Genomic DNA, 57,671 nt, shown 5'->3' with positions numbered 1-57,671 from the left:
GCCGTGTCCGCGACAAGGGCATGCCGGTCGTCCTGATCAGCCACAACATGCCCCACGTCTTCGAGATCGCCGACCGGATCCACGTCCACCGGCTGGGCCGGCGCGCCGCCGTGATCAAGCCCTCCGACTACTCCATGGCGGAGGTCGTCGCCATCATGACCGGCGCGCTCAGCGTCGACGAGGCCGGAGATACTGTCGTAGCGGATTCCGCTGCGGCGAAGGCCGCCGGAGTCCAGGCCACTTGACAGCTCAACCCCGCTCTCGCATGTTCCGGCCGAGGCCGCGGCCGGAACCCGAGAACACACAGGAGACGGTTTCCTCCATGGCAGCGAGCCGCCGCCCCACCCTTGCCGATGTCGCACAAGAAGTCGGCGTCAGCGCCAAGACAGTCTCGCGCGTCCTCAACGAGGACGGTCCCGTCTCGGCGCAGACGCGGGAACAGGTACTCGCCGCGGTGGCCAAGCTGGGCTTCCAGCCGAACCTGATGGCACGCAACATGCGCGTCGGCGGTCCGGACACCACCATCGGACTGGTCATCCCCGACCTGGGCAACCCCTTCTTCGGGGCCGTGGCCCGCGCCATCGAGGACACGGTCCGCGAACGCGGACTGACCCTGCTCATGGGCTCGTCCGCGGACGACCCCGACCGCGAACGCGCCCTGACGGACAAGTTCCTCGCCCGTCGCGTGAGCATGCTCATCGTGGTGCCGTCCGTCGGCGCCGACCACTCCCACCTCAAGGCCCACCGCTCGGCGGGGCTGCCCGTCGTCTTCCTCGACCGCCCGGGAGCCGGCCTGCCCACGGACAGCATCGTCAGCTCCAACCGTGCCGGGGCCCAGGAAGGCGTCGCCCACCTCATCGCCCACGGGCACCGCCGCATCGGATTCGTCGGCGACCTGCCCGTCAGGCTGTACACCCGCCGCGAGCGCCTCGCCGGATACCGCGCGGCCCTGCAGGAAGCCGGCCTCCCCTACGACCGCTCGCTCGTCGCCAACGCCCACGACCAGCCGGGCGCCGAGGCCGCGACCGCCCGGCTCCTCGAACTGGCCGATCCCCCCACCGCCCTGTTCGCCGGGAACAACATCATGGCGCTCGGCATCGTCGCCCAACTCGCCCGCGGCAAGCGCAAGGACGTGGCAGTCGTCGCCTTCGACGACGTCTCCCTCGCCGAGGCACTCGAACCGGCCCTGACCGTCGTCGCGCAGGACCCCGAAGAACTCGGCCGCAGCGCCGCGGCCACCGCCCTGGCCCGCCTCGACGGCGACCGCTCCCGGGCTCGCACCATCACCGTTCCCACCCGGCTGATCGTCCGGGGCTCGGGGGAGCAGGCCGCGCCCCGCCCCTGAGAGGGGGCATCACCGCCGCCGCGTTCCCCGCGGACGTCCTCGACCGCGACGCGCTCATCCAGGCCCTCAAGGACGCCGCCGTCCGGTTCGACGGCATCGACGTCCTGGAGTACTCCCCGGTCGGGACGTTCGGCACCACCACGCTGACCGCTCCGGCCACCACCGCACCGTCCGATGTGGGGTTCGATATGAACTTCCAGCTCTACGGGGCCATCGCCGCCACCCGGGTGGTGCTGCCCGGGATGCCAGAGGCCGGCGCGGGCAGCATGGCCTTGTAAAGGGGTTCGTGCCCGGGTGAGGCGGGCAGGGGGCCGCGCGCCGGGGCCTCGAAAGGACTGGATGAGCAGGGCGACGACGCGTCGCCAGGCATCCGGGGCGGCCGCGTTGGCCATGTGGACCAGGACCAGGTCCGAGGGGTCGAAGTCCTCGCGCCGCCGACCGATGGCCTTGGCGCGGTCGATGAGGCGCAGCATGGCCTCGCACGCCTCGTCGCGGCGCTGCTCCAGGGCCTTGGCGGTGGGGAAGGTCATGGTCAGGACGTCGGCGAAGCCGTGGTCGGCGGCCTGCATCGCACAGGCGGCCTCGATGTAACCGACGAAACCGTGCCAGGGGTCCGGGTCGTCCAGGGCGGCCGCGACCGCGCTGAACAAGCATCCCCGCACCCCGCCGGGTGAGTGGCCCGGCGGGGTGCGGGGATGCGGGCGGTCAGCAGGGGGAGTTGGTCTGCGTGAGCAGGCCCATCCGCCAGGGCTTGGTGAGGTAGTCGCCGTCGGCTTTGGGATCTATGCCCTGGTAGACGTACTGCAGTCGGCAGGGATTGATGGTCAGGGTCTGGTCGTTGCCGGCGCGGACCATCTCGCCGTGGCTGATGTCCTCCGTCCAGACGCCGCCGGGGAAGGTGACGTTGTCACGGCCGGCGAAGGGCTGGTTCTCCGTGGCGGCCAGGGGCGTCCAGTTACCGGTGAGGCTGGTGGCGGTGAAGGCCTTGAAGTAGCGTCGCCATGTGGTGTTGTTGATGGCCTCCTGGAGCAGCAGGTACTGGTTGCTGCCGGCGACCTTGTACACATTGGTCGCCTCGAACAGGTTGTTCTTGGTGTCCGACATCACCAACTGCGTGTTTCCGAATCCGTTCGGGAAGTTCGCCAGGCTGGTCTGGGCGCGGTAGATGTGGCCGTTGTCGTCACTGAAGAACAGGTGGCAGTTGGTGGTGTCGCAGATGACCCAGAAGTCGATCCACGTGCCGTCGCCCTTGTTGTCCTTGACGATCTGCGGCTCCTCGGACATGAGGAGGCGCGGCGCGGACCAGGAGTGCGGGTCGGCGGGGTTGGTGCTGGTGGAGTAGGTGGGCGGACCGGTCTGATAGACCATGTACCACAGGTTCTGCGGCGCGTTGTAGAACACCTGGGGCGCGGCCCGGTAGTTGCCGCCTATGGGCGTGGTCTCGTCGAGGTAGGTGTGCGGTGCAGACGCTGCCTGGGACCAGTCGGAGAAGCTGAACTGCGCCAGACCCCAGTAGGAGGTGGGGCTGGCGGTGGTCGCGAAGACCAGCCACTGGTTGTTGTACCGCACGACGGAGAAGTCCTTGATCGCCGCCACATCGGGGTGCCGGGCGTCCGGCTTCGGACCGGCCAGGACGCCGCTGGAGGACCACCGGAACGTCGAGGGCAGCGCACCGCCGCCGCTGTCGACGCGGACCAGCTGCCATTGCTGGTTGGCCCCGCCCCAGTCGGTGAACTGCACGACCTTGGCACCGTCGTCGGTCGAGGCGTTCTGGACCTCGACGGCCTTGCCGCTATTGCGGTTGATCAGCCGGACGTAACCGTCCGCGGAATCGGCCAGCCGGAACTGCTGGTTGACGCCGCCCGCATCGCCCCACTGCACGATGTCAGCGTGATCGGCGCCGGAGAAGTTGTAGACGTCCAGCACCTTGCCCGAGTGCTGCGCCTTCACCCGGTAGTAGCCGCCGCCCGAGTCGACGAACTGGAAGCGCTGGTTGGCGCCGTCGTGACGGGTCCACTGCGACAGGGCCGCCCCGTCGGCGGTGCTCCCTCCCGACACGTCGAGCGCCTTGCCGCTGCCTCGGTTGACCAGCACGTACCACGCGTTCGTATCCACCGTGGCCGCCTGCGCCGTCCCAGCGGCACCGAGTCCGGTCAGGAGCGCGGCCATCAAGGCAGTCACGGCGGCGAGCACTCCCGTACGTCTCCCGCATGCCCTGAGCATGCCCTTCATCTGTCTCTCCTTTGCCGGGGCTGCTGCAGGACAGTAGGCATGCGGCATGCCCTCGTCAATGGCTACCCGGGGTAATACATCCCATGACATGCGATCTCGCGACCGAACCCACGCCTCAACTCCTGCGCGCATGAAGGATTCCTGTCCCACCCGTGGACAGGTCCCCCGCGCTTACCCCCTAATACATCCTATGTTTTTGCGCTCCGAACCGATCAGTCGCCGCGTGCACGACGCTTTCCGCTCGGGTGTGCAGCACGGTGAAGGGGCAGGGCCGCCGCGTCCTGGCATCCTTGCGTCTTCGCCGAACCCTGACGCCCCTCCCCACGAAAGACGGGAAAGCCATGCACTCCGTACGTCCTTGCGCGGGCGACACGACCTCGCCCGCGCCGGCCCTGGTCGCGCTCCCCGACCGCGGGATCCATGACACCGCTCCCGCCGATGCGTGGACCGACGGCTTCCTCACCGGCAACGGCGAATACGGGGCCGTGGTGTACGGGGACCCTCGTCCCGTTCGCCGGCCTCCACGAAACCCCGTATCACCTCTACTTCCCCCTGGCGGAACCGGAGCGGCTCCAGGAGCGGCGGGCGGAGCTGCGCGCGGCCGACGAGGCGGTACTCGCGCTGCGCGACCGCACCGTCGGCGCCGTTGCCGCCGGCGAGCAACAGCCGGAAAGCGACCACCGGTTCGAGGGGCAGGACACGTGGTCGGGACTCACCGACGGGCTGACGTGGCGGGCCGCGACGGGCTGGTGGTCCTACCGCCTGACGGGCCCGGACGGCACCGCCACCGGCCCTGCAGGTGACCCACCTCCGCGACGGGAGCGCCGGATCGACGCGTGTGCTGGTCGACGGCCGGCTGGACGCACACCGTCGTGCCGGGACCGCCGGGATCCGGTTCGAAGCGGTGGGCTCCGCGACCACGATCCGGCTGCGCGACGTGCGCCTGGTGCGCTGAGGCTACCGCCGCCCGCCCCTCAGTTCCGCTCGGTCGTTCCGACGGGGAGCGGTTCGCTGGAGTGCAGGTGTTCCCTCAGCCACTGCTCGGTGTTGCTGACGTGGAGCAGCGCGGCGGCCTGGCTGAGGGCGGCGTCACGAGTGGACAGCGCCTTGAAGATCGCCTCGTGCTCGGCGAGGGTGCGGCCCGCCGCCTTGTCGTCGACCAGACCGCGCCAGATGCGGGCGCGCAGGGTGCGGCCGGAGATCCCTTCCAGGAGGGTGAGGAGGCTCTCGTTGCCCGTGGCCGAGACGACCGCGCGGTGGAAGGCGGCGTCGTGGGCGTTGAGCTGTTCGACGTCGTCGCGGGCCTCGCGCATGGCCTCCAGGTGCCCCTTCACCTCGGCCAGTTGGGCGTCGGAGATCCGGGTCGCGGCAAGGGCCGTGGCGACGGGTTCCAGGAGCCGCCGTACCTCCATGAGGTCCTGCAGGGCGACCGAGTCGCCCTGCAGCAGTTCCACCGCGCCGCCGAGACCCTCCAGCAGCAGGCTCGGCTGCAGGCTGGTCACGTACGTGCCGTCGCCCCGCCGGACCTCCAGGACCCGCGCGACGGCCAGCGCCTTGACCGCTTCGCGGGCGAGGTTGCGGGACAGGCCCAGCTGGGCGGCGAGGTCCGGCTCCGGAGGGAGCTTGGAGCCCGGGGGCAGGGCACCGGTCCGGATCAGCTCACGGATCTGCTCGATGGCCTTGTCCGTCAGAGACACCGCTCGTCCCTCCCCCCCACCGTGCCCGTGAGCACGTCCGACCTGATCAGCGTGACGTCGATGATACTGGGACGCGGATGCGGGACGGCGATCACCCGGACATGAAGCACTGCAAGACATGCCATGTCTGGTGATCGAAATGCACGCCGGTTCAGGGCAAACCGGTCAACTAACCTGAAGAAACGGCCACTTTCATCCCTGCACGCTGGTTGACATCCCATGGCGACATGACCGACCTTCATGCGTGGTCCTGCATTCCCCCCTGCCCCTTCCGCATCAGGGATGTGTCCATGTCGAGCTCGATCAACAGACGCCAGTTCGTGGCCGGTGCAACCTGCGTGGCCGCGGCGACCGTTGCCGGAGATGTGTTCGGTGCGTCAGTCGCCGAGGCGGCGCCCGGCACGTACACGCCCGACTGGGACTCGGTCGACCAGCATCCGCCGGCCCCGGAGTGGTTCCAGGACGCGAAGTTCGGGATCTACTTCCACTGGGGCGCCTTCAGCGTCCCCGCCTTCGACAACGAGTGGTACCCGCGCAGCATGTACCAGGCCGGGAGCTCGCCCAACAAGCACCACATCGCGACCTACGGCCAGCCGTCGGCGTGGCCCTACCACAACTTCATCAACGGAGCGAAGGACCTGGCGGGCAACGCCGTGAAGTTCGCGCCGAAGCTGAAGTCGGCCGGCGGGAAGTTCGACCCCGACGAGTGGGTGCAGCTGTTCGTCGACGCCGGTGCCAGGTTCGCCGGCCCGGTCGCCGAGCACCACGACGGCTTCTCCATGTGGGACAGCCAGGTCAACGAGTGGAACTCGGTGAAGAAGGGCCCTGGTCTCGATCTGCTGCGGCTGTTCTCCACGGCCATCCGCGCCAAGGGCCTGAAGCTGCTGGTGGCCATGCACCACGCTTACAACTTCACCGGCTTCTACGAGTACGCCCCCGCCCAGACGGACCCCAGCCTCAAGAAGCTCTACGGGCAGTTGGGGCCGGCCGCCCAGAACCAGCTCTGGTTCGACAAGCTCAAGGAGGTCGTCGACCGCGCCCGGCCCGACATCCTGTGGCAGGACTTCAATCTGGACGCCGTCGACGAGAAACAGCGCCTGAACTTCCTGGCGTACTACTACAACCAGGCCAACAGCTGGGGCCGTGAAGTCGTCGCCACCTACAAGGACGGCATGAACGGCAAGGGCGAGGTCTTCGACTACGAACGCGGCGGCCCGGCCGATCTCACCACCCCCTACTGGCTGACCGACGACAGCATCTCCAGCAGCAGCTGGTGCTACACGCAGGGCATCGGCTACTACACCACCCAGCAGATGCTGCACTCGTTCATCGACCGGGTCAGCAAGAACGGCAACGTGCTGCTGAACATCGCGCCGATGGCCGACGGCACCATCCCCCAGGCGCAGAAGGACATCCTGCTCGGTATCGGGGACCACCTGAAGCGCTTCGGCGAGTCGGTGTACGCGACCCGCGCCTGGACGGCGTACGGCGAGGGCCCGACGAAGATGGGCGGCGGCTCGTTCACCACCCCGCACGCCGGTACCGCACAGGACATCCGCTTCACCCGCAACAAGGCGAACAACGTCCTGTACGCCACCGTCCTGGGCTGGCCCGGCAGCTCGCTGACCATCAAGACTCTCGGCTCGGACCGGATCAACCTCTCCTCGCTGACCTCGGTGAAGCTCCTCGGCACCACCGCCGGGACCTACATCGACCTCCCCGCGCCGGCCCAGAGCGCCTCGGGCCTCAGGGTCACCCTGCCGTCGTCGGCGCCGTACAGCGCGGGCGCCTACGTCCTGAGGCTCGAATTCTCCGGCAGGATCCCCGGCCTGCGGCCGCTCGCCGGCGCCGTCGCCTTCACGGACGTCGACTACACCGGCGGCTCCGCCGTCCTCACCGTCGGCGACTACACCGCGGCCGACCTGTCCGCGGCCGGACCGGGCCCGCGCACCCTCTCCTCCCTCCGGCCGGCCCCCGGGTACCGGGTGATCGGCTACTCCGGAGACAACTTCACCGGTACCTCCTGGACCTTCGCCGCCGACAACCCCGACCTCAGGGTCACCGGCAACAACGACCAGATCACCTCACTGAGGGTCCAGTTCAACCCGGCGGCGTACTTCCGGATCACCAACGCCACCAACGGCCTCGCCCTGGACAGCGGGGGCGACGTCGCCTCCGGCTCCGACCTCAAGCAGTGGACCTGGGACGGCAGTCCGAACCTGCAGTGGCATGCGGAGGCTGTCGGAGGCGGCTACTACCGGCTGGTCAACCGCACGAACGGCATGGTCGCCGACGGCTGGGGCGCCACCGCCGACGGCTCCGCCGCCCGGCAGGCCCCCTGGAACGGCGGCACCAACCAGCAGTGGACCATCACCCACCGGGGCGGCGACCGCTATTCGATCGCCAACCGCACTACCGGCCTGGTCCTCGACGGCGGCGGCAACGTCGCCTCGGGCTCCATCACCAAGCAGTGGACCTATGGCAACAGCACCAACCTGCTGTGGACCTTCACCGCGCTGTAACCCGTGGAGCAGGAGATGGCATGTATCTGACATTCAAGGTGTCGAGGCAGGCAGGCAGGAGGCGTACGGGAGTGCTCGCCGCGGTGACCGCCATGACGGCGGCGCTCCTGACCGGTACCGGTACCGCCAGGACGGCGCAGGCGGCCATGGTGGACACGAACGCGGGGAACGTGCTGGAACAGGTGCACACCGCCGGGCGGGTCAAGGACGCCGGAAACACCGTGCAGTACAGCTGGCCCGGCGTGTACTTCGAGGGCCGCGTCAGGGGCACCGGCGTGGGCATCGTACTCGGCGACTCGGCCGCCGACTACGACGTCCAGGTCGACGGGACCACCGTCGCCACACTCGTCACGCCCGGCAACACCACGCACTGGATCAACGGGCTGCAGAACCGTGAGCACACCGTCCGGCTCGTCAAGCGCAACGACAGCCCGGGGAGCACCAGTACCTTCGGGGGCTTCAGGGCCGCGCCGGGCGGTGCGGTCCTGAGCAGACCGGCGGCCCGCAACCGCCAGATCGAGTTCATCGGTGACTCCCTCACGGTGGGCTACGGCAACCTCTCGACGTCCCGCGACTGCACCTCTGACCAGGTCAAACGGACCACCGACACCGACCTGAGCTACGGCGCCCTCACCGCCCGGCGACTGAACGCCGACTACCAGATCAACGGCTATTCGGGCCTCGGCATGGTGCGCAACTACAACGGAGGCTCGCCGGACGTCACGTACCGGACCTTCTACGACCGTGCCCTGCTGAACGTGTCCGGCGACGTCTGGCAGAACCCGGGCACGTGGCGCCCTCAGCTCGTGGTGGTCAACCTCGGCACCAACGACTTCTCGACCGCCGTCAACCCCGGTGAGCCGTGGACGCCCGAAAGCCTCGCTGCCGCCTACCGCGGCGCCTACGGCGACTTCCTCAAGAAACTGCGGACGCGCTACGGGACCGGCACGACCATCGTGGCCGTCGGCACCGGCCAGTTCGCCGGGCAGGTCCAGCAGGTGGTCAAGGCGCGCAACGACGCCGGCGACGGCGGGGTCCGCTACTGGTTCCTCGACAGTTCGGATCTGGACTTCCTCGGCTGCCACTGGCACTACTCGGCCCGCGACGACCGGGTCGTCTCCGACCGGCTCACCTCGTTCATCGCCGGACTGCCGATGAACTGGTGACGGCACCGACCGCCCGGGAGCACCACAGATCCGGCTGCGAGTTGTCCGAGCGGGGCAGGCGCCGGCCCCGCTCAGCCACGCCCCCGGCGGTCCGGCACACCCCGGCCGGGGCGCCGTGGAACAGAGGCCGACTTAATCTGGAAGCTGCGGCTGGAAACCAGTCCTGACGGGCCCAGGTGTCCGGACGGAGGCGAGGCGCGTGGACATGGCCGGCAAGCAGGACGCCCGGGCTGCCGCGCTTGTGGTGGGCCCGGACGGCGTGGTGAGCGGCTGGAGCGAGAGCGGGCGGCTGCTTCTGGGCTGGACGGCGAAGGAGGCCGTCGGGCGCCCCGTGACCGACCTGCTGGCCGCTCCCCCGCCACCCGGCTTCCCCGAGAGCTCCGGCAGCGGCCCCGACCACACGGCGCTCATCCCCCTGCGCCACCGGGACGGCTCCACGGTGGACGCTCTGGTGTCGGCTCACCCGCTGTTCGGCGCCGACGGCCGGGCGCTGGGCCATGCGGTGACCGTCCAGCGCTGGGAACGCCGCCCGGTGATCGCCGACCTGGCCTTCGAGCAGAGCCCCTTCGCTCTGGGCGTCTACGACCCTGAGCTGCGGTTTCTGTGGATCAACGCATCCTCGGGGCGGGTGATCGCGCACTCCGAGGAGCAAGTGCTCGGTAAGAAGTACCGCGAGCTGTTTCCCGAATTCGACCGCGAACTGTTCCCCGAGAGGGACGACAAGCCCTACACCGACCAGCTCTCCGAAGTGGCGAGGACGGGCAAGCCCGCACGTCTCATCACCGTCTTCCAGCCGCTCGGCAGTAACTACGCCAACGCCTGGGCCACCAGCATCTGGCCCGTCCGGGATGCCGAGGGCAGGGTCCGCGCGGTCGCCAACTGGGGATTCGACATGAGCGCGGAGTACTGGGCCAGGCAGCGCCTGCTCATGCTCAACGAGGCCAGCCGCGGCATCGGCCGGACACTCGACGTGATCGGCACCGCCCAGGAACTGGCCAGGACCTCCGTGCCAGGATTCGTCGACTTCGTCACCGTGGATCTCTTCGACGAGGTGCTGCGCGGAGAGGAACCGCCTCTTTCCCCCGCCTCCGGTTCCGGCTCGGGCGAAGCCATCGCGCTGAGCCGCGCCGCCACTCACCGCGCGAAGGACGACACCGACCGGGCTCCCGGGCCCCCGGTGCCGGTCAGTCACGCTCCCGCTTCCGTCGCCGTCCGCTGCATGGCCACCGGCAGGTCCACGGTCGAGCTCGCCACCGAACCGGGCGAGGGCGGCGAATGGGCCTTCGGGCCCGGGCTCGCCGCCGACCCGGCCCACTGGCCGCCGGGCAACCCGTTGATCGACGAGTCGATCGCCGCGGAGGGGCTGACCGGCCGGATCACCGTGCCGCTCCGGGCCCGCGGCGCGCTGCTCGGCGTGGTCGCGTTCTCCCGCAGCGACCGGCCCGAGGCCTTCACCGCCGACGACCTGATCCTCGCCGAAGAGCTGACCGCCAAGGCAGCCGTCGCCATCGACAACGCCCGCCGGTACTCGCGCGAGCGCACGACCGCACTGACGCTGCAGCGCAGTCTGCTGCTGCAGCGGCTGCCCAGCCAGGAGGCGCTCGAGGTGGCCTCCCGCTACCTGCCCGCCGGAACCGGCGCCGAAGTGGGTGGTGACTGGTTCGACGTCATTCCGCTCTCCGGCGCGCGGGTCGCCCTGGTCGTCGGCGATGTGGTCGGTCACGGGCTGCACGCCTCGGCCAGCATGGGCCGGTTGCGCACGGCGGTCCGCACGCTCGCCGACGTGGACCTGCCGCCGGACGAGCTGCTGACCCACCTGGACGACCTGGTCATCCACCTCGCCAGCGACCTCCAGCCCGCCGGCCACTTCCAGCCGACCGGCGAGTTCGGGGCCACCTGCCTGTACACCGTCTACGACCCGGTCTCCCGCCGCTTCACGATGGCGAGCGCAGGGCATCCGCTGCCGCTGATCATCTCCCCGGACGGCACCAGGACCCCGGCGCGCGCGCAGCCGGGACCACCGCTCGGCATCGGTGGGCTGCCGTTCGAGGCCACCGAACTCGGGCTGCCCGAGGGCAGCCTGCTCGCCCTCTACACGGACGGACTGGTGGAGAGCCGTGAGCGCGACGTCGACCAGGGGGTCGCCGAGCTGCTGCGGGTCCTGAACCACTCGGTGACCTCGCTGGAGGGCCTCTGCGACACGGTGATGGACGCCCTGCTTCCCGAACGCCGCACCGACGACGCCGCCCTGCTGGTCGCTCGCACACGCGCGCTGGATCCCCAGCATGTCGCCGACTGGGACGTCGTACCCGATCCCGCACAGGTGCCTCGCGCCAGGAAGTTCGCCCTGGAGCAGCTGGATGCCTGGGGCCTGGAGGAGGCGTCGTTCGTCACCGAACTCGTGGTCAGCGAACTGGTCACCAACGCCATCAGGTACGGCGAGCCCCCGATCATGCTGCGGCTGATTCGCGACTCCTCCCTGATCTGCGAGGTCTCCGACGCCAGCAACACCGCCCCGCACCTGCGCCGGGCGCGCGCCTTCGACGAGGGCGGCCGGGGCCTGCTGCTCGTCGCCCAGCTCACCCAGGGGTGGGGCACCCGGCACACCACCGACGGCAAGACGATCTGGTGCGCGCAGACCCTTGGTGAGCCACAGCCGCGCTGATACATGGGATGTTAAGGGGTCAGCGTCGGTGAGGTAGAGGGTGCCGAACACCCCCCGACGGCAGGGACGTTGGGACGAAACCGGGCAGAACTCGCCTCTGTACCTCCGATCTCTGAATCTCGCAGCCATGGGATGTCCAGACAGGGATGCTGCGTGATATCTGTACGAGTGCGCTCAAGGGGCCTGGCCAGGACTGAGCAATCACTCGCAGAAGAGGACTCCTTCATGAGACAGCCTTGGCTTCTTCCCCTGCTCACGCTTGTCGCCGCCGCGCTCGGGCTGACGGCGGCTGGTGCGGCCCCTGCCTCCGCCGCCTCGAACACACCCTTGCGGGTGATGCCGTTGGGCGACTCGATCACGTGGGGCGTCGGAAGCAGTACGGGCAACGGCTACCGGGCTCCGTTGTGGAACCAGCTTGCGGCGGACGGCCATCCGCTGGACTTCGTCGGCACGGGGCGGGGCGGTTCGATGTCCGACCCCGACAACGAGGGCCACTCCGGGTACAAGATCCACCAGATCGCCGCCCTCGCCGACGCCTCGCTGACCCGCTACCGGCCCAACGTCGTGACGCTGATGATCGGCACCAACGACCTCAACGAGAGCTACCAGGTCTCCACCGCCACCGCCCGGCTGAAGTCGCTGGTCGACCAGGTCACCGCCGCGGCCCCCGACGCGACCGTCCTCGTGGCTTCCCTGGTCGTGTCCACCAGCGGCTCGGAGGAGCAGTACCGTGCCGCGTACAACCAGGCGATCCCCCAGATCGTGAGGGATGCGCAGTCCGCGGGCAAGCACGTCGCATACGTGGACATGAGCGGCCTGACCACGGCCGACCTGGCCGACGCCCTGCATCCCAATGACGCGGGGTACCAGAAGATGGCCGACGCCTTCCACCGCGGCGTCCGGGCCGCGGACGGCGCCGGGTGGCTGAGGAACCCGGCCCCCGCCCCCGCACGCGTGTCCTCCGGCATCGCCGGCAAGTGCCTGGATGTCAACGGCGCGAGCACCGCCGACGGGGCCGCCGTCCAGATCTGGGGCTGCGGCGACACCGCCAACCAGTTCTGGTCCGCCTACCCCGACGGCACCCTGCGCTCCATGGGCAAGTGCCTCGACGCCGCCGGCTGGGGCACCGCGAACGGCACCAAGGTGCAGACCTGGAGCTGCAACGGCGGCTCCAACCAGGTGTGGCAGCCGTACAACGGCGGCTACCGCAATCCCGCCTCCGGCCGCTGCCTCGACGTTCCGGGCTCCTCCACGGCCGACGGCACGCAACTCCAGCTGTGGGACTGCAACGGCGGCTCCAACCAGAAGTGGACCACTCTGGCCGCCGGATGACCCGCTTCCGCAGGCCCGAGCGGCTTTGTCGAAGCGCTTCGACGATCCCATTCACCCCGGTGGGCATCAGTAAACCAAGCCGTAGCTTGTGTGTTGCGGCAGGGCCCCTTGTTTCGCATGAAAATCGTCCGCTACCTTGCGCGTGGCAGTGAAGCGCTTCGACAGCCGCTGAAGGGGCCGACCATGTCCAAGGAACAAGGGACCTTCCACTGGGGGCACGAGGCCCTTCACGTGGAGATCGTCCTCGATGACGACGGCAGCCCGCGCCTCCGGCATCTCGGGCTGCCCGGCGAGGCGGGCAGCGGCCCCCAGGGGTCCCTGCCTCTGGTGGAGGTGACGGCCGCGGGTCACGGGCGCGGCTGGTCGGGCGGCCGCCTGATCCATACGGATCTCGGCGGACGACTGCGCCACAGGAGCCACCGCGCGACCCGCGACGGCGACTGGCACATCCTGACCGTGCACCTCCACGACCCGGACACCGGGCTGGCCGCGGAGGTGACCTACCGGTCGCCGGACGGCATCCCCGTGCTGCGCGGCGAGGTGATCCTGCGCAACGAAGGGCAGGCCACGCTCCACCTGGAATCGGTCAGCTCGCTCACGGTGGGCTGCCTCACCCCGCCGGACCCGGCGGCCATCGACGCCGCGGACCTGCTGTGGGCGGAGAACGACTGGCTCGCCGAATGCCGCTGGCAGCGACAGCCGATGCGCCGGACCACACCGTCCCTCAGCGGACGCGTGAGCTACGGGCACGGCAAAGCGGGCTTCGCCCTGAACGGGCAGGGCACCTGGTCCAGTTGCGGACACCTGCCGATGGGCGGCGTGACGGACCGGCGTACCGGCCGCACCTGGGTGTGGCAGGTCGAGCACAACGGCGGGGGCTGGCGCTGGGAGTGCGGCGAGCAGGACAAGGCGGCCTACGCGGCGCTGTTCGGCCCCACCGACACCCACCACGGCTGGCGGCACCCCCTTGAGCCCGGCGCCGCCTTCCGCACCGTACCCGCCGCCCTGTCCTTCAGCGCGGACGGCGGCCCCGACGCCGCGTTCGCCGCGCTGACCCGCTACCGCCGCGCCCAGCGGCGCCCGCACTCCGACCACCAGCGCCTGCCCGTCATCTTCAACGACTACATGAACTGCCTGATGGGCGACCCCACGACCGAGAAGCTGCTCCCCCACATCGATGCGGCGGCCGACGCGGGCGCGGAGTACTTCGTCATCGACGCCGGCTGGTACGACGACGACAACGGCGGCTGGTGGACCACCGTCGGCGCCTGGGAACCGGCCGCCTCACGCTTCCCCGGGGAGAAGGGGATCCACGAGGTGCTGGACCGCATCCGGGAGCGCGGCATGGTTCCCGGTCTCTGGCTGGAGCCGGAGGTGATCGGCGTCCGCAGCTCCATGGCCGAGTCTCTGCCCGACGAGGCGTTCTTCCGCCGCGACGGCGCCCGCGTCACGGAAGCCGGCCGGCACCACCTGGACCTGCGCCACCCGGCCGCCCGCGCCCACCTGGACCAGGTCGTGGACCGCCTGGTCGGCGAGTGGGGCGTCGGCTACCTCAAGCTCGACCACAACATCGACCCCGGCTCCGGCACCAGCGCCCACCCCGGCGAGACCCCGGGCGCCGGCCTGCTCGGCCACAACCGCGCCCACCTCGACTGGCTCGACGGCATCCTGGACCGCTATCCGCACTTGGTGCTGGAGAACTGCTCCTCCGGCGGCATGCGCTGGGACCACGCCCTGTTGTCCCGGATGCAGCTGCAGTCCACCAGCGACCAGCAGAACCTCCACCTCTACGCGCCCATCGCGGCCTCCGCGCCCACCGCCGTCACCCCCGAACAGGGCGCCGTCTGGGCCTACCCCCAGCCGGAGGACTCCCCCGACGAGGTCGCCTTCACCATGGCGAGCGCGCTCCTCGGACGGATCCATCTCTCCGGCCGCATTCCCGAACTCGCCCCGGACGTCCGTGCTTTGGTCCACGAGGCGGTAGCGGCGTACAAGGCCATCCGCGCCGACCTGCCGCACGCCGTGCCGTGCTGGCCTCTGGGCCTTCCCGCCTGGGACGACCCCTGGATCGCCCTGGCCCTGCGCACTCCCGCCACCACCTACCTCACCGCCTGGCGCCGCCCCGGAACCGACGCCACGGCGACGCTTCAGCTGCCCCACCTGCGGGACACCGCCGCCCGTGTCGACCTGCTCTACCCCTCGGTCAGCCGGGCCGTTTCCGCCTGGATGCCCGGCACGGCCGAGCTGAGCCTGACCCTGCCCACCGCGCCCTCCGCCGTCCTGCTCCGCATCACCCCCACGGACGCCGGCGCTTCCTGAACACCCCACGCCCCCCATCACGAATCGACGAGAGGACCTCTCGGGTGCCCCCTCTGAGCCAGCCGGACGGACGCGTCGCCAACCCCACCAACCCCGTGATCCCCGGCTTCCACCCCGACCCCAGCGTCTGCCGCGTCGGCGACGACTACTACCTGGCCTGCTCCAGCTTCGAGTACTTCCCCGGGGTGCCCCTCTTCCACAGCCGTGACCTGGTGCACTGGACGCAGATCGGCAACGTCCTGGACCGGCCGGAGCAGCTGCGGCTGTCGGACGCGTGGTCCTCCGGCGGGATCTACGCCCCCACCCTGCGCCATCACGACGGCCGCTTCTGGCTGATCGTCACCAACTGCACCGAGGGCGGCGGCAACCTGATCGTCACGGCCACCGACCCCGCCGGGCCGTGGTCGGACCCCATCTGGGCGCCGGGTGTCCCCGGTATCGATCCCGACCTGGTCTGGGACGAGGACGGCACCTGCTGGTGCACGGTCGCCGGGGTCTCGCAGGTCCGTCTCGACCCCTCCAGCGGGCAGACGTACGGGACACCGCACAGACTCTGGTCCGGCGGTCCCGGCGCCAAGGCCCCGGAGGCGCCGCACCTGTACCGGATCGGCGACTACTGGTACCTGCTCATCGCCGAGGGCGGCACCGAGCGCGGCCACGGTGTCTCGATCGCGCGCAGCCGTACGCCCCAGGGCCCGTTCGAGCCGTGCCCGGCCAACCCGGTCCTCACCCATCGCGGCACCGACCACCCCGTCCAGAACACCGGGCACGCCGACCTGGTCCAGGGCCCCGACGGTTCCTGGTGGATGGTGCTGCTCGGCGTCCGGCCCGGCGGCGGTACCCCGGGCTGGCACGTGCTCGGCCGGGAGACCTTCCTGGCCCCCGTGACCTGGGTGGACGACTGGCCGGTCGTCGGCAAGGTCGCTCTGGACCTGCCCGAGCTCCCGTGGCCGCTCTCCCCCGGCCCTGTCGAGGAGCACCGGGACGACTTCGAGCTCGCCGAACTGCGGCCGTACTGGCTCTCCCTGCGGGACCGCCCCGCCGAGCACTGCACCACCAAGGAGCGCCCCGGATGGCTGACGCTCCGCGCGCGGGGTGGCTCCCTGGACGAACCCGACGTGGTGTTCACCGGCCGGCGCCAGCAGCATCTGTCGTGCCGGGCGCGCACGCTGGTCGACGCCGCGGAGGGCAGCGGTGGCCTCGCCGTACGGCTCGACGAGCGGCACCACTACGAGATCGAGGTGTCGGGCACGCAGGTCCAAGTGATCGCGCGCGTCGGCTCGTTGCGCACGGTCGTGGCCGCACAGTCCGTGCCCGCCGGGCCGGTGGTCCTCGCCGTCACGATCACTGACCCGCCGCCGCCGCACGGCCCGTGCACCGGACCCGACGTCGTCTCCCTCGGCGTCGAACAGCCCGACGGCACGTTCACCGAACTCGCGGCCCTCGACGGCCGCTACCTGTCGACCGAGGTCGCCGGCGGCTTCACCGGCCGGGTCATCGGCATGTACGCCGCGGCAGGCACCGTCCACTTCGACTGGTTCGACTACGAGCCCCTCGACGGCTGAACCAGGCCCTTTCCCCCCCGCTCGACCGAAAGGCATGACACGTGGACATACGGCAACCCGCACACCACCGCAGACGCGGCCCCGGCCGCCTGGCCGGCCTGCTGATGGCACTGCTCGTCGTCCTGGGCCTGTCCGGCAGCACCGCGCTCGCCTCGCCCGGCGCCACGGCACAGCAGGCAGGCTCCACGGTCAAGGTTCCGGCCCGCGCCATGGACGCCGTCGCCGCGATGCAGCCCAGCTGGAACCTGGGCAACACCCTGGACGCGATTCCCGACGAGACGTCCTGGGGCAACCCCAAGGCCGGCAGGGAACTGTTCAAGACCCTCCGGGCGGAGGGCTTCCGCAGCGTCCGCATCCCGGTGACCTGGAGCGCACACCAGTCCGCCACCGCGCCCTACGCCGTCGACGACGCGTATGTGAACCGCGTCAAGCAGGTGGTCGACTGGGCGCAGGCCGAGAACCTCTACGTCGTGCTCAACGTCCACCACGACTCATGGCAGTGGATCTCGAAGATCTCCTCCGACCACGACAAGGTGCTCGCCCGCTACGACGCCCTGTGGACCCAGATCTCCGCCGCGTTCCGGGACGAGCCGCGCACCCTGCTCTTCGAGAGCGTCAACGAGCCGGGCTTCGACGACGCCACGGCCGCGCAGAAGACCCAGCTCATGAACGAGCTGAACACCTCGTTCCACAAGATCGTCCGCGCTTCGGGCGGCGGGAACAAGGGCCGCCTGCTCGTCCTGACCACACAGGGCGGCACCCCGTCCCAGGTGCTCATGGACGACCTGTACACCACGATCAAGTCGCTGCACGACAGCAACCTGGTCGCCACCGTGCACTACTACAGCTGGTACCCGTTCAGCGTGAACATCGCGGGCGGCACCCACTACGACGAAGCCGCCCAGAGCGACCTCAACGACGCCTTCGCCCGCATGCGCGACACCTTCGTCGCCAGGGGCATCCCCGTCTACGTCGGTGAGTTGGGCCTGCTCGGCTACCCCGACCACAACCATCCTTCCCGCGTCGAGCGGGGCGAGGCACTGAAGTACTACGAGCACGTCGGACACGCGACGCGGCTCGCCGGAGTCACCACCGCGCTGTGGGACCCCGGAACCTGGGCCTACCTGAACCGGGAGACCCTGAAGTGGACGGACCCCGCGCTGATGGCCTGGATCAAGTCCAGCTGGACCATCCGTTCGGCAACGGCCTCCTTCGACAAGGTCTTCCTGGAGAAGAAGGAGCCGATCACGGCCAAGGGGGTCACCCTGAATCTGAACGGGACCACGTTCCGGGGTCTGTGGCACGGTGAGACCAAGCTGGTCGAGGGACGGGACTACACCCTCTTCGACAAGACGCGGCTCATCCTCTCGGCCGGCGCGCTGACCCGGCTGTCGGGCGACCGCGACTACGGGGTGAACGCCACGCTCCAGGCCCGGTTCTCCCGCGGACTGCCCTGGCAGATCGAGGTGGTCACCTACGACGAGCCGGTGCTGTCCGACGCCACGGGCAACACCGACGCGCTCACGATCCCCACGCAGTACAAGGGTGACGTGCTGGCGGCCATGGAGGCCAGGTACGGCGACGGCAGCAACGCCGGCCCGAAGGACTGGACCGTGTACCAGGAGTTCAACGCGACCTTCTCGCCGGACTACCCGAACGGCGCCATCATCCTGCAGCCCGAGTTCCTGAAGTCGCTGCGCGACGGCGAACTGGTGACCCTGACCTTCAACTTCTACAGCGGCAAGAAGGTCATGTACCACGTCAAGAAGTCCGGGGACTCGGTCACCGGCACTCACGTCCCGCCCATCTCCTGACCGACCCGCCGTCGCCCTGGTTGCCACCTCCCCGGCAACCAGGGCACCGGCGTCTCTGCGCGCCGGAGCGCCTTGCCGGTCAGGTGACGGCGCAGGCGGTGCCGTTGAGGGTGAAGGACCGGGGCGTGGCCGTATCGCCGTTGTGGGCGGCCTGGAATCCGATACCGACCGACGTGCCGGGGGCGATCGTGGTGTTGTGGGACACGTTCCTGGCGGTCACTGTGCCGGAGGCGGGCGAGTAGTCCGCGTTCCAGCCGGAGGTGATGGTCTGCCCGTCGGGCAGGGTGAAGGCCAGGGACCAGCCGTCGATCGCGCTGGTGCCGGTGTTGGTGATGGTGATGTTCGAGGTCATGCCGGTGTTCCAGGCGGTGACGGTGTCCGTGACCCGGCAGGTCGCCGTCCCCGGCGACGGATCGGAGGTCCGGAACTGCGTGAAGAACTTCCACACCTCTGCCGGCAGCCACGTCCTGCCGCTGTCACCCGGGGCTCCGTCCTGCGGCGCGGCGATGTGTCCTTCGTCGAACGCGGCCCAGGCGACCGGATGTCCGGCCGAGCAGCCCGAGTAGGTGGTGATCCGGTGCGTCAGGCTGCCCTGCGCCGGCTCCGGCGGGTTCTGGGCGGTGCAGCCGTTGTTCCTGACGAACCTGTCCCGCATCGCCCGTCCGCCGGAGATGCCGAGGACGTTGTCCCGGAGGCCGTGCACGCCGAGGTAGGCGATGGGCTGGGTGCCACCGCTGCATCCGCTGAGCTGCCCGCCGCTCTGGACCGCGACCGCGCGGAAGACCGTCGCCCGGGAACACGCGAGCGCGTACGACATGGCGGCGCCGTAGCTGAATCCCAGAGCGAAGCGCTGGGTCGTGTCCACGCACAGGTCCGCTTCGATCCGCTTGATCATGTCGTCGACGAAGGTGACGTCTTCCCCGCCGGAGTTGGCCCAGCCGTTGTCGAGGCCTTGGGGCGATATGAAGATGGCGCTGTTGTTCGCCAGCCGCTGGAGCCCGTAGTAGGCCCAGGTGCCCGTTTCCACGGTGCGGCCCGTGGCGACGTCGGTGGAGGTGCCGCCCCACCAGTGGAACCCGAGGACCAGCCGGTAGGCATGGTCGCGGTCATAACCCTCCGGGATCTGCAGGATGAAGCTGCGGTTCTTGCCGTTGCTCCGGATCGTGTGCGTACCGCTCGTCAGGGTGGGGGCCTTGCCGCATCCGGGGCTCGCGGCGGCGGGGCCGGAGGCCGGGCGTGGCGTGTTCTCGCCCTGGCCGGCTCCCAGTGCCGTGCCGCCCAGGCTCAGGACGACCAGCACCGCGACCACGGCGGGCCATGAGAGGGACCTTGCCCTTGTCATCATGCAACTCCCCTTCATGCCAGTCCCCTTCTGAAACAGCGGTCCCTCACGCGCGGGTCCACTTCTGGCCGGCCTGGCCGTTGCAGGTCCACAGGACCAGCGGGGTCCCGTTGGCAGTGCCGGCCCCGTTGAGGTCGAGGCAGAGGCCGGCGTGGGCGTTGCGGATCGTCCCGTCGGAGCCGATGGTCCATTTCTGGTTGTTCTGGCCGTTGCAGGGCCAGGTGATGACCCGGGTGCCGTTGGTGGTGCCCTGGTTGTAGGCGTCGAGGCACTTGTCGCCGAAGACGCGGATCTCGCCGCCGGCCCAGGTGGTCCACAGTTGGTTGGCAGCCGTGTGGCAGTCCCAGAGCAGCACACTGGCTCCGGCGGCGGTGGAGGCGTTGTCGACGTCCATGCAGCGGCCGGAGGCGGTGCCGCGCAGCCGGGAGGTGGTGGCGGCCAGCGGGCTGCCCCCGCTCACGCGGAACACGGCCACGCCGTGCGCGGGGACGCTCGCCGAGATCTGGCCGGAGGTGTTCGACGTACCGCCGGTCCACAGGTCGGTGAGGCTGAACGACCCGCCGGACAGGCCGACTTGCGCCGCTGTCGTGGTGACCGTCGCCGTGCCGCCGCCCCGGTTGAACAGGCCCACCGCGACCGAACCGTCGGACAGGGGTTTGGCGAACACTTCGGTGTTGCCGTCGTCGCGGACCCTGCGCCCGCCCGCACCCAGCGCATCCTGGTTCACCGCGAGCAGGCGGGGGTTGCGCAGGATCGCGCTCACGTCGGCGGACATGGTGCGGATGTCGTTGCCGGCCATGAGCGGTGCGCTCAGAAGTGCCCAGAGGGCGAAGTGGGAGCGGGACTCGGTCAGGGACAGGCCGGGGCGGCCGACGACCAGCATGTCGGGGTCGTTCCAGTGTCCTGGGCCGGACTGCGCTGCCAGCGGTGCGGTGACGTCCAGGACGTTGCCGACGCCCATCGGGTAGCTGTTGGTGTTGCCGTTCTGCCAGATGTCGAGCAGGTCCTCGGTCGTCCGCCACAGGTCGGCGACCTCGCCCCAGTTGTACGTGGCGCCGGTGATGGCGTGGAAGCTGTTGGGGTTGATGCTGTAGACGATCGGCCGCCCGGTGGCACGCAGGGCGTCGCGCATGAGTTTGAAGCGCGCGACCTGCTCGTCACGGGTGCCGCTGGAGGAGCACCAGTCGTACTTGAGGTAGTCGACGCCCCATGAGGCGAAGGTGTTGGCGTCCTGGGTCTCGTGACCCTTGCTGCCCGTCGAGCCGGGATAGGCGCCGCTGGTCTGCGCACAGGTGCGTTCGCCCGGCACCTGGTAGATCCCGAATTTCAGGCCCTTGCTGTGGATGTAGTCCCCGAGGGCCTTCATTCCGCTGGGGAACTTGGTGGGGTTGGCGCGCAGGTTGCCCGCCGCGTCGCGCTGGGGGTCGAACCAGCAGTCGTCGACCACCACGTACCGGTAGCCGGCGTCCTTCATGCCGGAGGACACCATCGCGTCGGCGGCCTGGCGGACCTGAGCCTCGGTGATCCCGCACCCGAAGCTGTTCCAGCTGTTCCAGCCCAGGGGCGGGGTGAGTGCCGGGCTGCCGGGTGCGGCCGAGGCGGTGGAGGAAGCGGAGGCCGTCACCGACGCGGTGATGGTCAGCGCGGCGGCGGCGAGGAGACGGAGCAGTCGTCTGCCTGATCGTCTGGGCACCGTGGGTTCCTTTCGTCGGCAGGTCGGCACGAGACAGGGGATGGCTCCTGCACTGCAGCCCATCTTCGGCAGGTGCATGACATTTCAGGTCATTCGAAATTTCGACCTGCTTTCGATCGTGGACGCCACGGATACTAGGGGGGTGGCCGGGCTTGTCAACTCCGCCGACCGTGCGGGATTCCTCCCGGCACCCTCCGCGCAGACATCGAGTCGGCGAAAATTTCGGAGAGTTGAACGAATCATGCGAGACGTATTGACGGGAGCTCTGAACCTCCTAGCATCCAGGATGCTCATCAGTCGACAACCGTCCGCCATCTCGAACACCGCAGAGGGAGCGACACATGGATATGTCATGCCCTCGTCAACCCATGGGGCGCCGCCGGGTACTGACCACCGGCACCGGCCTGGTCGCCGGTACCCTCCTGCCGCCGGCCGCAGCCTCCCGGACCGCCGCGGCCGCCCCGGCGTACACCAACCCGGTCATCTGGCAGGACTTCGCGGACATCGACGTCATCCGCGTCGGCGCCACCTACTACGCCTCCGCCTCCACGATGCACTACTCGCCGGGCGCCCCTGTCCTGCGTTCGTACGACCTGGTGAACTGGGAGATCGCCGGTCACTCGGTGCCCGTCCTCGACTTCGGCGCCAAGTACGACCTGAACGGCGCCCGTGGCTACGTCCGGGGCATCTGGGCGTCGTCGCTGGCCTACCGGCCGAGCAACAGGACCTTCTACTGGCTCGGCCAGATCGACTTCGCCAGGACGTACGTCTACACCGCCACCGACGTCGAGGGCCCGTGGAACCGGCTCACGACGATCAGCACTCCCTACTACGACGCGGGACTGCTCGTCGACACCGACGACACCCTCTACGTGGCGTACGGGAACACCACCATCAGCGTGGCCCAGCTGTCCCGCGACGGGCGCACCCAGGTCCGCACGCAGCAGGTGTTCAGCACACCGTCGAGCGTCGGCACCCTGGAGGGCTCCCGCTTCTACAAGATCAACGGGCAGTACTACATCTTCCTGACCCGACCGGCCAACGGCCAGTACATCCTGAAGTCGTCCAGCGGCCCCTTCGGCCCCTACACGATGCGGCAGGTCCTGCTCGACCTGCGCGGGCCGATCCCCGGCGGCGGCGTCCCGCACCAGGGCGGGCTGGTCCAGACGCAGAGCGGCGCCTGGTACTACATGGCCTTCGTCGACGCGTACCCCGGCGGCCGGATGCCTGCCCTGGCGCCGGTCACCTGGACTCCGGACGGCTGGCCCGTCGTGCAACTGGTGAACGGCGCCTGGGGCACCTCGTATCCCAGTCCGGCCGTGCCCACTCCGCCCCGCCAGGTCGCCCCCATGACCGGCGTCGACACCTTCGACGGCACGCGCCTCAAGCCGAGGTGGGAGTGGAACCACAACCCGGACAACACCAAGTGGTCCGTCGACAACGGGCTGACCCTGCGGACCGCGACCGTCACCAACGACCTGTACTGGGCTCGCAACACCCTCACGCACCGCATCCAGGGCCCCACCTCCACCGCGACGGCCCTGCTCGACTTCTCGGCGATGCGGGACGGAGACCGGGCCGGACTCGCGCTGCTGCGTGACTCCTCCGCCTGGATCGGCGTCAAGCGCGACGGCGGCGCGACACGGGTGGTGATGGTCAACGGGCTGACCATGGACGGCAACTGGAACACCACCGGCACCGGCACCGAGGTCGCGAGCGCGCCCGTCTCCGGCGGCCGGATCTGGCTGCGCGCGAGCGCGGACATCCGCCCCGGAGCGGCACGCCCCGGCACCTTCTCCTACAGCACCGACGGCACCAACTTCACCCGCCTCGGCCCCTCCTTCTCCATGGGCAACGACTGGCGGTTCTTCATGGGCTACCGATTCGCCCTCTTCAACCACGCCACCAAGGCGCTCGGCGGCGCGGTCCGCGTCCCGCGGTTCGAGCTGTCCACGCCCTGACCCGATCCCACCGATCGCACCACCCAACCCCCCGCCAACACGAGGAGAACCATGAACCCGCTGAAACGGCTCGGCCGTCGCCGAGCGTCGGTGTTATCCCTGCTGGCCTTGGGCGCCCTGGTGACGCCCGGTGCCGCCACCGCCGCACCCGACGCGCCCGGCGGCGTCCGGGCCTCCACGCTCGGGGCTCAAGCGGCCCAGTCCGGGCGGTACTTCGGGGCCGCCGTGGCCGCCGGAAGGCTCGGCGACGGCACGTACACCGGCATCCTGGGCCGCGAGTTCAACTCGGTCACACCCGAGAACGAGATGAAGTGGGACGCGACCGAGCGGTCCCGCGGACAGTTCACCTTCGGCGCCGCCGACCAGATCGTGAACGGCGCGACGGCCCGCGGACAGCGCGTGCGGGGCCACACGCTGGTGTGGCACTCCCAGTTGCCCGACTGGGTCAAGGGCATCAGGGACGCGAACACGCTGCGCGGCGTGATGAACAACCACATCACCACGGTGATGAACCGCTACAAGGGCCGGATCCACTCCTGGGACGTGGTCAACGAGGCCTTCGCCGACGGAGGCAGCGGCCAGCTGCGCGGCTCGGTCTTCCGGGACGTCCTGGGCACCGGCTTCCTCGAGCAGGCCTTCCGCACCGCGCGGTCGGCCGACCCGGCGGCCAAGCTCTGCTACAACGACTACAACATCGAGAACTGGAACGACGCCAAGACCCAGGGCGTCTACCGCATGGTCCGCGACTTCAAGGCCCGCGGCGTGCCCATCGACTGCGTCGGCCTCCAGTCCCACTTCGGCGCCGGCGGTCCCCCCGGCAGCTTCCAGACGACGCTGTCGAACTTCGCCGCGCTCGGCGTGGACGTCCAGATCACCGAGCTGGACATCGCGCAGGCGCCGCCGAACGCGTACGCGAACACGGTCAGGGCCTGCATGAACGTGGCGCGCTGCACCGGCATCACCGTCTGGGGCATCCGCGACAGCGACTCCTGGCGCAGCGGGGAGAACCCGCTGCTGTTCGACCGCAACGGCAACAAGAAGCCCGCCTATCAGGCAACGCTCACCGCGCTGGGTGGCAGGGCCGCGGCACAGCGGCCCGACACCCGTTCAGCCCGGTCCGCCCCGGCACAGCGGCCTGACACCCGCTCGGCCCGGTCCGCCGCGGCACTCCCCTCCTCCTTCCGCTGGAACTCGAGCGGATCCCTGATCTCCCCCAAGCCGGACGCGACCCACAGGATCGCCGGGATCAAGGACCCGTCGGTCGTCTACCACAACGGCAAGTACCACGTGTTCGCGAGCACCGCGAGCTCCTCCGGGTACAACCTGGTGTACCTGAACTTCAGTGACTGGTCGCAGGCGAATTCGGCCACGCACCACTATCTCGACCGCACCGCCATCGGCGCCGGGTACCGGGCCGCGCCGCAGGTCTTCTACTACGCGCCGCAGCGCCTGTGGTACCTCGTCTACCAGACGGGCAACGCCTCGTACTCCACCAACCCCGACATCAGCAATCCGAACGGGTGGAGCGCCCCGCGCAACTTCTACTCGTCGATGCCGGACATCATCAAGCAGAACATCGGCAACGGCTTCTGGGTCGACATGTGGGTGATCTGCGACAGCGCCAACTGCTACCTGTTCTCGTCCGACGACAACGGGCACCTGTACCGCTCCCAGACGACCGTCGGCCAGTTCCCGAACGGCTTCACCAACACCGTCATCGCGGCGCGGGACTCCAAGTACGCCATGTTCGAGGCGAGCAACGTCTACAAGGTGCAGGGCAGTAACCAGTATCTGCTGCTCGTCGAGGCCATCGCCTCGGACGGCAGGCGCTACTTCCGCTCCTGGACCTCGAACAGCCTCGCCGGCTCGTGGTCACCGCTGGCCGCGTCCGAGGGCAACCCCTTCGCCAAGTCGAGCAACGTGACGTTCCCCGCCGGTACCTGGACCCGGGACATCAGTCACGGCGAGATGATCCGCGCGGGCAACGACCAGACGCTCACGATCCCGGCCTGCAAGCTGCAGTACCTGTACCAGGGCAAGGATCCCAACGCCGGCGGTGACTACAACAGCCTGCCGTGGCGGCTGGGCCTGCTCACCCAGACCAACTCCAGCTGCTGACCCGTTGACGCCGTGGGCCCCGCCGCTCGTGCGGGGCCCATGCCGGTGGTGGCCGGGCTCGCCGTCGACGCTTCGAGGCGGTGCCGGGCGTGGCAGCGAACGTGAGCCTCGGCGGCCAGGCGCAGCCGCTCCACCACGTCCTCACAGCCCGCGACGGCAGCGCGATGGTTCCGCAGCAGGTCGTCCATCGTGCCCGTCATGATCTGGGTGAGCAGTTCCTGCTTGGACCCGACGTGCTTGTACAGACTCGGCCCGCGCATCCCCACCGCTTCGCCGATGTCGGCCATCGTGGTGGCGGCGTACCCTCGCTCGGCGAACAGGACGAGGGCGGCGTTCCGGATCTCCACCGCACGCGGCCCCGGAGCCCGACCGGCCGCCGTACGGCCCCGGGCGGTTACCGCCGACTGATTGCCGCGCTGTGACGTCACGCTTCCCTGCCTTGTCCACTGGCCGGCGGCGCGTAGCCGCATGCCCCGTCCACTTCGCCAGGGGCACCGTAAGCCATCCGAGGGAGGCCGCCGCGGCGATCACCAACTGGCGAGGAGGTGCCGGGCTCGGCGGTATAGACAGTCAGGTCGTACACGGCGCGGTCGGACAGCGGCAGATCCATGGATCGGTACGCCAGCTCCAGTCGTCCGACGTCGGGGTGCTGCAGCCGCTTGATGCCGTGGTGGCGGATGCGGAGGGGGTGTGCGGCCCACTGGGTGCGGAGCCGGGTGCTGAGCGTGGACAGTTCGCCGATGAGCTCGCGCAGGGCACGGTCACGGGGTTCGCGACCGGCCTCGGCGCGTATCAGCGCGACAGTGGTCACGGCGGCGGCCTCCCAGTCGACCAACAAATCGGCTGAGCCCGGATCGAGGAAGATGGGCGATGACATCCATGCGGCCGTATGACCACCCATGCGATCTGACTGCCGATACGTCCTGGCGGCCTGCAGTGTGGAACCTCGTTGTCGCTGTTGTTCGCCATCGGATGCAGGCCAGTTGGAGCCATCCCTGCTTTCTGACGAAGACGGCCAGGAGCGGTGGCTGCGGCTGGATGAGATTCCGCTGCCGCCGACCACCCCTGCCACATGGCCACGTTCACAGGCGGGTGACGGCTCGGCGGCCAGGCGCCACGCCTCCGCGGCCCTGGCGAACCGCCGCCCCGTGCCGTGCCTGTCCGGCTCTCAGCTGAAGATGTCCAGGAAGTCCGGCCAGGAGCCGTCGCCGGCGGGGCGGGCCCGCATCGGGCGTGGCTCCGGGTAGGTTGCCGCTGCGGCCCTCGCGCGGACGATTTCCGGCCCGCCGCACGCCGCGACTGCGAAGGCGCCGAAACTCTTGGCGAACGCGGCCGGGTCGCGAAACTCCACGCCGAACGCCCGGCCGTCCCGCAGCGGCACCCACACCACCCGGTCGAACCGTGTCCATTCCAGCACCGGCTGGTCGTCCGCGGTCGACCGCCCCTCCAGCCACAGCCGCGCCACGTGCAGCAGGTTCACCTCTTCCATCGGCAGTCGCTTACGCCGTACACGCAGTTCACCCGCCGTCAGCTCGACGCGCTGGTCCTTCTTCGGATACCAGACGACGCCGATCCCGAACGGCACCCACAGCAGGATCCCGATCACCGGCCAGACCAGAGCGTCGCCCCACGACCGGAGCAGCCCGCCGTCCAACAGGTACAGGGCCCCGAAGACCAGAACCCACTTCGCCGTCATCCGCCAGAACCCAGTGCCCTGCCGGTACAGGACCCGCCGCTTCCCCGTCATCGCCATGCCCGCACGCTATCCTGCCGCCCCGCAGCTAACCGACAAAGCCAGCTGCGTGCATCCGCACCGGCATCGTGTCTGCCTATTGCGCGAAGAGGACCGAGCGCCCATTATCAGGAATCCTGTTAATTTAAAGTTGTAGCGAAGGGTGGCCGAGGCATGTTCTTGAGTCCCGGGATCCAGGCCAGAGGGATCCAACTGCTGCTCGGTCGGATGATGTCGCGGGTCCACAAGGACCTGCGCTTCGCGGACATCCCGAAGCGGACCGAAGCCCTCCTGGTGGAGACCGGCGCCGGCCCGGTGCCCTGCACGGTCTACCGGCCGCCGGCCGGCACCGGAACTCCTGCCCCCGTGTACGTCAACTTCCACGGCGGCGGTTTCGTGGTCGCCCGCCCGGAGCAGGACGACCACATCTGCCGTTACATAGCCGCCACGGCCGGCTGCGTCGTGATCAACGTGGACTATGCCGTCGCCCCGCAGAGGCGGTTTCCGGTGCCCGTCACCCAGGCGTACGACGTCACCGCGTGGGTCGCCGAGAACGGTCCCACGGGCGGCTGGGACGGCTCGCGCCTTGCCGTGGGCGGACACAGCGCCGGCGCCAACCTGACGGCCGCGGTCTGCCGCATGGCCCGAGACCGCGGAACCTTCTCGCCCCGGCTCCAGATCATCGACTCCGCTCCGCTCGATCAGCTCGCCGACCCTGCCACCAAGCAGTCCCTCATCGCCAAGCCGCTGCTCAGCCCGCAGCTCATGCGGGTCTTCACGGCCGCCTACGTCCCCGACCCCGCCCACCGTGCCGACCCCCTTGCCTCGCCCGCACTGGCCGATGATCTCGTCGGGCTCCCTCCCGCCCTGGTCATCACCGCGGAGAACGACCGCCTGCGCGAGGAGGGCGACGCCTACGCCAAGGCTCTGGAAGCCGCCGGCGTTCCGGTCATCCACCGAGTCTTCGAGGGAGTCGATCACTACTTCACCCACACCGGTCCGGTACCGGCGGGGAAGGCCGCCATCGACATGATGGCAACCACCTTGCGCACCGCACTCAGCGTCTGATGCCGGCCGGTCGAGGCAGGTGAACACCGCTGACCGGGGCGGCCGAGCCACCCCGGCCGGGCCTCATCGGATGTGCTTCGCCGGCTTGGTGGCGGCGTTGAGCAGGTACTCCAGGGGTCCGCGGCGGAAGAAGCGGGACCAGATCCCGGCGAACACGATCGCCCCGAGGACGAACATGAGCAGCGTCACCCAGGACTCCTCGTCGTAGGTCGCGCCGAGCCCGGGCAACCAGCCCTGTATCACGAAGTGGCCGACGTAGGCGGTCAGGGACATGGTGCCCACGGCGACGACCGGTGTGGCCAGGCGGCGCAGTCGCGGCAGGCGGTCCATCGCCACCGTCGCGCCCACGATCAGCGATCGTGATGATGGCGTTCCTCGACGTCGTGCTGCCGGGTGTGACGCTCGGCGTGATCGTGCTGGTCGGCGGGGCCGCCGCGCTGGTGATGCCGAGAATCGCCCGCGCCGCCGAACGCTCGCAGGAGGCGGTCGGGGAGATCTCCGTCGCGCTGGAGCGGGCCTTCGGTGCGTTTCGCACGGTGAAGGTGTCCGGTGCCGAGGAGCGGGAGACCGCCCGGGTGGAGGCGGCGGCACGACGGGCGTGGCGGCACGGCGTGAAGAGCGCGAAGTGGGAGGCCGTGGCAGGCTCGACGGACGAACTCGCCGTACAGCTGGCCTTCCTCGCGATGCTCGCGGTCGGCGGGGCGCGAGTAGCCTCCGGGGACATCCCCGTGTCCACCCTCATCGCCTTCCTGCTGTACCTCTTCTACCTGATCGAGCCGGTGTCCAAGCTGGTCGACGCCGTGTCCCACTATCAGGAGGGGGCGGCCGCGATCTCCCGGATCGCGCAGGTGGAACGCCTGTCGACGGAGCCGACCGCCCGGCAGAAGAGCGCCCTGCCCAGGCAGCGGGCAGCAGTGCCGGGCCCGGCGTCGGTCCGCTTCGAGGACGTGTCCTTCCGCTACCGTCCGGGCCTGCCGTACATCCACCAGCAGGTGAGCTTCGAGGTACCGGGCACCGGGACGACGGCCCTCGTCGGCCCCTCCGGTGCCGGCAAGTCGACCGTGTTCGCGCTCATCGAGCGGTTCTACGAGGCCACCGGCGGCCGGGTCCTGGTCGACGGCAAGGACGTACAGGACTGGTCATTGTCCGAGCTGCGGTCTGCCATCGGGTACGTGGAGCAGGACGCTCCTGTGCTGGCCGGCACGCTGCGCGAGAACCTGGTCTTCGCCGCGCCCGGGGCAACGGACGACGACATCCGCGACGTCCTGGCCCGGACGAAGCTCGACACCCTCGTCGAGCGCCTGCCCCACGGCCTGGACACCCCGGTCGGACACCGCGGCTCGAAGCTGTCGGGCGGCGAGCGGCAGCGCATCGCGATCGCCCGCGCCCTGTTGCGGCGGCCCCGGCTGCTGCTGTTGGACGAGGCGACCTCGCAGCTCGACGCGGTCAACGAGCCGGCGCTGCGGGACGTCGTCGCGGAGGTGGCCCGGCAGACCACCGTGCTGGTGGTGGCCCACCGCCTGTCCACGGTGACAGGCGCCGACCGGATCGTCGTCATGGACGCCGGCCGGGTCCGGTCGGTGGGCACCCATGAGGAACTGGTGGCCCAGGACCGGCTGTACGCGCAGCTGGCGGCCGCGCAGCTCCTGGTGGGCGGTCAGTCCGCGTTGAGCGGCACCCGGTAGCCGCCCTCGCGGTGGGGCCCGCCTCCGGGCTCCCGTGCGGCGCTCATGACGCCGTGCCGGCCGAGGCGGCGTCGCGCAGGAACCCCGCGAAGGCCTGGGCGGCGGGCGTCAGGACGCGGTCGCTCATGCGGACCAGGAGGATGCGGCGTACGGGGGCGGGGGGCTGGAGGGGCAGGACGCTGACGCCGGCCCGGGTGCCTTCAAGGGCCAGGGTGGGCGCGAGGGCGACGCCGATACCCGCGGCGACCATGGCCTGGGCCTCCTGGTAGTCATGTGCCTCGTAGGCGATCTGCGGTTCAAAACCGGCCGCGTGACAACTGCGGGCGAGGGCCTCGGCCACCGGGTGGTGGTCGGCACGGGTGATCCAGGGGTCGTCCGCGAAATCGGCGAGGGCGGCCGAAGAGCGGCCGGCGAGGGGGTGGTCCTTGCTGACGAGGAGGGCCGGCGGGTCGTCGGCGAGTGGGGCGACGACGATGTCCTCGCGGTCGATGCGGTTCCAGTCGTAGTCCCACATCAGGGACATCTCGATCTCGCGGTTCTCCAGCATCGCCCACAGGCCCGCGATGCGGGCGCTGCGCACGGTCAGCCGCACCTCGGGGTGCGCTTCCCGGAAGGCGATCACGGCCCGCGGGAGGAGGGAGGCGCCGACGGTGGGAAAGGTTCCGACCCGGAGAGTGCCCGCGCGCAGTCCCGCGAAGTCGGCGAGCTCGTTCTCCGCGGCCGTCAGTTCGCGCTCGATCCGCTCCCCGCGTTCGGCCAGGGCGCGGCCCGCGTCGGTGAGCGTGACGCCCCGCGCATGACGTTCCAACAGCGGCTGCCCGGCCTCCGCTTCCAGGCGGCTGACCTGCTGGGACACGGCTGACGGCGTGTAGTTGAGGGCCCGCGCGGTCGCGGTGACCGAGCCTCGGCGGGCGACTTCGGTGAAGAGCAGGATGCGCCGGACGTCCAGCACCACAGCACCTCCAGCACTAGCTGCAGCGTTAACCACAGCTTAATAGCTGTGCAGATTTCCGAGATTGTACTTCACGCTCGCCGAGCCCAGTGTGGATCGCACCCCGCACGGAAGTGCCGTCGGGGTTGCCATGAGGAGTCTGTTGTGTTGCGTCTGCAGGGCGAGATGATCCGCGGCGGTACGAGCAAGTGCTGGATCTTCGACCACCACGAGGTGGCCGCGACCGGCGTGGACGCCGACACCCTGCTGCTCGCCGCCTACAACGCCGCCGACCCCCGCCAGATCGACGGCGTCGGCGGTGCCTCCTCCACCACCTCCAAGGCCGCGATCGTCCGGACGTCGGCCGAGCCGGGCGTCGACGTCGAGTACGCCTTCGCACAGGTCGGCATCGGTGACGAGCGCGTGGAGTGGGCCAGCAACTGCGGCAACTGCGCCACCGCCGTCGCCCTCTACGCCGTCCACAACGGTCTGGTACCGGTCACGTCGGAGTCCACCACGGTGCGGATGCGCAACGTCAACACCGGGGCCCGGCTCACCGGCACCATCCCCACCCCGGGGCGTACGGCTCCCGACGAGGGCACGGCCGCGGTGCCCGGCACCGCCGCACTCGGTGTGCCGGTCCTGCTCGGCTTCGAGGACCCGGCGGGTTCGACGACGGGTCGTACCCTGCCGACCGGCCGCGCCCTGGACACCCTGAGCGGACCGACCGGCCGGGTCGAGGCGTCTCTGGTCGACGCCGGAGCCCCGGCCGCGCTGTTCGAGGCCAAGGCGTTCGGTCTGCAGGGCACCGAGTCCCTGGCCGAGTTCGCCGCGGCCTTGCCCGCGCTCACCGTGCTGCGCCGTCAGGCCGCCCTTGCCATGGGCCTGGCCAGGGAGCACGATCCCGTCAGCCACGCCGTGCCGAAGGTCGGCGTGGTCGCCCGGCCCGCCCCCTACCGCACCTCCGACGGCACCCCGGTCGGAGAGGACGACTACGACCTGGCCGTACGCATGGTCTCCATGCACGCCCCCCACCCGGCGATCGGCCTCACCTCGGCCGTCGCCCTGGCCACCGCGGCCGCCACCCCCGGCACCCTCGCCCACCGCGTAGCCCGGCAGACCGCCGACGGCACGCTCCGCCTGGGCACCCCGGCCGGTGTCATCACCGCCCGAGCCGTACCCACGGCGGACGGCACTTCCCCCACGGTGCTGCTGCACCGCGCCGCCCGCCGCATCGCCCGAGCCGAACTCCTCGTTCCCGTCCTGGAAGGACGCCCCGCATGAGCCGCAACGACGCCGCCCCGGGTCCCGTCGCCGCGCCGCCCGGCCGCATCCGCCGCGCACTGTCCCTGCTCTACGTCCAGTGCCTGATAGGCGTTCTCGCCGGGGCTGCGGTCGGCTGGCTGTGGCCGTCGTTCGGAGCCGATCTGAAACCCCTGGGCGACGGGTTCATCGCCCTGGTGCGCATGATGATCGCGCCGGTCATCTTCTGTACCGTCGTCCACGGCATCGCCTCCATGGGCAACGCGCGTGCCGTCGGCCGGGTCAGCCTCAAGGCGCTGATCTACTTCGAGGTCCTGACGACCGTCGCCATGGTGATCGGCCTGGTCGTCGTCAACATCGTCAAGCCCGGCAGCGGACTGCACGTCGACCCCTCCACCCTCTCCACCGAGGGCCTGCCGCCGGAGGCGACCCAGAGCCACGAGAGCGTCTCCGCGTTCGTCCTCTCCATCATTCCGGACACGCTGCCCAGCGCGCTGACCGGCCATGAGATCCTGCCGGTGCTGCTGATCTCGGTCCTGTTCGGCTTCGGGCTGAACGCCGCCGGCGAGGCGGGTGCGGGGATCACCCACGGCGTCGAGAAGCTGTCCAAGGTCCTGTTCACGCTCATCCGCTGGGTCATGCGGCTGGCCCCGATCGGCGCCTTCGGCTCCATGGCCTTCACGATCGGCAGCTACGGTCTGGACACCCTGCGCCACCTCTCCCTGCTGGTCGGCTCCTTCTGGCTCACCGCCCTGTTCTTCGTCCTGGTCGTCCTCGGTACGGTCATGCGCATCAACGGCCTGCGTCTGCTGCCCTTCCTCCGCTACATCAAGGAGGAACTGCTGATCGTCCTGGGCACCTCGTCCAGCGAGCCGGTGCTGCCGCGCATGATGGCCAAACTCCAGCACGCGGGCGCCTCCAAGCCGGTCGTCGGCATCACACTGCCCGCCGGGTACTCCTTCAACCTCGACGGCACCGCGATCTACCTGACCATGGGCTCGGTCTTCCTCGCCCAAGCCCTCGGCATCGACCTCAGCCTCACTCAGCAACTGACGATGCTCGCCGTCATGCTGCTCACCTCCAAGGGCGCCGCCGGCGTCACCGGCTCCGGCTTCATCGCCCTGGCCGCCACCCTCAGCGCCGTTCCGCACGTCCCCGTCGCCGCCCTGGCCCTCATCTTCGGCATCGACCGCTTCATGTCCGAGGCCCGCGCCCTGACCAGCGTGATCGGGAACGGTGTCGCCACCCTGGCGGTGGCCAAGTGGGAGGGACAGCTCGACGAGGACCGCGCCAAGGCGGTCCTCCGCGGCGATGTCCCGTACGCCTCGGTCCCCGAGGCCGAACACACCACCGAGCCGCAGGCCGACCCCGTCCCCGGTGAGAAGCCCGCGGACACCGGCCCGAAGGCAGCGGCGGGAACGGACCGCGACCCCGTCCCCGCCGCCGGCTGACGCGGCCCTCCCCCACGGCCGGCCCGGAGCCCGTGCTCCGGGCCGGCCCCTGCTCGCACCGCAGCAGGAGATGATCGCCGCAGACCCCCCACTCCGTCTCACCCGGCCACCGGTCACCGGTATCGGTCATCGGTCACACCGCACCGGATCCCTCTTGCCTCCGACGGGACGGCACCGTACGCTCACCGCTCGTACCGACCGGCCGGTATGTCAGGCGCACGGGGTCGGTACGCGACGACGGCGGGCCTGCAACGGCCGCGCTGACCGCCGATCCCACGCGACCGTCGAAGGAGCCGCCGGAGATGAGCAGAATCAACCACCAGGTGCGTCTGGCCGCACGTCCTGTGGGCGAGCCACGGCCCACCGACTGGGAGCACGTCGAGGAGCCGGCCGGGGAGCCGGGCGACGGGGAATTCCTGGTGCAGGTGCTCTGCCTGTCGATCGACCCGGCGATGCGCGGCTGGATGAACGCGGGCCGGTCCTACATCCGTCCGGTGGAGATCGGCGAGGTGATGCGCGCCGGCGCGGTGGGAAGGGTGATCGCCTCCCGGCATTCCGGGTTCGCGGTCGGCGACCATGTGTCGGGCTCGTTCGGCGTGCAGGAGTACTGCGTGTCGGACGGCCGCGACGTGACCAAGGTCGACCCGGAGGCCGCCCCTTTGCCGACCTATCTCGGCACTCTCGGCATGTCGGGCCTGACGGCCTACTTCGGCCTGATCGACATCGGGCGTCCCGAGCCCGGTCAGACCGTCGTCGTCTCCGGCGCGGCGGGGGCGGTCGGCAGCGTCGTCGGGCAGATCGCCAAGATCCTGGGCTGCCGGGTCATCGGCATCGCCGGCGGCGAGTCCAAGTGCCGGCTGATGGTCGACGAGTTCGGCTTCGACGCCGCGATCGACTACCAGAAGGAGGACATCCGCAAGGCGCTGCGCGAGCACGCCCCCGACGGCGTCGACGTGTACTTCGACAACGTCGGCGGTGAGGTTCTGGACGCCGTGCTGCTGCGGCTGGCGCGCGGTGCCCGCATCGTCGTGTGCGGCGCGATCTCCCAGTACAACAGCACCACACCGCAAGGCCCCGGCAACTACCTGTCGCTGCTGGTGAACCGCGCCTCCATGACGGGCATGGTGGTGTTCGACTACGCCGACCGGTACGCCGAGGGCATCGCGCAACTGGCCGCATGGCGCGCAGAGGGCCGGCTGAAGTCCCTGGAGGACGTGGTGTCCGGCGGCGTGGCGGCGTTCCCCGACACCCTGATGCGGCTCTTCCGTGGTGAGAACCACGGCAAGCTCGTGCTGAAGATCGCGGACTGACCGGGCGGAGGGAGGGAGGAATCCGGTGAAAGCACTGAGCTACCACGGACGTCACGACATCCGCTACGGGGACGTCCCCGAGCCCGCCGTCACCAACCCCACCGATGCGGTCGTCCAGGTCACCACGGCCGGTATCTGCGGCAGCGACCTGCACATCTACCACGGCAACCCGTTCAGCCCGGACCTGGGCTACACACCGGGACACGAGTGCGTCGGTGTGGTGGCCGACACCGGCGACCAGGTCACCCGGTTCAAGCCCGGCGACCGGGTTCTGGTGCCCGCCTCGGTCGGCTGTGCCGAGTGCCGGTCGTGCGCGGCCGGATTCACCGCCCGGTGCGAGCGCGCCAAGTCCAGCACGGAACTCTGTTACGGGGTGAGCCCGCAGCTTCAGGGCAGCCAGGCCCAGGCCCTCGCGGTGCCGTACGCCGATGTCAATCTGGTGCGCCTGCCCGAGGACATCTCCGACGAGGCCGCAGTCGTCCTGACGGACAACGCCCCCACGGCCTGGTACGGCTGCCGCCGTGCCCGCATCCAGCCCGGTGAGACGGTCCTGGTCATCGGGCTCGGTCCGGTCGGCCTCATGGCCGCCCAGGGCGCCTTCGCGATGGGCGCCGCGCGGGTGCTGGGCGCGGACCTGGTCGCGGAACGCCGGGCTTTCGCCGCCACCCTGGGTGTCGAGCCGGTCGAGGGCGAGGACGCACGGACGGCCATTCGGGAGATGACCGGCGGACGCGGGCCGGACGCCGTGGTGGAGGCCGTGGGCTCGGACGCCACCATCGAGCTCGCCCTCAAGGCCGTCCGGCAGGCCGGCCGGGTCAGCGTCATCGGGGTCAGCCAGAGCAAGGCGTTCCCTTTCCACATGGGGCTGGCGCAGGTCAAGGAACTGGAGTTCGCCATCGGACTGTGCTCGGTGCACTACGAACTCCCTCCCCTGATCGCCCTGACCCGTGCCGGCCGGATCAAGCCGGAGGTGGTCGTCTCCCACCGCTTCGCCCTCTCCGAAGGTCCGGCGGCGTACGAACTGTTCGCGGACCGCTCCGACGGCGTGCGCAAGATCCTCCTCGATCCCACCCACTGACCCTGCCTGAGAGGGAAGACACGGCTTCCCTCTCACACAGGGCTCTTCCTGGCGCGGGTGAACTGCCCCTGCGCGGCTGACGTCGTACGGTCTTGTCACCACGCATCACAAGGAGACAGGAAGGCTGATGATCTTCATCACCGCCAAGTTCCGAGTCCGTCCCGAGCATGCCGACCGGTGGCCGGACATCACCGCCGACTTCACCGAAGCCACGCGCCGAGAGCCCGGCTGCCTCTGGTTCGACTGGTCGCGAAGCCTGACGGACCCCACGGAGTACGTCCTGGTCGAGGCCTTCCGCGATGACGAAGCAGGCGCCGCGCACGTGCAGTCGGCGCACTTCAGGGCCGCGCAGCAGACCTTGCCGCCCCATCTGGCCGAGACACCCCGCATCGTGAACGCGAACGTTCCGCAGGACGACTGGTCGCTCCTGGGTGAGATGGCCGTCGACGAGCAGGGGTAAGACGGTCTGCGAGTGCGGTCGGCTCATGGCCGAAATGTGACCTACGACAGACTTACAGGCATTCCAACCAGTCGGTATGGTGCGCCGCCTGAAGCATCCTTTCCCGTTCACCGCACGGATCCGTGCCGCAGTGGAAGGCCAGGCGATGACATACGCGGACGAGAACCGGTACCCACCCTCAGCACCTACGGGATGGCCGGAGTCGTACGGGCACGACGCCCCGCGATACGACGCGTACGGGTGGCAAGCCCCTTGGGACGCGCCCTACCACCCCTACGCGCACGAGACCCATCGGGACGACGCCGACCTCGCCGCCCTCCGCTCGGCCTACCGCCTGCTCCGGAGGACCTCCACGCTCACCGCGCTCGGCTCCTTCGTGGTGTATGTCGTGCTGTCCTGCTACGCGCCCGCTCTGATGGGATCCAAGGTCACCGGAGAGCTGAGTCTGGGCATGGCCTTGGGCGTCCTCCAACTCGTCGTCACCTTCGCGGCGGTCTTCTGGTACGGCCGCAGCGCACAACGCTCTGTGGATCCGCTGGCCCGGGCCGTCAGGCAGCGGGCGGCCCTCGCCGGCGGGAACGCGGGGACGGCGAGATGAACGACTTCAGCTCCGGGACACAGGCCCTCGTCCTGGTTCTGTTCACCACGCTGGTCACCGTCACGCTGCTGATGTGCGTCATGGCGGGACCGGACCGCGACGACCTGGCGAACTTCTACACCGGCTACCTGTCGCTCACCCCGCTCAAGAACGGCCTGGCGATCGCGGGCGACTACATCTCCGCCGCAACGGTGCTGAGCACCACCGGCATCATCGCGCTCACCGGGTACGACGGCTACGTCCTCGCGGTCAGCACCGCCCTGTCCCTGGTGCTGCTGATGTTCCTGCTGGCCGAACCCCTGCGCAACGCGGGCAGGTTCACCATGGGCGATGTCCTGGCCCGCAACATGCCCGGACGGGCCGTGCGTATCGCGGCCTGCCTGGTGACGCTCTCGGCCACCCTGCCTTTCCTGGTCGTCCAGCTCTCCGGGGCCGGATCGCTGCTCACCTTCATCCTCGACATCCCGCACGCGGCGGGCGCCAGGACGGCGTCCATCGTCATCGTCGGCACTCTGATGATCATCTATGCCGCGATCGGAGGTATGCGGGGCACCGCGCTCATTCAGATGATCAAGATCGTGCTCCTGCTCGGCACCAGCATCGTCGTCGCCGCTCTCGTGCTCAAGCGCTTCGACTGGAGCCCCGGCGACATCCTCAGGGCCGCCCAGCACGGCAGCGGCGCGGGCCCCGCCTACCTTGAGCAGGGCCTGCAGCTGGGCACTTCCACCGGTGGCCGGCTGGACTTCGTCAGTCTCCAGATCACCGTCATCCTCGGCGTGGCCTGCCTGCCACACATCACGATGCGCCTGTACTCGGCGAAGGACGTGCCGGCCGTGCGTCGCTCCATGTCATGGGCGGTCGGCACGGTCACCACGTTCTGCCTGCTCGTGATCGTCATGGGGACGGGCGCGGCGGCCCTGGTGGGATCGCGGTACATCACCGCCGCCGACCCGCACGGCAGAACATCGGTGCTCATGCTGCCCCAGGTGCTCGGCGGGGCCCCCGGCTCCGCGGGCGCGACGATCCTGTACTCGGCCGTGGCAGGCATGGTGTTCATCACCCTGCTGTCGTCCGTCGCGGGGATGACCCTGGCCGCGGCTTCGTCACTCGCCCACGACCTGTTCGCCCATGCGCTGCGGCGGGGACAGGCCGCGCCGCGCACCGAGATGACGGTGGCGGCGTGGACGAGCGTGGCCGTGGGGATCGTCGCCATCGGGCTCGCCGCCATGGTGCAGAACTGGGACGTCGGCGTGCTGACCACGCTGGCCATCTGCATCGGGGCATCGGCGGTGGCACCCGCGCTCACCTACTCCCTGTTCTGGCGCGGGTTCACCCGCACCGGCCTGCTCGCCACCCTCTACGGCGGCGCGGCCTGCGCGTTGCTGCTCATGGTCTTCTCCAGGGCCGTTTCGGGCGCGCCGTCCGCCGTCTTCCCGCATGCCGACTTCGACCTGTTCCCCATGCAGTCCACCGGGCTGGTCTCCATCCCGTTCGGCTACCTCGCGGGCTGGCTGGGCAGCCGCCTGGACCACCGTCGCCGGGCCGCCGACAGCCATGAGCAGCGGCGCCTGTACGAGGAGAGCGAGGCACGGCTGCTCGCCGCGGCCGAATGACGACGGCGGCGCGGGCGGGCCGGCTCCGGGCGGCCTCCCGCGCCGGCCGCGGCCCGAGACGATCAGACGGGCGTGCCGGTCAGTGGTTGTTCGGTCCACACGGTCTTGCCGTCGCGGGTGTAGCGGGTACCCCAGCGTTCGGTCATCTGGGCCACCAGGAGCAGGCCGCGCCCGCCCTCGTCGGTCGTACGGGCGCGGCGCAGGTGTGGTGAGGTGTGGCTGGTGTCGCTGACCTCGCACACCAGACACTGCTCACGGATCAGCCGTAGGGTCGCGGGGCCGCCGGCGTAGCGATAGACGTTGGTGACCAGTTCGCTGGCGACCAACTCGGTGGTGAACGCCAAATGCTCCAGACCCCACTCGGTCAGCTTGGCCGAGATCAAAGCCCTGGCCTGGCCGGCGCTGGCGGGTTCCGGCGGCAGGCGCCAGGAGGCGACATTGTCCGGTGGCAGCATGCGGGTGCGGGCGATCAGCAGGACGACGTCGTCGCTGGGGCGCGAGGGCACCAGCGCGTCGACCACCGCCTGGCAGGTGCGCTCCAGCGCGCCCGCGGGGCGGGCGAGCGCCGCACACAGCTTCGTCAGGCCGATGTCGGCATCGATGTGGCGCTCGCCGATGATTCCGTTGGTGTACAGGCACAGCAGGCTTCCCTCGGCCAGTTCGATGTCCCGGGCCTCGAACGGCAGGCCGCCCAGGCCGAGCGGTGGGCCGGCGGGCAGGTCGAGCAGAGCCACCTGGCCGTCCGGAGCGGTCACCACCGGCGGCGGATGACCGGCGCGGGCCACGGAGCAGCGTCCGGAGACCGGGTCGTACACGGCGTACAGGCACGTAGCGCCCACGACCTGCTCCCCCACGGGCCGTTCGCCGACTGCCTCCTGTTCGGCCGCCAGCAGGTTGACCAGGTCGTCGAGGCGGGAGAGAACCTCGTCCGGTTCCAGGTCGAGGCTGGCGAGCGTATGGACGGCGGTGCGCAGCCGGCCCATGGTGGCGGCGGCGTGGATGCCGCGTCCCACCACGTCGCCGACGACGAGGGCGACCCGGGCCCCGGACAGGGGAATGACGTCGAACCAGTCGCCGCCCAGACCCGGGCCTGCGCTGGCCGGCAGGTACCGCAGCGCCACCTCGACGGCCGGCTGGTCCGGAACCGACCGGGGCAGCAGGCTGCTCTGCAGGGTGAACGCGGTCTGCTGCTGCTGGGTGAATCGCCGGGCGTTGTCGATGGCGACGGCGGCGCGCGAGGCGAGTTCCTGAGCGAGGGTGAGGTCGTCCGCCTCGAAGGCATCGGGGCGGCGCGAGCGCCACAGGGTCATCACACCGAGCACCAGGCCACGCGCGGCAAGAGGTACCACGATCAGGGAGTGGGCGCTCAGGTCCGGAGCCTGGGCCCCCTGACGGCCTGCCGCCGAGACCCAGTCGGGCGGGAGAACCGGCTCCAGGACGGGCCGGCCCTCGGTCAGGCATCCGGCCTGCGGTGTGTCGGGCCCGAACTCCACGGGCTCGCCCTCGGGGTGGGGCGGGCCGGGTTGCTGGGCACCGACGCTGCAGGTCCCCAGCCGGACCACGGGCCCTGCCCCGGCGCGCGTTGGTTCCTCACCGCGCGTCACCGCCTGAAGCAGGTCCACCGACGCGTGGTCGGCGAGGTGAGGCACCATCACTTCGGCCAGTTCCCGGGCGGTCTCGGCCACGTCGAGCGTGGTTCCGATACGGCTGCCCACCTGGTCGAGGAGCGCGAGCCGACGCCGGGCCCGATAGCGGTCGGTGATGTCCTCGATCATCTCGGCCACACCCAGGACGCGGCCGGAGGGATCCTCCATCCGGAAGGACGAGACCAACGCGACCCGCTCTCGTGCCGGATCCTGCTCCAGGCGAACGAACTGCTCGGAGTAGACCAGGGGTCTGCCGGTCTGCATCACCTGGCGCACACGGTCCACAGCCTTGCGCGCGTCGTCGGAGAGGAGCAACCGGCCGGTGGACAGCCCCCGGAAGTCCGCTGCCGGGACGCCGCTGAACCGTTCGATGGCCCGATTGACCCGGAGAATCCTCTGGTCGGGGCCGTGGACGACCAAGCCGATCGGGCACTGGCGGTACAGTCCGTCGAGAACCGCGCGGTCCCTTTGCCATTCGAGGACGTCATCCGCGGGTGCCCCGGCAAGAAACCACTCACGGCCCCGGTCACCGCGTGACAGCTCATGGGCCCTGAGCCCCACCTCCACGAGCTGCCCGTCGCGGTGGCGCAGTGTGAGTACGCCGAACCAGCCGCCGGCTCTCCTGCACTTCGCCGCGGCCTCGGTGACAGCCGGCAGATCACGAGGATCGACAAGGACCTCGAACGCGTGACGACCGATCACGGCTGTGTCCGGATGGCCGAGCAGCTCCTGAGCCCGCCGGTTCCATCCGACCACTACGCCCCGGTCGTCGAGCACCACCAGGGCGGCGAGGTGCAGGGCGAACGGATCGTCGTGACTTTCGCTGAGCTCCGTCATCGGCTTCTCCACCGCTGGCCACCACCGTGTGCTCGGTCGCCGATGTCTCCTGCTGACCTTGTAAGCCTATTGAAACCCGGCAGAAGCCGCGGCCTTGTCCGGCGCGCGGCGCGGCGTGGCGGGCAGGAGGGGCGGTGACGGGCTGGGCGGGGCCGGTCCCCAGGGGTCGGTGCCCCGACCCCTGGGGCCCCGCAGGCTCACTTCGCCGGCGGGCCGAACTCCTTGCGGGTGTCCACCGGCTTGCCGAACAGCTGCCACCGCTCGCCCTTGAACCGCATCAGCTGCATCGTCTCGATCGGGAAGGCGTCATCGGGCCCGGTGGCGAGGGTGACGCCGGGGAGCAGCATGTCCACCTTGACGTCCTTGAGGTTGCGCACCGCGTCCCGCAGCCCCTCCCTGGTCGGGCACTTCATCGCGTCCAGGGCCTTGTGCAGGCTGGAGGCGGCGGCCCAGCCGTAGGCGTTGAACTGGTTGGCCGGGTCGGAGCCGGGCGCGTACTTGCGCAGCGCTTCCCGGTACGTCTTCATCTCCGCGTCGTTCGCCCACTGCGGGTCGGCGGGGTCCTTGAAGTAGGTCGCCGAGACCACGCCCTGGACGTTCTTGAACCCGACGGGCTTGAGCACGGTGGCGGACGAGGACACGTTGTTCACGAGGTGCAGCGGGTTCCATTTGGTGTTCTTGGCATCGGCGGCGAGGGCCTGGCTGCCGAACTTCGGCGTGGTGATGTTGAGCAGCACATCCGCCTCGGACCGGGCGAGGCTCGTCATCTGCGCCGAGACGGAGGGGTCGGTGACCTCGTAGCTCTCCTCGGCGACGACCTTGATGCCGCTGCCGGCGATCGCCTTCCTGAACCCGCCCAGCAGGTCCTTGCCGAAGTCGTCGTTCTGGTAGAGGACGGCGACCTCGGCCTTCGGCTTCTTCTCCTTGAGGTATTTGGCGTACACGCGTGCCTCGGCGACGTAGTTGGGCTGCCAGCCGGTGGTCCACGGGTGCTCGTCGTCCGTGCCCCAGACGGAGGCGCCGGTGGCGACGAAAGGCTGCGGCACCTTCCGCTTGTCGAGGTAGTCCCACACCGCGGCCGTGGACGGGGTGCCCAGGGTCTGGAAGACGGCGAAGACCTTCTCCTGCTCGACGAGTCTGCGGGCCTCCTCGACCGCCTTGGGCGGCTGGTAGCCGTCGTCGCGGACGACGAAGTCGACCGTGCGGCCGTCGATGCCGCCCTTGTCGTTGACGTGCTTGAAGTAGGCGCTCACGCCCTTGCTGATCGTGCCGTACGCGGAGGCCGGTCCCGACAGGGGGTAGATGCCGCCCAGCTTGATGCTCTTGTCGGTGATGCCGGTGGTCTGCTGGCCCTGGCACGCCCCGTCGGCGGCGGCGTCCTTGTCGTCCTGCCCGCGCTGGCTGGTGCAGGCGGTGGCGAGGAGCAGGGCGGCGGACGCGGCCGCGGCCGCCCGCACAGTGGTCTTCTTGCGCATGTGATTCATTCCTTTTCCGTGCGGGACGGTGCGCCCACGGGTTCGGCATCGGCAGGGGCGGGATCCGCCGGGGTGGGGGGCGCGGAGGGTTCGGGGCCGGGCGCCTGGTCGGCGTCGCGGGTGGTGCGAGAGGGGCGACGGGCCGCGGCGCTCCGGACTCGTGTCGCCAGACCGGCCAGTCCCGTCGGCGCCACGAACATCACCGCGATGATCAGCAGGCCGAACACCACACCGGGTGCCGCCTCGCTGATGTCCTGGGCCACGCTCGGCACGTACATCACGAAGGCCGCCCCCAGCAGCGGTCCGTACAGCGAGGCGAGCCCTCCGACGACCAGGCCGGCCAGCAGTGTGATGGAGAGGACGAAGCTGAACGAGTCGGGTGAGACGAAGCCGATCACCCAGGTGTAGACGCACCCGGAGACACCCGCGAACAGCGCGCTCCACGCGAAGGCGAGGGTCTTGTGCAGCGACAGCCGTACGCCCATGACCTCCGCAGCGCTCTCGTTGTCCCGCACGGCGAGCAGTGCCCGGCCGATGCGTGACCGCAGCAGGTTGCGGGCGAGCAGCAGGGCCACCGCGGTGACGGCGAGGACGACGAAGTACGTCCACTGGTCCTCGGCCAGCCCGCTCCACGCGGGTGGCTGCAGCTTGTCCACGGTCAGCCCCATGGAACCGCCCGTCACCGGTTCGAGCCGTTTGAGCAGCGGAGGCAGGAACACCGCGAACGCGAGTGTGACCAGGGCCAGGTACAGCCCGCGCAGCCGCAGGGCAGGCACGCCGAAGCCGAGGCCCAGCAGGAAGCATCCGGCGGCCGCGACCGGCAGCGTGGCCAGGTGGCCGGTGTCGTACCGGTCGAGCATGACCGCCGCCGTGTAGGCCCCCGCCGCGAAGAACGCGCCGTGCCCGAGCGAGATCTGCCCGCCGAATCCGACCAGCAGGTTCAGTCCGGCCAGCGCCACGGCGTACAGCAGCACCATGGTCAGCTGGAAGACCTGGAAGGGAGCGAAGTAGAACGGTGCGCCGACGGCCACGGCCGCCACGAGCAGCGCGGTGAGCGCGGCCCGCAGGCGCCGGGCGCGGTCGGTGCCGAGTGGTGCGACGATCGTGCTCATGCGCGCTCCACCGCCGCCCGTCCGAACAGGCCCTGGGGCCGCACCAGCAGCACAGCCAGGATGATCACCAGGGGTACGCCCACCTTCAGATCGGCACCGATCACGTCCACGTACGCCCCGGCCAGCGTCTCCGCGACGCCCACGAACAGGCCGCCGACGACCGCGCCGACCGGGCTGTCGAAGCCTCCGAGGGTGGCCGCGGCGAACGCGTAGATCAGCACCCCGCCCATCATGTTGGGCTCGAGGAACAGCAGCGGGGCGACGAGCACGCCCGACACGGCGCCGACCGTCGCGGCCAGCCCCCAGCCGAGCATCAGCACCCGGCCCACTCTGATGCCCGACAGCCGGGCGGATGCGGGGTTGCAGGCGACCGCCCGCATCACCAGGCCGGCGGAGGTGTGCTGGAACAGCAGATACAGCAGCCCCATCACGGCGGCGACGACCGCGATGATCCCGAGCGTCGACCAGTCCACGCGCACCCCGGCCAGGTCGATCCCGCCGCCGGGGAACGGCTGTGGGAAGTCCTTCACGGTGAACGACCAGATCAGACCGGCCATCGCGTTGACGAAGATGAACAGGCCCACGGTGACGATGACCATCGTCAGCTCGGGCGCGCTGCGCACGGGACGGATGACGATCCGCTCGACCAGCATGCCGCCGGCGAAGGACACCGCCAGGGTGACCGGCAGCGCGAGCCAGAAGGACATCCCGGACGCCACGAGCTGCCACGCCACGTACGTGGAGATCATGGCGAGCTCACCCTGCGCGAAGTTCACGATCCCGGTGAACCGGTGGATCAGCACCAACGCGAGTGCCAGGCTGGCGTAGACCGCGCCGGAGCCGACCCCTTCCACCACTTGCTGGAGCAGTTCGGTCACGGTGCTCCCCCGTCCTTTCCGGAGCGGACGGAGACACCGAGGTACACCTCGGCGACCTGCCCGTCCTCGCGGATCTCCCGGGACGGCCCGGACAGCACCAGGCGGCCGGCCTCCAGTACGTGCGCCCGGTGCGCCACATCCAATGCGAGCTGGGCGTTCTGCTCGACGACGACCACGGTGGTGCGCTCCTCCTCGTTGACGGCACGGACGATCTCGAACAGCTCCCGCGTGACCAGCGGCGCGAGCCCCAGCGACGGCTCGTCCAGGAGCAGCAGGGCGGGCCGCAGCATCAGCGCCCTGCCGATGGCGAGCATCTGCTGTTCGCCGCCGCTGAGACTGCCGGCGGCCTGGCGGGACCGCTGGCGCAGCTTGGGGAAGTAGTCGTAGATCCGTTCCAGGTCGGCCGTCACGGCCGCCCGTTCGGCGCTGCCCCGCCGCCACCGCCCGGTACGCACGTGCGCGCCGACGCGCAGGTTCTCCTCGACGGTCAGGTCGTTGAAGGTGCCCCGGCCCTCGGGTACGTGCGCCGCGCCGAGACGGGCGGTCTGCTCGGGCGAGCGGCCCAGCAGCTCCGTGCCGTTCAACGTCACCGAGCCACGTCCGCGGACCATGCCGCACAGGGCCCGCAGGGTTGTCGTCTTGCCCGCGCCGTTGGGTCCGAGGATCGCGCACACCTCGCCGCGTGCGACGGAGAAGCCGAGCCCCTGGAGCACACGGGCCTGGCCGTATCCGGCATGCAGGCCGGTGACCTTCAGAAAATCCGGCTCCGCATGCGCCTGCCCGGCTTCGGTGCTGTCGGTGGTGGGTTCCGTCATGCCGCCACCCCCAGGTACGCCTCGATGACCGCCGGGTCGCGCTGGATCTCCTCCGGCGAGCCCTCGGCGATCTTGCGCCCGAAGTCGAGGCAGACCACCTTGTCGCATAGGCCCATCACAAAACCCATGTGGTGTTCGACCACCACGAGCGTGAGGTCGAACTCCTGACGGACCGCCCGGACCAGATCCCCGAATTGGCCGACCTCGCCGTGGCTGAGTCCGTTGACGGGTTCGTCGAGCAGCAGCAGCCGGGGCCGTACCGCGAGGGCCCGGGCGAGTTCGACGCGTTTGAGCGTGCCGAACGGCAGCCCGGAGGCGGGGTGGTCGGCGACCTCCGCCAGGCCGAGACGCCGTAGCAAGTCGTCCGCCTGGTCACGTAGTTCCCTCTCCTCCCGCCGGACGCGGGGCAGCCGGAGCGCCGCGGCGAGGTGTCCCGTGCGCCCCCGGCTGTGGGCGCCGACCATGACGTTCTCCCGGACCGTGAGCAGCGGGAACAGACCCAGGTTCTGGAAGGTGCGGGCGATGCCGCGCCCGGCCACGGAGTGCGGCGGGAGGGCGAGCAGGTCCTCGTCCTGGAACCGCACCGTCCCCGCATCGGGGGTGCAGCGCCTGGTGAGGCAGTTGAACAAGGTGGTCTTGCCGGCTCCGTTCGGTCCGATGAGCCCCACGGCGGTGCCCGGCTCGACGGTGAACGCGACACCGTCCAGTGCCGTGATCCCGCCGAAGCGCACGCTGATACCGTCGACCGCGAGCATGAGTGACGCCCCTTCCGAGGTGCTGGGGGGGGTGGGCGAGCGTCACAGTAGGTGGGGGCCTTCCGAGCGCACATTGGGTGCGAGCACCCAACTTCGAGGCCGGAGACTTGTGCGCCGCGCCCAGCTCCCCCGGTATCTCTCCGGCCTACCCTGTTGACGGGACACGAGGAGGGCGGCGACGATCGGCGCCATGTCCCGCGGACCCGCCCTGGGCGCCCCCGCACTCTCCGACCCGCTCAGCCGGGAGCGGCACCGGATCCTGAACGCCGTCCAGGACCGGCTCGAGGACGTGGCGCAGACCGCTGTCGCGGTCATGCGCACGGAGATCCCGTCGTACGCGCTGCAGGACGAGCGGTTCTTCGACGACGTACGGGACCAGGTCCTCACGCACTACCGGATGCAGCTGGCGGCGCTGGCCGGTGACCGGGACATGGCCCCCGAAGACCTGGTCTTCAGCCGCTCGGCAGCCATGCGCAGAGCACGCGCGGGGTTCGCCCTGGAGGACTGGATCAGTGCCTTCCGGGTCGGCCGGCAGGTGTTGTGGGACGTGCTGCTGGACTGCGCGGGCACGTCCGCCGAGGCACAGCAGGCCGCGCTGTCCCTCGTCACACCGCTGATGCGGTACGTCGACTTCGCCAGCACGCATGCCGCGCAGGCCTATGTCGAGTACCAGCAGCACGTGGTCGCCGACGCGGACCGGGAGCGCCGGGACCTCCTGGACCAGCTCCTGGCCGGCGCGGCACCGACGCGCGGTGCGCTGTTCGCCGCGGCGCAGGCGTACGGTATCGGGCCGCACTCGCCGATGATGGCGGTCGTGGCGGTGTGCGTCGGCGATACCCGCACCGGCGACCTCACCTCGGCCGAGCACGGCTACGCGACCAGCGCTTCCATCGGCGTCGCCGGGCCCTGGGCCGGCCGGACCCTGGTCGTCGTGCGCCACGGCGAGGTGGTGGCCGTGCCGGTGGTGCGCACCGGCATGGACGCGGAGGACATCTGTGCCCACTTCGAGGCGGTGCAGCGGCGGCTCGCGCGCGAGGGAACGATGCTCTCCATGGGCATCAGCACGGTCGCCGAGGGCGCCGGCGAACTGCCGCGCGCCTACGAGGAGGCACGGGCCGCCCTCGACCTCGTGCCGAGCGGGGGCGGGGTGGCGGCGCTGCCACGCCTGTCCCCCTTCGACTACCTGGCGCTGCGCGCCGACGACCTCGCCCGCCAGCTGGTCGATCCCCGCGTGCGGGCGCTGCTGGAGGAGGACCGCAGACGTGGCGACACGCTGGCGGCCACCGTACGGGCCTTCGCGGAGGCGGACCTCAACCTGCGGCTGGCCGCCGACCGGCTGCGGATACACCACAACACGGCGCACTACCGGTTGCGCCGGATCGAGGAACGCACGGGGCGCAATCCGCGCCGGATCGCCGACCTCCTGGAACTGCTGGTCGCCCTCGCCATCCGCGACGGGGCCGGGGAAGGCGGGCATCACCAGTGAGCGGCATCGTGGAGTCCGCGGGGACCGAGGAGGCACCCACCGGGCAGCACCGAACGGTCCGGAGTGCGCTTCTGGACGCGGCGCTGGAGGTGTTCACCGAGCGCGGTTACGCCGACGCGGGTCTCGCCGAGATCGCGGCGCGCTCCGGCATCCCGGTGGGCAGCCTCTTCCAGCACTACGGTGGAAAGCGAGGACTTTACCTCGCTCTTTGGGAGGAGTTCCGGGAGGCACAGGAGCGCCGGACCGCGGCCACGCTGACCGCCGAGCGAGGCCGTGGCGTGGACGACCCCATCGCCCTTTTCGTGGCGGGAGCCAGGGCGTACCTGGAGGGCGCCTGGGACAACAGGCGGTTCGGCAGACTCCTCGTGGAGGACGACGGCCCCCCGGGCTTCGACGCGCTGCGCCGCCAGTGGGACCGCGCGTGGGTACGGCGCAACGCCCGGCTCCTGGAGGTGGACGAGAAGCGACGTGCCGGCCGGGTCCGGGTGAGGGTGCTCACCACGGTGATCGGCGGGGCGGCACGCGAGCTGGGCGACTGCGGGGACGAGACGGAGGCCCAGGAGATCGTGGACGAGGTGTGCGGCATCCTGATCCACCTGTCGGCACCGCCCGGCTGAATCGTCCGGCGCCTGCGCAGTCCGACGCAGCGGTCGGCGCCGCGGCCCCGATCAGGTTGTCTCCTGCGGGTCCTCGGGGTGCAGGCGCCCCAGCAGCTCGTAGAGACTGCGGCGCCCCTCCTCGTCCAGACGCGCGAAGGCTTCCGAGGTGCCCCGCATGTCGGCGCGGATGAGGCGGACCGCCTCCCGTCCCTCTTCGGTGGCGACCACGTTCTTGATCCGCCGGTCGGCCGTGTCGGCCTGTCTGGAGACCAGTCCCCGCGCCTCCAGCCGGTCGACGAGTCCGGTGATGTTGGAGGCGTCGCAGGCGAGCCGTCCTGCGAGGGCGCGCATGGGCAGCGGTTGCCGCCGGAGCAGGATGAGCATCTTGGCCTGCGTCATCGTGAGCCCGTGCAGTGCGGCCGCCGCTGTCAGGTCCCGGTAGTAACCGGCAGCAGCGCGTGCCAGGCGCTCCATGAGTGCGTCGTGGTCGGGGTCGCTGTCCTGCGCAGCGGAGCGGGCGGCGGGCAGAGCGGGGGTGTGGGCCATGCCGCAAGTGTAGGCCAACCTCAACGTTTGACCTCATCAACCTTTGAGGTCTACCGTCTCCGTCATTGCTTTGCTGCATCAAGCATCTAACCGCCGACCAGGCCACCGCGCGACCCTCGCGCACTGAGAAGGAGACAGTTGTGACCGCAGTTCTGTTCGTCGTCACCGGCGCCGACCACTGGACGCTCGCCGACGGCACCTCCCACCCGACCGGCTACTGGGCCGAGGAACTCGCCACACCGCACCGGCTGCTCAGCGAGGCCGGGTTCGACGTCACCATCGCCACACCCGGCGGCGTGGCTCCGACCGTCGACGCCGTCAGCCTCGCCGCCGAGTCCACCGGCGGCAAGGAGCAGTCCGATGCCATCGCCGCGTACCTGGCTGCCATCCGCGCCGACCTGGAGAACCCCGTCAAGCTCGAAGAGGTCGACCTCGACGCGTACGCCGCCGTCCTCTACCCCGGTGGCCACGGCCCCATGGAGGACCTCGCCGTCAACGCCGGCTCCGGTCGCCTGCTCACCGCCGCGCTGGACTCCGGCAAGCCGCTCGCGGTGCTGTGCCACGCCCCGGCGGCCCTGCTCGCCGCCCGGCGCGAGGACGGCAGCTGGCCGTTCGCCGGTTACCGCATGACCGGCTTCACCAACGCCGAGGAGACCGCAGCCGGCTTCGCCGACAAGGCCAAGTGGCTGCTCGAGGACCGCCTGGTGGAACTGGGGGCCGACTTCCAGGCCGCGGCCCCGTTCAGCGAGCACGTGGTGGCGGACCGCAATCTGCACACCGGTCAGAACCCCGCCTCCTCGGCGCGGCTCGCCCGGAACCTCATCAACACCCTGAACCGCCGCTGATCCCCCGGTCGACGCCCGGCCTGCCCCGCCGCGCGGCGACACGCCCCCGTCCCCGTACCGCACCTGTGAGGGAACCATGAACGACCCCGCGCCCGAGCAGCCCGCCGAGCTCGTCGCCCGGCTGCGCGCCACCTTCCGCGCCGGCAGGACCAAGCCCGTGGCCTGGCGCACCGAGCAGCTGTCCCGGCTGCGTACCCTGCTCACCGAGCAGGGGGAGATCTTCGCCGCGGCGCTCCACGCCGACCTGGGAAAGAGCTCCGCCGAGGCCTACCGCACGGAGATCGACTTCGTCATACGCGAGATCGACCACACCCTGGAGCATCTCGACGGGTGGCTGCGCCCCGAACCGGCCCCCGTCCCGGCGTTCATCGGCGAGGCGAGTGCCTGGACGCAGTACGACCCCCTGGGCGTCGTACTGGTCATCGCCCCCTGGAACTACCCGGCGCAGCTGCTGCTGGCCCCGGTGGCCGGTGCCCTGGCCGCGGGCAACGCGGTGGTCGCCAAGCCCAGCGAACTGGCCCCGGCCACCTCCGCCGCCCTCGCCCGCCTCGTGCCGCAGTACCTCGACACCGACGCGGTCGCCGTGGTCGAAGGCGGGGTGCCCGAGACCACTGCCCTGCTCGAGCAGCGCTTCGACCACATCCTCTACACCGGCAACGGCACGGTCGGCCGCATCGTGATGTCCGCGGCCGCCCGGCACCTCACGCCCGTCACCCTCGAACTGGGCGGCAAGTCCCCGGTGTTCGTGGACCGGGGCACCGACTTGGACACCGTCGCCGCCCGCCTCGCGGCCGGGAAGTTCCTCAACGCCGGGCAGACCTGCGTCGCGCCCGACTACGTCCTCACCGACCCCGGGACCGCGCGTGCCCTGGAAGCCGCCCTGGCCAAGGCCGTCGAAGGGCTGTACGGGTCCGACCCCGCCGCCTCCCCGGAATACGGCCGTATCGTCAACGAACGCCACTTCGACCGGCTGACCGCTCTCCTGGACTCCGGCCGTCAGGTCACCGGCGGCGCGTACGACCGCGAGACGAAGTACATCGCGCCGACCGTCCTGGCCGAGGTGTCACCGGACGCACCCGTCATGCAGGAGGAGATCTTCGGCCCGATCCTCCCCGTCGTCGAAGTGACCGGGCTCGACGAGGCCATCGACTTCATCAACGACCGCGACAAGCCGCTGGCCCTGTACGCGTTCACCGACTCCGACACCACCCGGGAGCGGCTCGCCGCCGAAACCTCCTCCGGCGGCCTCGGGTTCGGCCTGCCGCTGGCCCATCTCACCATCTCCGACCTGCCGTTCGGGGGCGTCGGGGAGAGCGGCATGGGCAGCTACCACGGCCGCTACTCCATCGAGACCTTCAGCCACCGCAAGGCCGTCCTGGCCAGGCCCCTCTGACGAACGGTCGGTCAATGCGGGCCGGGGACAGCCGGAGCGGGTGACGGCGGGGAGCTTCCCTGTCGCCGCCCTCCGCCGGCCGGGGCCGGTCGAAACGCATGATCGCCCGGCCGTGCTCGGCCGACGGGGAGGCCTGGGCGGATGCGGAAGCCGCCGCCGTCGCGGATCCGCTCGACCAGATGGCCGGTCGGCTCGTGCGGACCCCCGGTGACGACGGCGGTGCGACCGGTGAGAGCGCGTCCTGCCGTCTCAGCTCACCGCCGCCGTCGCCGCGTCGCGGTACTGCCGCAACTCCTGCCTGGCGATGGCCCGCTTGTGCACCTCGTCGGGACCGTCCGCCAGCCGCAGCGTCCGCAGATGCGCGTACATCATGGCCAGCGGGAAGTCGTCGGTCACTCCCGCTCCCCCGTGCACCTGGATCGCGCGGTCGACGATCTTCAACGCGATCCCGGGAGCGGCCACCTTGATGGCCGCGATCTCGGTGCGCGCTTCCTTGTTCCCGACCGTGTCCATCAGGTACGCGGCCTTGAGCGTGAGCAGGCGGATCATCTCGATGTCGATACGCGCTTCCGCGATCCAGTCCTGGATGTTGGACCGTTCGGCGACCGGGCTGCCGAAGGTCACCCGTGACTGTGCGCGCCGGCACATCAGTTCCAGCGCCCGCTCGGCCGCACCGATGGCCCGCATGCAGTGGTGGATACGACCGGGCCCGAGCCGGGCCTGGCTGATCGCGAAACCCTCGCCCTCGCCCTTGAGCACGTCCTTGGCCGGCACCCGGACATTCTCGAAGACCATCTCCGCATGGCCCTCGCGATCCGCGTACCCGAACACCGGGAGGTTCCGGACCACGGTGACCCCGGGGGCGTCCACGGGTACGACCATCATCGACTGCTGGCGGTGGGGGGCCGCCGTGGGGTCGGTCTTGCCCATCACGATGAGCACCTTGCAGTTCTTGTGCATCGCGTTCGAGGCGAACCACTTGCGGCCGTTGAGCACGTACGCGTCCCCGTCGCGCTCCATCCGCAGCTCGATGTTGGTGGCGTCGGAGCTGGCGACACGCGGCTCGGTCATCGCGAAGGCCGAGGCCATCGTCCCGTCGAGCAGGGGCTTGAGGTACTTCTCCTTGTGCTCGTCGGTGCCGAAGAGGGTGAGCACTTCCATGTTGCCGGTGTCGGGCGCGTTGCAGTTGCACGCCTCGGAGGCGATGTGGCTGCGGCCCATGATCTCCGCCAGCGGCGCGTACTCGAGGTTCGTCAGACCGGGGCCCCACTCCGGGTGCGGGTGGAACAGGTTCCACAGGCCGCGCCTGCGTGCCTCCGCCTTGAGCTCCTCCAGGATCGGCGGGTGGAAGTGCGGGTCACCCGACGCGCGCATCTGCTCGTGGTACACCGCCTCGGCGGGGTAGATGTGCGCATCCATGAACTCGAGCAGATCCGCCTGGTACTTCTTGGCGCGGTCCGACATCTGAAACAGGGACATCCGAACTCCTGACGGGTAGGGAGGGAAAGTCGGGCGGGCGCTTGTCCAGGTGACTGGCCACGCCCTCGACGACGTCGGACCCGCGGAAGGCCTGGAGCATGAGGCCTTCCGCCCGGGCCACGGAATCGGCGTAGGTGCCGTCCGCGTCGTTGCTCAACTGGCTCTTGATGGTGGCCATGGATGCCGGGGAGCAGCGCCTCGCCAGATCGGCGGCGTAGGCGACAGCGGCGTCCACCACGCTGCCGGTGGGAACCAGGTGGTCGAGGAGTCCGACACGGAAGGCCTCCTCGGCATCCACCATGCGACTCGACAGCAACAGGTCCGCTGCCCGGCTGTGCCCCACCAGCCGGGGCAACAGCCAGGAGATCCCGTACTCGGCGATCAGCCCGCGTTGCGCGAACGCCGTGGTGAACCGCGCCGAGGGCGAGCCGAAGCGAAGGTCGCAGCAGAGCGCCTCCACCATGCCCAGGCCGGCGGCCACCCCGTTGATCGCCCCGATCAGCGGTTTGCGCAGGGTCCGCGGAACGTCCCGCGGACGGCGCCGTGCCCGGTCCGCCTCGGAGACCTCGCCGACCGCCTGCAGCTGTTGCAGGTCGGCTCCGGCGCAGAATCCGCGTCCCGCGCCGGTGACCACGACGGCGCGCACGTCCGGGTCGTCCTCGGCGGCGTCGAGCAGCGCGAAGTAGCGGTCCTCGAGTTCGCCGGTCCAGGCGTTCAGCTTGGCGGGCCGGTTGAACGTGAGCACCAGTACCGGCCCTCGGTGTTCGGCGAGGACGAGCTCGCCCGGCGCGCCGGTCATGCCTGCGCCAAGAGGGAGCTCTGGTACCGGCGCATCCCGCGCAGCCACCGGTCGTAGTCCGAGCCCTTGTGCCGGTACATGTCGAGAACGTCTTCGTGCGGCAGGATCAGGAAGCGCTCGTCCTCCATCGCGGCCAGGACGGCGTCGGCGACTTCGGCCGGCTCCAGGACGTCACCGGCGGAGGTGACGGCCCGCGTCGCGGCTCTTCCCAGCGCGTCCCCGGAGTCCTTCCCGGAGTACAGCAGCTTGGTGTTCACGCCCATCGGGCACAGACAGCTGACCCGGACCCCGCGATCGCCGTAGGTGACACTCAGCCATTCGGCGAAGGCGACGGCCGCGTGCTTGGTGACGGCGTACGTGGCGGAGCCGATCTGGGTGAGCAGTCCGGCCGCCGAGGCCGTGCTGACGAAGTAGCCCTCACCGCGCTCGAGCCACCCTGGTACCAGCAGCTTTGCCGCACGGATGTGGGCTCGCAGGTTGACGTCGATCGAGCGGTCCCAGTCCTGCTCGCTCGCGTCGAGGCCTGGCGCCCCGGCGATGCCCGCGTTCGCGAAGTAGAGATCGACCGGGCCGAAGGTGCTTTCCGCCAGGTCGACCAACCGCTGGATCTGCTCGGTGTCCGACACGTCCGCGCCGGCGCCGACGGTGCTTCCCGGATGGTCGGCGTTGACTGCCTCCGACACCGCCCGCGCGCTGTCCGCGTCGAGGTCCGCGACGACGACCCGGGCGCCCTCGCGAGCGAGCCGTGCGGCCAGCGCTCTGCCGATGCCTGCGCCACCACCGGTGACGACGGCGACTCTTTGTGCAACGTCCACAGCGAACCCTCTCCGTTACGGGGCGTGCGATGCGTCCGACCTGTATAGTTGAATCCGACGTCAAGTTCAATAGCCAACCGCACGGGTCGACATGGAAAAAGCCGCCCACCCCCAGAGGGATGAGCGGCTACGAGGCAGTCGGATCAGCGGTGGCCGGGAAACCGTAGGGCGTTGGCCCAGAGCCGGGTCACCGTGGACACGAGTTCCTCGAAGTCCACCGGCGTACCTTCTTCCTGCCGTTCGCCGAGCACGAAGGCGTTGTAGGCCATGACGCTGACCATGCCCGACAGCGCACGGGAGGCCATCATCGGATCGACCTCGCTGTCGGCGACGCCCCGCGCCTGCAGGTCGGCGATGCCACGCGCATTGCGGCGGATGAACGCGTCGGCGCGCCGACGCCGGAACTCACGGAATTCGGGCTCCACCTGGGCGACCTGCTCGAGCAGGCCCATCAGCTTCGCGTTCCGTTTGTATGCCTCGAGGTACGCGCGATTGCTCGCCTCGAGTACCGCATGGGGATCGTCGGTACCCTCCAGCCGGCCCATGCCGGGGTGCATCATGTCCTCCTGCGCCTCCAGGAGGACGGCGGCAAGCACCTCTTCCTTGTTGGCGAAGTAGGTGTAGAAGGATCCCGCCGCGCACTGAGCCTCTTTGGTGATGTCGGTGAGACGGGTGTCGAGGTAGCCGTCCCGTTCGAACACCTTCCGGGCGGCTTTCACCAAAGCGGCCCGGGTCCGCGCTCCGCGCTTCGTCGTGGGGGGCTCACGAAGGTGCGTCAGCGGCGCCATGGGCGGCGCCTGCTCGCCGTCGATCTCCTCGGGCGCAGTGGTCTCCATCCCGGGAACTGTACTTGAATCCGACACCATAATCACGAACGGGCGCTGCCTCAGTGGCGGCGAGCCGCAACGTCGGCGGGCGCCCTGTCGCGGGTCAGAGCCGAACGGTCGATGGACCGCTTGAAGATCTTCCCGGTCGGACCCTTGGGCAGCGCGTCGACGAACCGGACGATGCGCGGGATCTTGTGGGCGGAGAGCCGCTCTCGTGCCCAGCTCGACACCTCGGCGGCACCGAGCTCCGCACCGGGCCGGGCGGCGATGAGCGCGGCGACCTCCTCGCCGTAGCGCTCGTCGGGAACGCCGATCACGGCACGCCGGGACAGACGTTGTAGCCGCCGCAGATGCTCAGGTCCTTGATGCGGTCGACGATACGAAGGTCGCCGTCCGCGTCGGTTTCACCGAGGTCGCCGGGAAAAAACGCTGGTCGCGGGCGGTGCCTTCCGCATCAAGTCCTAGGGCGTGTCCGCAAAGTCCCGGCGTCCGCCCGGAGGGCGGGCCCCGCGGCGTCCGGTGCGTGCTCTGGGGTCCCCCCGGCCGAAGGCTGGGGAGCGCCGGGCGGACGCCCGCGTACTGGTGGTACGCGGGTGGTCGCCCGGTGCGGCGAGAGGGCGTGCCGGGCGTCGCGGGGCAGGCGGGACTTTGCGGACACCCCTAGGACGGTGCGGCCGGATGACCGACCTCACTGTGTCCGTCGGTGGGTCGTCAGGTGGTGATTCCGAAGCGTTCGGCGAGTTGGCGGCGAGTGTCGGCGGCGCTGGTGTGCAGTACGCCCCCGATTCCGATCCGTGCCGCTCCGTCGAGGTTCTGCCGCAGATCGTCGATCATGACCGCCTGCTCGGGGTCGATGCCGAGGCGTTCGCACGCGATCGCGTAGATCCGCCGGGAGGGCTTGCGGATCCCGACCTCGGCGGAGATGACGATCACGTCGGCGAGGGACGCGAGTTCGACGCCGTCGTAGGTTCCGGTACCGAACGAATTGGACACGAGCGCGACGGGATGCCCGGCGGCTCGGAGATCACCGAGCAGCGCGAGCATGTCCTGGTCGATCGACATTCCCGCCTGCATACGGGCCGTGAGCCCCTCGGCCGTCACGTCGGCACCGTGGGCACGGAGCCGTTCGGCGAACCCTCGCTCGAAGGCTTCGGCGTCGATACGGCCGCACTCGTGGTCGGCCAGGAGGGTGCGTGACGCCTCGTCCCGGGCGAGGAGATCGAGCGGCAGGCGCGGATCGACGCCGAGCGAGGAGCCGAAGTCGGTGAAAGCCCGCAGCACACTGGAGGTGATGACACCGCCGAAGTCCACGAGGACCGCGGTTCGCGCCTTGTCCGTCGCGTTCGACACCTCAGGCGACCTCGAACAGCCCGGCCGCGCCCATGCCGCCCCCGACGCACATCGAGATCACCACATACCGGACGCCGCGGCGCTTGCCCTCGATGAGGGCGTGCCCCACCAGCCGGGCGCCGGTCATTCCGTACGGATGACCGACCGAGATGGCGCCGCCGTTGACGTTGAACCGCTCCGGGTCGATGTGCAGGTCGTCCCGGCAGTACAGCGCCTGGGAGGCGAACGCCTCGTTGAGTTCCCACAGGCCGATGTCGTCGATGGTGAGGTCGTGCTGCTTCAGCAGCTTCGGAATGGCGAACACCGGGCCGATGCCCATCTCGTCCGGCCCACAACCGGCAACGGTCATACCCCGGTAGACGCCCAGCGGTTCCAGTCCGCGGCGTTCGGCCTCCTTCGCCTCCATCAGCACCGACGCCGAAGCCCCGTCCGACAGCTGCGAGGAGTTGCCCGCCGTGACGCTGGATCGCGCGCTCACCTCACCGTCGGCCAGCACCGGCGCCAATCCGGCCAGGCCCTCGAGCGTCGTCGACGCCCGGTTGCCCTCGTCTCGGGTCAGGGTCACGGCTTCATCCCGCACCTCCCCGGACTGCTTGTCCAGGACCTTCTTGACGCTGTCGAGCGCCACGATCTCCTGGTCGAACCGGCCGGCCTCCTGCGCCGCCGCCGTGCGCTGCTGTGACACCAGCGCGAACTCGTCCTGGCGTTCCCGGCTCACGCCATAGCGTTCGGCGACGATCTCCGCCGTGTGCAGCATCGGCAGGTAGATGCTCGGCTTGTGCTCGACCAGCCAGGGATCGGCCATGCGGTGGGTGTTCATGTGGTCGTTCTGCACCAGGGAGATCGACTCGACACCGCCGCCGACAGCGACCTGCATGCCGTCCGTGACGATCTGCTTGGCGGCCGTCGCGATGGCCATCAGGCCCGACGAACACTGCCGGTCGATCGTCATCCCCGGCACGACGTCCGGAAGTCCGGCGCGAAGAGCGGCCTGACGCGCGACGTTGAAACCCGAGGACCCCTGCTGCACGGCGCAGTCGAAGATCACATCCTC

At 70.2% G+C, this 57,671-nt stretch carries 46 protein-coding genes and 4 pseudogenes (2 of these 50 only partly in view); 26 read left to right on the top strand and 24 right to left on the bottom strand.

Translation table 11 applies throughout. The annotated features are described in order from the left end of the window. On the top strand, nt 1-245 hold the end of the coding sequence (locus QF034_RS37570) for an ATP-binding cassette domain-containing protein (protein ID WP_086560898.1). The gene continues 589 nt to the left of window position 1, outside the view; the window shows 245 of its 834 coding nt (coding positions 590-834); the start codon falls outside the window, past its left edge; its stop codon occupies nt 243-245. A gap of 77 nt (nt 246-322) precedes the next feature. Beyond that, nucleotides 323-1,345 (top strand): LacI family DNA-binding transcriptional regulator, encoded by a 1,023-nt coding sequence (locus tag QF034_RS37565; protein WP_307179115.1) that lies wholly within the window; start codon nt 323-325, stop codon nt 1,343-1,345. A gap of 431 nt (nt 1,346-1,776) precedes the next feature. Here QF034_RS37565 and QF034_RS41660 read toward each other — a convergent pair. Continuing rightward, nucleotides 1,777-1,914, bottom strand: a pseudogene (locus QF034_RS41660) (TetR/AcrR family transcriptional regulator); the annotation flags it as partial. A 136-nt stretch (nt 1,915-2,050) separates the two neighbouring features. Then, entirely contained in the window at nt 2,051-3,568 is a 1,518-nt protein-coding gene (locus QF034_RS37555; RefSeq protein WP_370880986.1) for a non-reducing end alpha-L-arabinofuranosidase family hydrolase, read from the bottom strand. A gap of 429 nt (nt 3,569-3,997) precedes the next feature. Between QF034_RS37555 and QF034_RS41655 the strand changes: the two are divergent. Together QF034_RS41655 and QF034_RS37550 are read left to right on the top strand one after the other, a co-directional pair. After that, nucleotides 3,998-4,351, top strand: a pseudogene (locus tag QF034_RS41655) (DUF6805 domain-containing protein); the annotation flags it as partial. 25 nt (nt 4,352-4,376) lie between these two features. Next, the gene (locus QF034_RS37550) at nt 4,377-4,532 is read left to right on the top strand and encodes a hypothetical protein (RefSeq protein ID WP_307179112.1); all 156 of its coding nucleotides are present in this window, start codon (nt 4,377-4,379) and stop codon (nt 4,530-4,532) included. A gap of 19 nt (nt 4,533-4,551) precedes the next feature. Here the strand turns inward: QF034_RS37550 and QF034_RS37545 are convergent, their stop codons facing one another. After that, complete coding sequence (locus QF034_RS37545; protein ID WP_307179111.1) at nt 4,552-5,274, bottom strand: FadR/GntR family transcriptional regulator; 723 nt, start codon at nt 5,272-5,274, stop codon at nt 4,552-4,554. 290 nt (nt 5,275-5,564) lie between these two features. Between QF034_RS37545 and QF034_RS37540 the strand changes: the two genes are divergently transcribed. From QF034_RS37540 to QF034_RS37510, 7 genes are all read left to right on the top strand, one after another. Beyond that, nucleotides 5,565-7,796, top strand: a complete 2,232-nt coding sequence (locus tag QF034_RS37540; protein ID WP_307179110.1) for an alpha-L-fucosidase — start codon at nt 5,565-5,567, stop codon at nt 7,794-7,796. Nucleotides 7,797-7,816: 20 nt separating this feature from the next. Then, nucleotides 7,817-8,962, top strand: coding sequence for an SGNH/GDSL hydrolase family protein (locus QF034_RS37535; protein WP_307179109.1), 1,146 nt, complete (start codon nt 7,817-7,819; stop codon nt 8,960-8,962). A gap of 205 nt (nt 8,963-9,167) precedes the next feature. Beyond that, nucleotides 9,168-11,627 (top strand): SpoIIE family protein phosphatase, encoded by a 2,460-nt coding sequence (locus QF034_RS37530; RefSeq protein ID WP_307179108.1) that lies wholly within the window; start codon nt 9,168-9,170, stop codon nt 11,625-11,627. A gap of 225 nt (nt 11,628-11,852) precedes the next feature. Next, nucleotides 11,853-12,959 (top strand): SGNH/GDSL hydrolase family protein, encoded by a 1,107-nt coding sequence (locus QF034_RS37525; protein WP_307179107.1) that lies wholly within the window; start codon nt 11,853-11,855, stop codon nt 12,957-12,959. A gap of 183 nt (nt 12,960-13,142) precedes the next feature. Beyond that, nucleotides 13,143-15,278, top strand: coding sequence for an alpha-galactosidase (locus tag QF034_RS37520; protein WP_307179106.1), 2,136 nt, complete (start codon nt 13,143-13,145; stop codon nt 15,276-15,278). Nucleotides 15,279-15,322: 44 nt separating this feature from the next. After that, entirely contained in the window at nt 15,323-16,843 is a 1,521-nt protein-coding gene (locus QF034_RS37515) for a glycoside hydrolase family 43 protein (RefSeq protein ID WP_307179105.1), read from the top strand. A gap of 104 nt (nt 16,844-16,947) precedes the next feature. Continuing rightward, a complete protein-coding gene (locus tag QF034_RS37510; RefSeq protein ID WP_307180071.1) occupies nt 16,948-18,657 on the top strand; it encodes a cellulase family glycosylhydrolase in 1,710 nt (569 codons plus the stop codon). A gap of 79 nt (nt 18,658-18,736) precedes the next feature. Here the strand turns inward: QF034_RS37510 and QF034_RS37505 are convergent, their stop codons facing one another. Beyond that, the gene (locus QF034_RS37505; RefSeq protein ID WP_307179104.1) at nt 18,737-20,002 is read right to left on the bottom strand and encodes a CE1 family esterase; all 1,266 of its coding nucleotides are present in this window, start codon (nt 20,000-20,002) and stop codon (nt 18,737-18,739) included. A gap of 43 nt (nt 20,003-20,045) precedes the next feature. Continuing rightward, nucleotides 20,046-21,692: a glycoside hydrolase family 27 protein gene (locus tag QF034_RS37500; protein ID WP_307179103.1), complete on the bottom strand. Its 1,647-nt coding sequence runs from the start codon at nt 21,690-21,692 to the stop codon at nt 20,046-20,048. Between the two features lie 347 nt (nt 21,693-22,039). On the opposite strand from QF034_RS37500, the gene QF034_RS37495 reads away from it, so the two are divergent. Together QF034_RS37495 and QF034_RS37490 are read left to right on the top strand one after the other, a co-directional pair. Then, nucleotides 22,040-23,653 (top strand): glycoside hydrolase family 43 protein, encoded by a 1,614-nt coding sequence (locus tag QF034_RS37495; RefSeq protein ID WP_503167809.1) that lies wholly within the window; start codon nt 22,040-22,042, stop codon nt 23,651-23,653. Nucleotides 23,654-23,704: 51 nt separating this feature from the next. Beyond that, nucleotides 23,705-25,771 carry a glycoside hydrolase gene (locus QF034_RS37490; protein WP_307179101.1) on the top strand — a complete coding sequence of 689 codons (2,067 nt, stop codon included), beginning with the start codon at nt 23,705-23,707 and terminating at the stop codon, nt 25,769-25,771. Here the strand turns inward: QF034_RS37490 and QF034_RS37485 are convergent. The 3 genes from QF034_RS37485 to QF034_RS37475 form a co-directional block, all read right to left on the bottom strand. Further along, on the bottom strand, nt 25,714-26,118 hold the full coding sequence (locus tag QF034_RS37485; RefSeq protein WP_307179100.1) for a TetR/AcrR family transcriptional regulator: 405 nt from the start codon (nt 26,116-26,118) through the stop codon (nt 25,714-25,716). The genes QF034_RS37490 and QF034_RS37485 overlap by 58 nt on opposite strands. Nucleotides 26,119-26,195: 77 nt before the next feature. Then, a complete protein-coding gene (locus QF034_RS37480; protein ID WP_307179099.1) occupies nt 26,196-26,648 on the bottom strand; it encodes an MmyB family transcriptional regulator in 453 nt (150 codons plus the stop codon). Between the two features lie 291 nt (nt 26,649-26,939). Then, entirely contained in the window at nt 26,940-27,524 is a 585-nt protein-coding gene (locus tag QF034_RS37475; protein ID WP_307179098.1) for a hypothetical protein, read from the bottom strand. 153 nt (nt 27,525-27,677) lie between these two features. Here QF034_RS37475 and QF034_RS37470 point away from each other — a divergent pair, with 153 nt between their 5' ends. After that, a complete protein-coding gene (locus QF034_RS37470; RefSeq protein WP_307179097.1) occupies nt 27,678-28,571 on the top strand; it encodes an alpha/beta hydrolase in 894 nt (297 codons plus the stop codon). Nucleotides 28,572-28,634: 63 nt separating this feature from the next. Here QF034_RS37470 and QF034_RS37465 read toward each other — a convergent pair. Continuing rightward, nucleotides 28,635-28,925 (bottom strand): annotated as a pseudogene (locus QF034_RS37465) (DUF418 domain-containing protein); the annotation flags it as partial. Here QF034_RS37465 and QF034_RS37460 point away from each other — a divergent pair. Next, nucleotides 28,922-30,256, top strand: a pseudogene (locus tag QF034_RS37460) (ABC transporter ATP-binding protein); the annotation flags it as partial. The pseudogenes QF034_RS37465 and QF034_RS37460 overlap by 4 nt on opposite strands. Before the next feature lie 43 nt (nt 30,257-30,299). Here the strand turns inward: QF034_RS37460 and QF034_RS37455 are convergent. Then, nucleotides 30,300-31,208, bottom strand: coding sequence for a LysR family transcriptional regulator (locus QF034_RS37455; RefSeq protein WP_307179096.1), 909 nt, complete (start codon nt 31,206-31,208; stop codon nt 30,300-30,302). 144 nt (nt 31,209-31,352) lie between these two features. Between QF034_RS37455 and QF034_RS37450 the strand changes: the two genes are divergently transcribed. From QF034_RS37450 to QF034_RS37420, 7 genes are all read left to right on the top strand, one after another. Further along, nucleotides 31,353-32,471, top strand: a complete 1,119-nt coding sequence (locus tag QF034_RS37450) for a PrpF domain-containing protein (protein WP_307179095.1) — start codon at nt 31,353-31,355, stop codon at nt 32,469-32,471. Beyond that, the gene (dctA, locus tag QF034_RS37445; protein WP_307179094.1) at nt 32,468-33,901 is read left to right on the top strand and encodes a C4-dicarboxylate transporter DctA; all 1,434 of its coding nucleotides are present in this window, start codon (nt 32,468-32,470) and stop codon (nt 33,899-33,901) included. Before QF034_RS37450 ends, dctA begins: the two co-directional genes overlap by 4 nt. Before the next feature lie 302 nt (nt 33,902-34,203). Continuing rightward, entirely contained in the window at nt 34,204-35,211 is a 1,008-nt protein-coding gene (locus QF034_RS37440; RefSeq protein ID WP_307179093.1) for an NADP-dependent oxidoreductase, read from the top strand. A 25-nt stretch (nt 35,212-35,236) separates the two neighbouring features. Beyond that, complete coding sequence (locus tag QF034_RS37435; protein WP_307179092.1) at nt 35,237-36,289, top strand: alcohol dehydrogenase catalytic domain-containing protein; 1,053 nt, start codon at nt 35,237-35,239, stop codon at nt 36,287-36,289. A 127-nt stretch (nt 36,290-36,416) separates the two neighbouring features. Beyond that, nucleotides 36,417-36,749, top strand: coding sequence for a putative quinol monooxygenase (locus tag QF034_RS37430; RefSeq protein WP_020273848.1), 333 nt, complete (start codon nt 36,417-36,419; stop codon nt 36,747-36,749). A 145-nt stretch (nt 36,750-36,894) separates the two neighbouring features. Next, nucleotides 36,895-37,347 carry a DUF485 domain-containing protein gene (locus QF034_RS37425; protein ID WP_307179091.1) on the top strand — a complete coding sequence of 151 codons (453 nt, stop codon included), beginning with the start codon at nt 36,895-36,897 and terminating at the stop codon, nt 37,345-37,347. Continuing rightward, a complete protein-coding gene (locus QF034_RS37420) occupies nt 37,344-38,960 on the top strand; it encodes a sodium/solute symporter (protein ID WP_307179090.1) in 1,617 nt (538 codons plus the stop codon). The genes QF034_RS37425 and QF034_RS37420 overlap by 4 nt, the downstream gene beginning before the upstream one ends. A gap of 62 nt (nt 38,961-39,022) precedes the next feature. Here QF034_RS37420 and QF034_RS37415 read toward each other — a convergent pair whose 3' ends face one another. From QF034_RS37415 to QF034_RS37390, 6 genes are all read right to left on the bottom strand, one after another. Next, nucleotides 39,023-41,443, bottom strand: a complete 2,421-nt coding sequence (locus QF034_RS37415; RefSeq protein WP_307179089.1) for a SpoIIE family protein phosphatase — start codon at nt 41,441-41,443, stop codon at nt 39,023-39,025. 197 nt (nt 41,444-41,640) lie between these two features. Then, on the bottom strand, nt 41,641-42,918 hold the full coding sequence (locus tag QF034_RS37410) for an ABC transporter substrate-binding protein (protein WP_307179088.1): 1,278 nt from the start codon (nt 42,916-42,918) through the stop codon (nt 41,641-41,643). 5 nt (nt 42,919-42,923) lie between these two features. Further along, on the bottom strand, nt 42,924-44,030 hold the full coding sequence (locus tag QF034_RS37405; protein ID WP_307179087.1) for a branched-chain amino acid ABC transporter permease: 1,107 nt from the start codon (nt 44,028-44,030) through the stop codon (nt 42,924-42,926). Next, nucleotides 44,027-44,908 (bottom strand): branched-chain amino acid ABC transporter permease, encoded by an 882-nt coding sequence (locus QF034_RS37400; RefSeq protein WP_307179086.1) that lies wholly within the window; start codon nt 44,906-44,908, stop codon nt 44,027-44,029. Before QF034_RS37400 ends, QF034_RS37405 begins: the two co-directional genes overlap by 4 nt. Continuing rightward, nucleotides 44,905-45,723: an ABC transporter ATP-binding protein gene (locus tag QF034_RS37395; protein WP_307179085.1), complete on the bottom strand. Its 819-nt coding sequence runs from the start codon at nt 45,721-45,723 to the stop codon at nt 44,905-44,907. Before QF034_RS37395 ends, QF034_RS37400 begins: the two co-directional genes overlap by 4 nt. Further along, nucleotides 45,720-46,478 (bottom strand): ABC transporter ATP-binding protein, encoded by a 759-nt coding sequence (locus QF034_RS37390; protein WP_167409725.1) that lies wholly within the window; start codon nt 46,476-46,478, stop codon nt 45,720-45,722. Before QF034_RS37390 ends, QF034_RS37395 begins: the two co-directional genes overlap by 4 nt. A 190-nt stretch (nt 46,479-46,668) precedes the next feature. Between QF034_RS37390 and QF034_RS37385 the strand changes: the two genes are divergently transcribed. After that, nucleotides 46,669-47,964, top strand: coding sequence for a PucR family transcriptional regulator (locus tag QF034_RS37385; RefSeq protein ID WP_307179084.1), 1,296 nt, complete (start codon nt 46,669-46,671; stop codon nt 47,962-47,964). Beyond that, entirely contained in the window at nt 47,961-48,581 is a 621-nt protein-coding gene (locus QF034_RS37380; RefSeq protein WP_307179083.1) for a TetR/AcrR family transcriptional regulator, read from the top strand. Before QF034_RS37385 ends, QF034_RS37380 begins: the two co-directional genes overlap by 4 nt. A gap of 51 nt (nt 48,582-48,632) precedes the next feature. Here QF034_RS37380 and QF034_RS37375 read toward each other — a convergent pair whose 3' ends face one another. After that, the gene (locus QF034_RS37375; RefSeq protein ID WP_307179082.1) at nt 48,633-49,109 is read right to left on the bottom strand and encodes a MarR family winged helix-turn-helix transcriptional regulator; all 477 of its coding nucleotides are present in this window, start codon (nt 49,107-49,109) and stop codon (nt 48,633-48,635) included. 140 nt (nt 49,110-49,249) lie between these two features. Here QF034_RS37375 and QF034_RS37370 point away from each other — a divergent pair, with 140 nt between their 5' ends. Both QF034_RS37370 and QF034_RS37365 read left to right on the top strand, forming a co-directional pair. Further along, complete coding sequence (locus QF034_RS37370; RefSeq protein ID WP_307179081.1) at nt 49,250-49,954, top strand: type 1 glutamine amidotransferase domain-containing protein; 705 nt, start codon at nt 49,250-49,252, stop codon at nt 49,952-49,954. A gap of 76 nt (nt 49,955-50,030) precedes the next feature. After that, on the top strand, nt 50,031-51,347 hold the full coding sequence (locus QF034_RS37365; RefSeq protein ID WP_307179080.1) for an aldehyde dehydrogenase family protein: 1,317 nt from the start codon (nt 50,031-50,033) through the stop codon (nt 51,345-51,347). 249 nt (nt 51,348-51,596) lie between these two features. Here QF034_RS37365 and QF034_RS37360 read toward each other — a convergent pair whose 3' ends face one another. The 7 genes from QF034_RS37360 to QF034_RS37330 form a co-directional block, all read right to left on the bottom strand. Next, nucleotides 51,597-52,811 (bottom strand): acyl-CoA dehydrogenase family protein, encoded by a 1,215-nt coding sequence (locus QF034_RS37360; protein ID WP_307180070.1) that lies wholly within the window; start codon nt 52,809-52,811, stop codon nt 51,597-51,599. Continuing rightward, the gene (locus tag QF034_RS37355) at nt 52,705-53,625 is read right to left on the bottom strand and encodes an enoyl-CoA hydratase-related protein (RefSeq protein WP_307179079.1); all 921 of its coding nucleotides are present in this window, start codon (nt 53,623-53,625) and stop codon (nt 52,705-52,707) included. Before QF034_RS37355 ends, QF034_RS37360 begins: the two co-directional genes overlap by 107 nt. After that, entirely contained in the window at nt 53,622-54,440 is an 819-nt protein-coding gene (locus QF034_RS37350; protein WP_307179078.1) for an SDR family oxidoreductase, read from the bottom strand. The genes QF034_RS37355 and QF034_RS37350 overlap by 4 nt, the downstream gene beginning before the upstream one ends. Nucleotides 54,441-54,583: 143 nt before the next feature. After that, nucleotides 54,584-55,276 (bottom strand): TetR/AcrR family transcriptional regulator, encoded by a 693-nt coding sequence (locus tag QF034_RS37345; RefSeq protein WP_307179077.1) that lies wholly within the window; start codon nt 55,274-55,276, stop codon nt 54,584-54,586. 50 nt (nt 55,277-55,326) lie between these two features. Next, on the bottom strand, nt 55,327-55,584 hold the full coding sequence (locus QF034_RS37340; protein WP_307179076.1) for an AMP-binding enzyme: 258 nt from the start codon (nt 55,582-55,584) through the stop codon (nt 55,327-55,329). 394 nt (nt 55,585-55,978) lie between these two features. Beyond that, entirely contained in the window at nt 55,979-56,617 is a 639-nt protein-coding gene (locus tag QF034_RS37335; RefSeq protein ID WP_307179075.1) for an HAD family hydrolase, read from the bottom strand. A gap of 1 nt (nt 56,618) precedes the next feature. Continuing rightward, on the bottom strand, nt 56,619-57,671 hold the 3' portion of the coding sequence (locus tag QF034_RS37330; RefSeq protein WP_307179074.1) for an acetyl-CoA C-acyltransferase. 147 nt of this gene lie beyond the right edge of the window; the window shows 1,053 of its 1,200 coding nt (coding positions 148-1,200); its start codon lies off the right edge, out of view; it ends in the stop codon at nt 56,619-56,621.

Source organism: Streptomyces africanus, assembly GCF_030816955.1.
GTDB classification, from domain to species: domain Bacteria; phylum Actinomycetota; class Actinomycetes; order Streptomycetales; family Streptomycetaceae; genus Streptomyces; species Streptomyces africanus.
Note: the sequence above shows the minus strand (reverse complement) of the source record. Positions and strands in the feature narration are given on the sequence as shown.

Bases quoted from the DNA above. Each gene is read 5' to 3' on its own strand.
- QF034_RS37565 (WP_307179115.1), top strand. From the start codon at position 323: ATGGCAGCGAGCCGCCGCCCCACCCTTGCCGATGTCGCACAAGAAGTC.
- QF034_RS37555 (WP_370880986.1), bottom strand. From the start codon at position 3,568: ATGCTCAGGGCATGCGGGAGACGTACGGGAGTGCTCGCCGCCGTGACT.
- QF034_RS37540 (WP_307179110.1), top strand. From the start codon at position 5,565: ATGTCGAGCTCGATCAACAGACGCCAGTTCGTGGCCGGTGCAACCTGC.
- QF034_RS37535 (WP_307179109.1), top strand. From the start codon at position 7,817: ATGTATCTGACATTCAAGGTGTCGAGGCAGGCAGGCAGGAGGCGTACG.
- QF034_RS37530 (WP_307179108.1), top strand. From the start codon at position 9,168: ATGGCCGGCAAGCAGGACGCCCGGGCTGCCGCGCTTGTGGTGGGCCCG.
- QF034_RS37525 (WP_307179107.1), top strand. From the start codon at position 11,853: ATGAGACAGCCTTGGCTTCTTCCCCTGCTCACGCTTGTCGCCGCCGCG.
- QF034_RS37520 (WP_307179106.1), top strand. From the start codon at position 13,143: ATGTCCAAGGAACAAGGGACCTTCCACTGGGGGCACGAGGCCCTTCAC.
- QF034_RS37510 (WP_307180071.1), top strand. From the start codon at position 16,948: ATGGCACTGCTCGTCGTCCTGGGCCTGTCCGGCAGCACCGCGCTCGCC.
- QF034_RS37505 (WP_307179104.1), bottom strand. From the start codon at position 20,002: ATGATGACAAGGGCAAGGTCCCTCTCATGGCCCGCCGTGGTCGCGGTG.
- QF034_RS37495 (WP_503167809.1), top strand. From the start codon at position 22,040: ATGTCATGCCCTCGTCAACCCATGGGGCGCCGCCGGGTACTGACCACC.
- QF034_RS37490 (WP_307179101.1), top strand. From the start codon at position 23,705: ATGAACCCGCTGAAACGGCTCGGCCGTCGCCGAGCGTCGGTGTTATCC.
- QF034_RS37480 (WP_307179099.1), bottom strand. From the start codon at position 26,648: ATGTCATCGCCCATCTTCCTCGATCCGGGCTCAGCCGATTTGTTGGTC.
- QF034_RS37475 (WP_307179098.1), bottom strand. From the start codon at position 27,524: ATGGCGATGACGGGGAAGCGGCGGGTCCTGTACCGGCAGGGCACTGGG.
- QF034_RS37470 (WP_307179097.1), top strand. From the start codon at position 27,678: ATGTTCTTGAGTCCCGGGATCCAGGCCAGAGGGATCCAACTGCTGCTC.
- dctA (WP_307179094.1), top strand. From the start codon at position 32,468: ATGAGCCGCAACGACGCCGCCCCGGGTCCCGTCGCCGCGCCGCCCGGC.
- QF034_RS37440 (WP_307179093.1), top strand. From the start codon at position 34,204: ATGAGCAGAATCAACCACCAGGTGCGTCTGGCCGCACGTCCTGTGGGC.
- QF034_RS37430 (WP_020273848.1), top strand. From the start codon at position 36,417: ATGATCTTCATCACCGCCAAGTTCCGAGTCCGTCCCGAGCATGCCGAC.
- QF034_RS37425 (WP_307179091.1), top strand. From the start codon at position 36,895: ATGACATACGCGGACGAGAACCGGTACCCACCCTCAGCACCTACGGGA.
- QF034_RS37420 (WP_307179090.1), top strand. From the start codon at position 37,344: ATGAACGACTTCAGCTCCGGGACACAGGCCCTCGTCCTGGTTCTGTTC.
- QF034_RS37415 (WP_307179089.1), bottom strand. From the start codon at position 41,443: ATGACGGAGCTCAGCGAAAGTCACGACGATCCGTTCGCCCTGCACCTC.
- QF034_RS37410 (WP_307179088.1), bottom strand. From the start codon at position 42,918: ATGCGCAAGAAGACCACTGTGCGGGCGGCCGCGGCCGCGTCCGCCGCC.
- QF034_RS37405 (WP_307179087.1), bottom strand. From the start codon at position 44,030: ATGAGCACGATCGTCGCACCACTCGGCACCGACCGCGCCCGGCGCCTG.
- QF034_RS37395 (WP_307179085.1), bottom strand. From the start codon at position 45,723: ATGACGGAACCCACCACCGACAGCACCGAAGCCGGGCAGGCGCATGCG.
- QF034_RS37390 (WP_167409725.1), bottom strand. From the start codon at position 46,478: ATGCTCGCGGTCGACGGTATCAGCGTGCGCTTCGGCGGGATCACGGCA.
- QF034_RS37385 (WP_307179084.1), top strand. From the start codon at position 46,669: ATGTCCCGCGGACCCGCCCTGGGCGCCCCCGCACTCTCCGACCCGCTC.
- QF034_RS37375 (WP_307179082.1), bottom strand. From the start codon at position 49,109: ATGGCCCACACCCCCGCTCTGCCCGCCGCCCGCTCCGCTGCGCAGGAC.
- QF034_RS37365 (WP_307179080.1), top strand. From the start codon at position 50,031: ATGAACGACCCCGCGCCCGAGCAGCCCGCCGAGCTCGTCGCCCGGCTG.
- QF034_RS37360 (WP_307180070.1), bottom strand. From the start codon at position 52,811: ATGTCGGACCGCGCCAAGAAGTACCAGGCGGATCTGCTCGAGTTCATG.
- QF034_RS37355 (WP_307179079.1), bottom strand. From the start codon at position 53,625: ATGACCGGCGCGCCGGGCGAGCTCGTCCTCGCCGAACACCGAGGGCCG.
- QF034_RS37345 (WP_307179077.1), bottom strand. From the start codon at position 55,276: ATGGAGACCACTGCGCCCGAGGAGATCGACGGCGAGCAGGCGCCGCCC.